At 35.8% G+C, this 56365-nt stretch carries 71 protein-coding genes and 1 pseudogene; 9 read left to right on the top strand and 63 right to left on the bottom strand.

Annotation, left to right across the window (positions count from 1 at the left end; all coding sequences use genetic code 11):
* Window positions 1-110: 110 nt before the first annotated feature.
* From AC1RNS_RS12720 to dacB, 3 genes and pseudogenes are all read right to left on the bottom strand, one after another.
* Window positions 111-545 (bottom strand): MarR family winged helix-turn-helix transcriptional regulator, encoded by a 435-nt coding sequence (locus AC1RNS_RS12720; protein WP_492993098.1) that lies wholly within the window; start codon window positions 543-545, stop codon window positions 111-113.
* Between the two features lie 27 nt (window positions 546-572).
* Window positions 573-1125 (bottom strand): annotated as a pseudogene (locus AC1RNS_RS12715) (SDR family NAD(P)-dependent oxidoreductase); the annotation flags it as partial.
* Window positions 1126-1208: 83 nt separating this feature from the next.
* The gene (gene dacB, locus AC1RNS_RS12710; RefSeq protein ID WP_492993096.1) at window positions 1209-2642 is read right to left on the bottom strand and encodes a D-alanyl-D-alanine carboxypeptidase/D-alanyl-D-alanine endopeptidase; all 1434 of its coding nucleotides are present in this window, start codon (window positions 2640-2642) and stop codon (window positions 1209-1211) included.
* A gap of 167 nt (window positions 2643-2809) precedes the next feature.
* Here dacB and AC1RNS_RS12705 point away from each other — a divergent pair, with 167 nt between their 5' ends.
* A complete protein-coding gene (locus tag AC1RNS_RS12705; protein ID WP_492993094.1) occupies window positions 2810-3187 on the top strand; it encodes a hypothetical protein in 378 nt (125 codons plus the stop codon).
* A 71-nt stretch (window positions 3188-3258) separates the two neighbouring features.
* Here the strand turns inward: AC1RNS_RS12705 and AC1RNS_RS12700 are convergent, their stop codons facing one another.
* The 4 genes from AC1RNS_RS12700 to AC1RNS_RS12685 all read right to left on the bottom strand — a co-directional run bounded on the left by AC1RNS_RS12700 (window position 3259) and on the right by AC1RNS_RS12685 (window position 9475).
* Window positions 3259-4995 carry an ABC transporter ATP-binding protein gene (locus AC1RNS_RS12700; protein WP_492993092.1) on the bottom strand — a complete coding sequence of 579 codons (1737 nt, stop codon included), beginning with the start codon at window positions 4993-4995 and terminating at the stop codon, window positions 3259-3261.
* Window positions 4992-6734, bottom strand: a complete 1743-nt coding sequence (locus AC1RNS_RS12695) for an ABC transporter ATP-binding protein (RefSeq protein WP_492993090.1) — start codon at window positions 6732-6734, stop codon at window positions 4992-4994. Before AC1RNS_RS12695 ends, AC1RNS_RS12700 begins: the two co-directional genes overlap by 4 nt.
* Window positions 6735-7154: 420 nt before the next feature.
* Window positions 7155-8663 carry a hypothetical protein gene (locus tag AC1RNS_RS12690; protein ID WP_492993088.1) on the bottom strand — a complete coding sequence of 503 codons (1509 nt, stop codon included), beginning with the start codon at window positions 8661-8663 and terminating at the stop codon, window positions 7155-7157.
* Between the two features lie 14 nt (window positions 8664-8677).
* Window positions 8678-9475: a cupredoxin domain-containing protein gene (locus AC1RNS_RS12685; protein ID WP_492993086.1), complete on the bottom strand. Its 798-nt coding sequence runs from the start codon at window positions 9473-9475 to the stop codon at window positions 8678-8680.
* Between the two features lie 356 nt (window positions 9476-9831).
* Here AC1RNS_RS12685 and crcB point away from each other — a divergent pair, with 356 nt between their 5' ends.
* Genes crcB through AC1RNS_RS12670 form a run of 3 tightly spaced genes read left to right on the top strand, consistent with a single transcriptional unit; the run spans window position 9832 to window position 10880 of the window.
* Complete coding sequence (gene crcB, locus AC1RNS_RS12680) at window positions 9832-10194, top strand: fluoride efflux transporter CrcB (RefSeq protein ID WP_492993084.1); 363 nt, start codon at window positions 9832-9834, stop codon at window positions 10192-10194.
* The gene (locus AC1RNS_RS12675) at window positions 10191-10520 is read left to right on the top strand and encodes a fluoride efflux transporter FluC (RefSeq protein ID WP_492993083.1); all 330 of its coding nucleotides are present in this window, start codon (window positions 10191-10193) and stop codon (window positions 10518-10520) included. Before crcB ends, AC1RNS_RS12675 begins: the two co-directional genes overlap by 4 nt.
* Window positions 10521-10535: 15 nt before the next feature.
* Window positions 10536-10880, top strand: coding sequence for a hypothetical protein (locus tag AC1RNS_RS12670; RefSeq protein ID WP_492993082.1), 345 nt, complete (start codon window positions 10536-10538; stop codon window positions 10878-10880).
* 30 nt (window positions 10881-10910) lie between these two features.
* Here AC1RNS_RS12670 and AC1RNS_RS12665 read toward each other — a convergent pair whose 3' ends face one another.
* From AC1RNS_RS12665 to AC1RNS_RS12655, 3 genes are all read right to left on the bottom strand, one after another.
* Window positions 10911-11612 (bottom strand): SIR2 family NAD-dependent protein deacylase, encoded by a 702-nt coding sequence (locus AC1RNS_RS12665; RefSeq protein ID WP_492993080.1) that lies wholly within the window; start codon window positions 11610-11612, stop codon window positions 10911-10913.
* A 144-nt stretch (window positions 11613-11756) separates the two neighbouring features.
* Complete coding sequence (locus AC1RNS_RS12660) at window positions 11757-11879, bottom strand: hypothetical protein (protein ID WP_492993078.1); 123 nt, start codon at window positions 11877-11879, stop codon at window positions 11757-11759.
* Between the two features lie 29 nt (window positions 11880-11908).
* Entirely contained in the window at window positions 11909-12217 is a 309-nt protein-coding gene (locus tag AC1RNS_RS12655; RefSeq protein ID WP_492993077.1) for an antibiotic biosynthesis monooxygenase family protein, read from the bottom strand.
* A 159-nt stretch (window positions 12218-12376) separates the two neighbouring features.
* On the opposite strand from AC1RNS_RS12655, the gene AC1RNS_RS12650 reads away from it, so the two are divergent.
* A complete protein-coding gene (locus tag AC1RNS_RS12650; protein ID WP_492993076.1) occupies window positions 12377-13066 on the top strand; it encodes an ArsR/SmtB family transcription factor in 690 nt (229 codons plus the stop codon).
* A 1-nt stretch (window position 13067) separates the two neighbouring features.
* On the opposite strand, the gene AC1RNS_RS12645 is transcribed toward AC1RNS_RS12650, so the two are convergent.
* Window positions 13068-13973 (bottom strand): DMT family transporter, encoded by a 906-nt coding sequence (locus tag AC1RNS_RS12645; protein ID WP_492993075.1) that lies wholly within the window; start codon window positions 13971-13973, stop codon window positions 13068-13070.
* Window positions 13974-14128: 155 nt separating this feature from the next.
* Between AC1RNS_RS12645 and AC1RNS_RS12640 the strand changes: the two genes are divergently transcribed.
* A complete protein-coding gene (locus tag AC1RNS_RS12640) occupies window positions 14129-14800 on the top strand; it encodes a response regulator transcription factor (protein ID WP_492993073.1) in 672 nt (223 codons plus the stop codon).
* Window positions 14800-16035, top strand: coding sequence for a sensor histidine kinase (locus tag AC1RNS_RS12635; protein WP_492993071.1), 1236 nt, complete (start codon window positions 14800-14802; stop codon window positions 16033-16035). The genes AC1RNS_RS12640 and AC1RNS_RS12635 overlap by 1 nt, the downstream gene beginning before the upstream one ends.
* Before the next feature lie 48 nt (window positions 16036-16083).
* Here AC1RNS_RS12635 and AC1RNS_RS12630 read toward each other — a convergent pair whose 3' ends face one another.
* The 9 genes from AC1RNS_RS12630 to AC1RNS_RS12590 form a co-directional block, all read right to left on the bottom strand.
* On the bottom strand, window positions 16084-16638 hold the full coding sequence (locus AC1RNS_RS12630; RefSeq protein WP_492993070.1) for a ferric reductase-like transmembrane domain-containing protein: 555 nt from the start codon (window positions 16636-16638) through the stop codon (window positions 16084-16086).
* Entirely contained in the window at window positions 16639-17538 is a 900-nt protein-coding gene (locus AC1RNS_RS12625; protein ID WP_492993068.1) for an FAD:protein FMN transferase, read from the bottom strand.
* Window positions 17539-17551: 13 nt separating this feature from the next.
* Window positions 17552-17794 (bottom strand): hypothetical protein, encoded by a 243-nt coding sequence (locus AC1RNS_RS12620; RefSeq protein ID WP_492993066.1) that lies wholly within the window; start codon window positions 17792-17794, stop codon window positions 17552-17554.
* Window positions 17795-17807: 13 nt separating this feature from the next.
* A complete protein-coding gene (locus tag AC1RNS_RS12615; protein WP_492993065.1) occupies window positions 17808-18449 on the bottom strand; it encodes a copper amine oxidase N-terminal domain-containing protein in 642 nt (213 codons plus the stop codon).
* Window positions 18450-18598: 149 nt separating this feature from the next.
* Complete coding sequence (locus tag AC1RNS_RS12610; RefSeq protein ID WP_492993064.1) at window positions 18599-19213, bottom strand: DUF2306 domain-containing protein; 615 nt, start codon at window positions 19211-19213, stop codon at window positions 18599-18601.
* 549 nt (window positions 19214-19762) lie between these two features.
* Window positions 19763-20035 carry a hypothetical protein gene (locus AC1RNS_RS12605; RefSeq protein ID WP_492993063.1) on the bottom strand — a complete coding sequence of 91 codons (273 nt, stop codon included), beginning with the start codon at window positions 20033-20035 and terminating at the stop codon, window positions 19763-19765.
* A 227-nt stretch (window positions 20036-20262) separates the two neighbouring features.
* Entirely contained in the window at window positions 20263-20592 is a 330-nt protein-coding gene (locus tag AC1RNS_RS12600) for a hypothetical protein (RefSeq protein ID WP_492993061.1), read from the bottom strand.
* A gap of 160 nt (window positions 20593-20752) precedes the next feature.
* The gene (locus AC1RNS_RS12595; RefSeq protein WP_492993060.1) at window positions 20753-21571 is read right to left on the bottom strand and encodes a Rha family transcriptional regulator; all 819 of its coding nucleotides are present in this window, start codon (window positions 21569-21571) and stop codon (window positions 20753-20755) included.
* Window positions 21572-21778 (bottom strand): helix-turn-helix domain-containing protein, encoded by a 207-nt coding sequence (locus AC1RNS_RS12590; protein WP_492993058.1) that lies wholly within the window; start codon window positions 21776-21778, stop codon window positions 21572-21574.
* Window positions 21779-21987: 209 nt separating this feature from the next.
* Here AC1RNS_RS12590 and AC1RNS_RS12585 point away from each other — a divergent pair, with 209 nt between their 5' ends.
* Both AC1RNS_RS12585 and AC1RNS_RS12580 read left to right on the top strand, forming a co-directional pair.
* Entirely contained in the window at window positions 21988-22560 is a 573-nt protein-coding gene (locus tag AC1RNS_RS12585; protein WP_492993056.1) for a helix-turn-helix domain-containing protein, read from the top strand.
* Between the two features lie 337 nt (window positions 22561-22897).
* Window positions 22898-23779: a helix-turn-helix domain-containing protein gene (locus AC1RNS_RS12580; RefSeq protein ID WP_492993054.1), complete on the top strand. Its 882-nt coding sequence runs from the start codon at window positions 22898-22900 to the stop codon at window positions 23777-23779.
* Between the two features lie 52 nt (window positions 23780-23831).
* Here AC1RNS_RS12580 and AC1RNS_RS12575 read toward each other — a convergent pair whose 3' ends face one another.
* From AC1RNS_RS12575 to ssb, 43 genes are all read right to left on the bottom strand, one after another.
* The gene (locus tag AC1RNS_RS12575; protein ID WP_492993052.1) at window positions 23832-24164 is read right to left on the bottom strand and encodes a hypothetical protein; all 333 of its coding nucleotides are present in this window, start codon (window positions 24162-24164) and stop codon (window positions 23832-23834) included.
* Complete coding sequence (locus tag AC1RNS_RS12570) at window positions 24145-24513, bottom strand: YhjD family protein (RefSeq protein WP_492993050.1); 369 nt, start codon at window positions 24511-24513, stop codon at window positions 24145-24147. The genes AC1RNS_RS12575 and AC1RNS_RS12570 overlap by 20 nt, the downstream gene beginning before the upstream one ends.
* 56 nt (window positions 24514-24569) lie before the next feature.
* Entirely contained in the window at window positions 24570-24842 is a 273-nt protein-coding gene (locus AC1RNS_RS12565; RefSeq protein ID WP_492993048.1) for a YolD-like family protein, read from the bottom strand.
* Between the two features lie 121 nt (window positions 24843-24963).
* A complete protein-coding gene (locus AC1RNS_RS12560; RefSeq protein ID WP_492993047.1) occupies window positions 24964-25326 on the bottom strand; it encodes a hypothetical protein in 363 nt (120 codons plus the stop codon).
* Between the two features lie 388 nt (window positions 25327-25714).
* On the bottom strand, window positions 25715-26440 hold the full coding sequence (locus AC1RNS_RS12555; RefSeq protein WP_492993045.1) for a peptidoglycan recognition protein family protein: 726 nt from the start codon (window positions 26438-26440) through the stop codon (window positions 25715-25717).
* Window positions 26440-26706: a holin gene (locus tag AC1RNS_RS12550; RefSeq protein ID WP_492993044.1), complete on the bottom strand. Its 267-nt coding sequence runs from the start codon at window positions 26704-26706 to the stop codon at window positions 26440-26442. The genes AC1RNS_RS12555 and AC1RNS_RS12550 overlap by 1 nt, the downstream gene beginning before the upstream one ends.
* Window positions 26707-26723: 17 nt before the next feature.
* The gene (locus AC1RNS_RS12545; protein WP_492993042.1) at window positions 26724-27119 is read right to left on the bottom strand and encodes a hypothetical protein; all 396 of its coding nucleotides are present in this window, start codon (window positions 27117-27119) and stop codon (window positions 26724-26726) included.
* Window positions 27120-27251: 132 nt separating this feature from the next.
* Window positions 27252-27542 carry a hypothetical protein gene (locus AC1RNS_RS12540; RefSeq protein ID WP_492993040.1) on the bottom strand — a complete coding sequence of 97 codons (291 nt, stop codon included), beginning with the start codon at window positions 27540-27542 and terminating at the stop codon, window positions 27252-27254.
* Between the two features lie 78 nt (window positions 27543-27620).
* Window positions 27621-27815 (bottom strand): hypothetical protein, encoded by a 195-nt coding sequence (locus AC1RNS_RS12535; RefSeq protein ID WP_492993038.1) that lies wholly within the window; start codon window positions 27813-27815, stop codon window positions 27621-27623.
* Between the two features lie 29 nt (window positions 27816-27844).
* A complete protein-coding gene (locus AC1RNS_RS12530; RefSeq protein ID WP_492993036.1) occupies window positions 27845-29593 on the bottom strand; it encodes a phage tail protein in 1749 nt (582 codons plus the stop codon).
* Window positions 29587-29823, bottom strand: coding sequence for a hypothetical protein (locus tag AC1RNS_RS12525; RefSeq protein ID WP_492993034.1), 237 nt, complete (start codon window positions 29821-29823; stop codon window positions 29587-29589). Before AC1RNS_RS12525 ends, AC1RNS_RS12530 begins: the two co-directional genes overlap by 7 nt.
* A 100-nt stretch (window positions 29824-29923) precedes the next feature.
* Window positions 29924-30724, bottom strand: coding sequence for an SGNH/GDSL hydrolase family protein (locus AC1RNS_RS12520; RefSeq protein ID WP_492993033.1), 801 nt, complete (start codon window positions 30722-30724; stop codon window positions 29924-29926).
* Window positions 30725-30787: 63 nt separating this feature from the next.
* Window positions 30788-32971: a GDSL-type esterase/lipase family protein gene (locus AC1RNS_RS12515; RefSeq protein WP_492993032.1), complete on the bottom strand. Its 2184-nt coding sequence runs from the start codon at window positions 32969-32971 to the stop codon at window positions 30788-30790.
* A gap of 12 nt (window positions 32972-32983) precedes the next feature.
* Entirely contained in the window at window positions 32984-33805 is an 822-nt protein-coding gene (locus tag AC1RNS_RS12510) for a phage tail domain-containing protein (RefSeq protein WP_492993030.1), read from the bottom strand.
* The gene (locus tag AC1RNS_RS12505; protein WP_492993029.1) at window positions 33802-38448 is read right to left on the bottom strand and encodes a tape measure protein; all 4647 of its coding nucleotides are present in this window, start codon (window positions 38446-38448) and stop codon (window positions 33802-33804) included. Before AC1RNS_RS12505 ends, AC1RNS_RS12510 begins: the two co-directional genes overlap by 4 nt.
* A gap of 43 nt (window positions 38449-38491) precedes the next feature.
* Window positions 38492-38599 carry a zinc finger domain-containing protein gene (locus tag AC1RNS_RS12500; protein WP_492993028.1) on the bottom strand — a complete coding sequence of 36 codons (108 nt, stop codon included), beginning with the start codon at window positions 38597-38599 and terminating at the stop codon, window positions 38492-38494.
* A 4-nt stretch (window positions 38600-38603) separates the two neighbouring features.
* On the bottom strand, window positions 38604-39173 hold the full coding sequence (locus tag AC1RNS_RS12495) for a bacteriophage Gp15 family protein (RefSeq protein ID WP_492993026.1): 570 nt from the start codon (window positions 39171-39173) through the stop codon (window positions 38604-38606).
* A 9-nt stretch (window positions 39174-39182) separates the two neighbouring features.
* Complete coding sequence (locus tag AC1RNS_RS12490; protein ID WP_492993024.1) at window positions 39183-39578, bottom strand: DUF6673 family protein; 396 nt, start codon at window positions 39576-39578, stop codon at window positions 39183-39185.
* Between the two features lie 92 nt (window positions 39579-39670).
* Complete coding sequence (locus tag AC1RNS_RS12485) at window positions 39671-40114, bottom strand: phage tail tube protein (protein ID WP_492993023.1); 444 nt, start codon at window positions 40112-40114, stop codon at window positions 39671-39673.
* Window positions 40115-40513, bottom strand: coding sequence for a phage tail terminator protein (locus AC1RNS_RS12480; protein WP_492993021.1), 399 nt, complete (start codon window positions 40511-40513; stop codon window positions 40115-40117).
* Entirely contained in the window at window positions 40514-40843 is a 330-nt protein-coding gene (locus tag AC1RNS_RS12475; RefSeq protein ID WP_492993019.1) for a minor capsid protein, read from the bottom strand.
* Window positions 40843-41187, bottom strand: coding sequence for a putative minor capsid protein (locus AC1RNS_RS12470; protein ID WP_492993017.1), 345 nt, complete (start codon window positions 41185-41187; stop codon window positions 40843-40845). The genes AC1RNS_RS12475 and AC1RNS_RS12470 overlap by 1 nt, the downstream gene beginning before the upstream one ends.
* A complete protein-coding gene (locus AC1RNS_RS12465; protein ID WP_492993015.1) occupies window positions 41187-41570 on the bottom strand; it encodes a head-tail connector protein in 384 nt (127 codons plus the stop codon). The genes AC1RNS_RS12470 and AC1RNS_RS12465 overlap by 1 nt, the downstream gene beginning before the upstream one ends.
* Before the next feature lie 8 nt (window positions 41571-41578).
* Window positions 41579-41890 (bottom strand): hypothetical protein, encoded by a 312-nt coding sequence (locus AC1RNS_RS12460; RefSeq protein WP_492993013.1) that lies wholly within the window; start codon window positions 41888-41890, stop codon window positions 41579-41581.
* 46 nt (window positions 41891-41936) lie between these two features.
* Window positions 41937-42857 (bottom strand): capsid protein, encoded by a 921-nt coding sequence (locus tag AC1RNS_RS12455; protein WP_492993225.1) that lies wholly within the window; start codon window positions 42855-42857, stop codon window positions 41937-41939.
* Between the two features lie 70 nt (window positions 42858-42927).
* Complete coding sequence (locus AC1RNS_RS12450; RefSeq protein WP_492993012.1) at window positions 42928-43587, bottom strand: hypothetical protein; 660 nt, start codon at window positions 43585-43587, stop codon at window positions 42928-42930.
* A gap of 81 nt (window positions 43588-43668) precedes the next feature.
* On the bottom strand, window positions 43669-44796 hold the full coding sequence (locus AC1RNS_RS12445; protein WP_492993011.1) for a phage minor capsid protein: 1128 nt from the start codon (window positions 44794-44796) through the stop codon (window positions 43669-43671).
* A gap of 4 nt (window positions 44797-44800) precedes the next feature.
* Window positions 44801-46297, bottom strand: coding sequence for a phage portal protein (locus AC1RNS_RS12440; RefSeq protein WP_492993010.1), 1497 nt, complete (start codon window positions 46295-46297; stop codon window positions 44801-44803).
* Between the two features lie 50 nt (window positions 46298-46347).
* Window positions 46348-46863: a hypothetical protein gene (locus tag AC1RNS_RS12435; RefSeq protein WP_492993008.1), complete on the bottom strand. Its 516-nt coding sequence runs from the start codon at window positions 46861-46863 to the stop codon at window positions 46348-46350.
* Between the two features lie 20 nt (window positions 46864-46883).
* The gene (locus tag AC1RNS_RS12430; RefSeq protein WP_492993007.1) at window positions 46884-48167 is read right to left on the bottom strand and encodes a PBSX family phage terminase large subunit; all 1284 of its coding nucleotides are present in this window, start codon (window positions 48165-48167) and stop codon (window positions 46884-46886) included.
* A complete protein-coding gene (locus AC1RNS_RS12425) occupies window positions 48154-49050 on the bottom strand; it encodes a terminase small subunit (protein WP_492993005.1) in 897 nt (298 codons plus the stop codon). Before AC1RNS_RS12425 ends, AC1RNS_RS12430 begins: the two co-directional genes overlap by 14 nt.
* 9 nt (window positions 49051-49059) lie before the next feature.
* Window positions 49060-49383 (bottom strand): hypothetical protein, encoded by a 324-nt coding sequence (locus AC1RNS_RS12420; RefSeq protein WP_492993003.1) that lies wholly within the window; start codon window positions 49381-49383, stop codon window positions 49060-49062.
* Window positions 49384-49445: 62 nt separating this feature from the next.
* Window positions 49446-50207 (bottom strand): hypothetical protein, encoded by a 762-nt coding sequence (locus AC1RNS_RS12415; RefSeq protein ID WP_492993001.1) that lies wholly within the window; start codon window positions 50205-50207, stop codon window positions 49446-49448.
* A 168-nt stretch (window positions 50208-50375) separates the two neighbouring features.
* Complete coding sequence (locus AC1RNS_RS12410) at window positions 50376-50564, bottom strand: hypothetical protein (RefSeq protein ID WP_492993000.1); 189 nt, start codon at window positions 50562-50564, stop codon at window positions 50376-50378.
* Between the two features lie 355 nt (window positions 50565-50919).
* On the bottom strand, window positions 50920-51360 hold the full coding sequence (locus AC1RNS_RS12405) for a hypothetical protein (RefSeq protein ID WP_492992999.1): 441 nt from the start codon (window positions 51358-51360) through the stop codon (window positions 50920-50922).
* 587 nt (window positions 51361-51947) lie between these two features.
* On the bottom strand, window positions 51948-52433 hold the full coding sequence (locus AC1RNS_RS12400) for a hypothetical protein (RefSeq protein WP_492992998.1): 486 nt from the start codon (window positions 52431-52433) through the stop codon (window positions 51948-51950).
* 121 nt (window positions 52434-52554) lie between these two features.
* The gene (locus AC1RNS_RS12395) at window positions 52555-52752 is read right to left on the bottom strand and encodes a hypothetical protein (RefSeq protein ID WP_492992997.1); all 198 of its coding nucleotides are present in this window, start codon (window positions 52750-52752) and stop codon (window positions 52555-52557) included.
* Window positions 52753-52797: 45 nt separating this feature from the next.
* The gene (locus tag AC1RNS_RS12390) at window positions 52798-53325 is read right to left on the bottom strand and encodes a CopG family transcriptional regulator (protein WP_492992996.1); all 528 of its coding nucleotides are present in this window, start codon (window positions 53323-53325) and stop codon (window positions 52798-52800) included.
* A gap of 334 nt (window positions 53326-53659) precedes the next feature.
* Complete coding sequence (locus tag AC1RNS_RS12385; RefSeq protein ID WP_492992995.1) at window positions 53660-54076, bottom strand: DUF1064 domain-containing protein; 417 nt, start codon at window positions 54074-54076, stop codon at window positions 53660-53662.
* A 73-nt stretch (window positions 54077-54149) separates the two neighbouring features.
* Entirely contained in the window at window positions 54150-54965 is an 816-nt protein-coding gene (locus tag AC1RNS_RS12380; RefSeq protein WP_492992994.1) for a DNA adenine methylase, read from the bottom strand.
* Window positions 54965-55669, bottom strand: coding sequence for a dUTP diphosphatase (locus tag AC1RNS_RS12375; RefSeq protein WP_492992992.1), 705 nt, complete (start codon window positions 55667-55669; stop codon window positions 54965-54967). The genes AC1RNS_RS12380 and AC1RNS_RS12375 overlap by 1 nt, the downstream gene beginning before the upstream one ends.
* The gene (locus AC1RNS_RS12370) at window positions 55647-55850 is read right to left on the bottom strand and encodes a hypothetical protein (RefSeq protein WP_492992991.1); all 204 of its coding nucleotides are present in this window, start codon (window positions 55848-55850) and stop codon (window positions 55647-55649) included. Before AC1RNS_RS12370 ends, AC1RNS_RS12375 begins: the two co-directional genes overlap by 23 nt.
* Before the next feature lie 12 nt (window positions 55851-55862).
* Window positions 55863-56363 carry a single-stranded DNA-binding protein gene (gene ssb, locus AC1RNS_RS12365; RefSeq protein ID WP_492992989.1) on the bottom strand — a complete coding sequence of 167 codons (501 nt, stop codon included), beginning with the start codon at window positions 56361-56363 and terminating at the stop codon, window positions 55863-55865.
* Window positions 56364-56365: the final 2 nt, after the last annotated feature.

The raw sequence follows: 56365 nt of genomic DNA, 5'->3' as shown, positions 1-56365 counted from the left end.
TCACTACCTGTAAGTCTTCTGTATCTGCCGCTGCCGCTACGCTTTCGATACGAAAAACATTTGCTGAATGAAGATAAAAAAGCCACTTCACTTTGAAGCGACTTTTCTATCTATATATTTTTGTCTTGTATTCCTTGAACTAATTTTTCTTGGATTAGCAAATATTGTGCAATCTCATCCTCATTCAATACTTCAAAAAGCTGCATAAAAACCTCTTGTCCAATGGATTGGGCTTTTATTAAGGCTTCTTCACCTTCTGTTGTAATTTGTAAGCGAATAGTACGACGATCAGATGGGTCATATAATCTTTCTGCCAAACCGAGCTTGACTAATTTTTCAGCAATATTCGTCATTGCTCCTTTTGTATAGCCAATCGTTTCTGCTAATTCAGCTTGTTTCTGCGGTCCTTTTGTCTGAAGCTCACTTAAAACTAGAATTGGTGAAATCCCTAACGGATAGGGAAATGACTTCGTAAAACGAATAATATTAGCGTTGTTCATTTGTTCAATCATATGAATGAGTTTAAAAATATTTGTTTGTTTCAAAAAAATCCTCCTCAAAACCCGAAGCAATTAGTGAAGCATTACTGAACCCCCGTCCACCATAATGGTTTGACCAGTGATATATTGTGAATCGTCGGAAGCTAAGAAAAAGCTACACGACCAATATCTTGTTCAACATCCCCGAAGCGACCTAGCGGGGTTTTACTTCTAACAGCTTCATAATACTCAGGCTGTGCTTTTGCCCATGCTTGTACACCTGGTGAATTAGCAAGTGGGCTAATAATATTTACATTAATACCAAAGCGTCCCCATTCATTTGCGACAACACAAGACAGACCACGGATTGCCTCTTTCGCAGCCGCATAAGCCGCTTGTGTTTCATGTCCTTGTAAGCCAGCACCAGATGCAAAGTTAATAACATTTCATTTTGTTTTTTTTAAATAAGGTAATGCTGCTTGCATTAAATAGAAGGTTGGATAAAATCCTGTTCCAAATGATAAATCAAGATCAGCCTGTGTTGTAGCTCTATAGTAACTTGTTTCGCTGCATGAGCGTTATAAACTAGCACATCTAGTTTACCGTATTTTTCTATAACTGTATCGATAATTTTTGGCAATTGATCACAGTTCAATCAAATTTGCCATGGCATAATTGCGTCCGGAATCGGCTTTGTGCTTACACACAGAACTCCTTATCGCGAAGTCTTTACAATTCATTTGCAATCTGTTTGACAATGTCATCAATGGCTGGGATAGCTGACGTTTTATTGGCCTGTGTTAAAATACTAAAAATATACCATTTACCACTCTTTCCTTTGACATAGCCACTTAAAGCATATGTACCAGAAATATACCCAGTTTTAGCAGATACACTATATCCCTTTAAGCGATTTTCTAAAGTCGCTCCAACAAGCTTGCCTTTTCTTCCTGCCTGAGGCAATGCATCTAAGTAGGAGAAATACCAAGACTTACTTCGAATTTTATATAACAGTAGACTTTCTTGTATACTGCTTACACGATTCTGATGATTTAAACCTGAACCATCTTCAAAATACCACTGTTCCATATTTAGTCCACTATCATTCCCATATGTACGAATTGCTTGAATGCCTGCTGACCAGCTTCCTTCTTCAAGTAGCTCTCGTCCAATTTGCTTTGTAAGCATTTCCCCCATACCATTAATACTTAGTTTTAAAAAACGAAAATTAATATCCTTTAATGGCTTTGAATAGGAAATTCCTACTCTCTTTGCATTGTCGGGTACCTGGCCAACCTCCAGAGGCATTGTTTGGATTCCTTTTGCTAGTAATTTTTCCCGAAATACATCAAGTGTATACAAGGTTGGATCATAAACAGTCACATATGTATTTTTCTCTGTACCAGCTGGTAAATTTCCTTTAGCAACAATACGGTCTGTGCCATATTCTCGTGTAATAGCTACGGTATTTTTCTCACCCTTATTAACGATTTTAGTCTTATTAATAATTGGAATTGTACTGGCAAACGGGGCAAACTGAACATTTGCCATAGTTCCAACCTTTGAGCCTGTCACTTTCACTTGCACAGTAGCAATATCATATTGATCATTCGGCGAAATCGTTAATGCTGAAATACGTGAAGCATAGGATAGCGCTTCGTCCTGAGGAACAATGCCTTTTGCTAAACGTTCTGTATCAAACCACGTGTCATCGGCAATTAAAGAGCCCGTGATTTTCAAGATTCCTAATTTTTTCAGTCCATTAGCAAATGATTCTAAATGGACAGGTAAAAGCGTTGGGTCTCCTCCGCCCTGTAAATAAATATTGCCTTGTAGAACACCATTTTCAATTGGTCCATCAATATAAACCTTTGTCTCAAATCGATAATCTGATCCAAGCAAATCCAATGCAGCAGCACTGACTAAAAGCTTATGTGTAGAAGCAGGGCGTATCATTTTATCACCGTTTTTATTATAAAGAATACTTCCTGTCTCCATATCTCTTACGGTAATGCTGTACTCATTGTTCTTCCAGTTTTTTGAGATAATGCTATTCACTTTTGTTGTCATTGTTTGTTCACTTGCTTCCACATTGTCCATAAAAGTGATTGGGAAGCAGCACAGCAGAAAGATCATTGTACAAATTATAAAATTCTTTTTCATAGTTCCTCCAATTGGTAAATTTCAACTTTTATTCTACGGAAAAAGTTAGCCTTTTACAATGAAACACCTTTGTTATTTTACAAGGAATGACATGTCACCATTTTTATTCGACAAGAATAAACTGAAATAGCTAGCTAAATCACTTTTAGAGAAAGGAGTTGGTGATAATGGGTGCCAAATGGATAAAAATTTCAGTTATGTATTTAGTGATTGTTTTGGCGCTTGGACTGTTTATGCATTATACAATTCAGCTTCAATGGACAGCGACACATGCTCATATTGGTGTGGTAGGTTGGCTAACAACTGGATTTATTGGTTTAATATATTCTATTTATAAGGATGCAGCTGAAACAGGGCTTGCAAGAGCTCAATTTTGGCTTTATAACATTGGATTACCATTTCTATTGGTCGGCATGATGATGGTATATATAGATGTACCACATTGGTTATTTGAGCTTTTTGTATCAGGCGGTGGTATTGCTGTAGGTCTTTCTGTGCTATTGTTCTTCATTAATGTTTTTAAATATGTAAAAAGTACATCTTAAAAACAGCCCCACTTTTTTTGTAAAGTGGGGCTTCCTTGAGTTTGACAGAGCTAACTATCCATCCAACCTAATTATTGATGTAATGAATTTGCCTGCATCTGATACATTTTTTCGTAAATACCGCCCTGTGCTAATAGTTCATCATGTGTACCTCTCTCTACAATCTTACCTCGATCTAATACAAGGATACGGTCTGCATTTTTAATAGTAGAAAGTCTATGTGCGATGATAAATGTTGTACGCCCTTTTTTCAGCACATCCATCGCATGCTGAATAATTTCCTCTGTTTCTGTATCAATATTTGAAGTAGCCTCATCTAATATTAATATAGCGGGGTCAAAGGCAAGCGCTCGGGCAAAGGAAATAAGCTGACGCTGTCCAGATGACAACGTACTCCCCTTCTCAATCACTGGTTCATCATAGCCATTTGGTAGATTTGCTAAAACACGTTCCCCTCCAACAGCCTTCAATGAAGCTTCTATTTTTTCACGTGAGATTTTAGGATTATTTAAACTTACGTTCGCTGCGATTGTTCCCGTAAATAAATAAGGGTCCTGTAAAACAATGCCCATATGCTCACGCATTGTTTGACGCGGCACCGATGTAATATCTACATCATCAATTGTAATTTTTCCTTTAGATGGATCATAGAAGCGGAATAATAAGTTCATAATGGAGCTTTTCCCAGATCCAGTATGACCTACTAACGCAATCGTTTCGCCTTGATGAGCTTCAAAGGAAAGGTTTTTCAATACATATTCCTCGTTTTTATAAGCAAAGGAAACATCTTCGAAAACCACATTTCCTTTATATCTTGGTATGCTTTTTTCGGAGACAGGCTCACCGCTTATATCCAGCACCTCGAATACACGTTTCCCTGCAACAAGTGAACGTTCCAACTGAGAAAACTGATTGACAATATTTGTGATGGGATTGAATAATTTTGTTAAATAATCAACAAAGGCATACAAGGTTCCCGCGGATATCACTTGCGTTGCAGTAAAGGATTGTGTACCAAAGTAGAAAATAAAGACTGTAAACATGATTAACCTTAATGTATTGACAAGGTTAAAGGAAGTCGCTGAATCAAGCACAAGCAGCTTGCGTTCGTACGCATAATGCTCATTATTCATATCATCAAATTCCTTTGTCATTTGATGCTCTCGACGAAATGCCTGAATAATCGTCATTCCTTGAATGGATTCATTGATCATAGCGTTGATATCAGCAATTTTGGTACGAATTACATCATTATACTTAGAAGCAAATTTACGATATAAAATCATCCATAAGTAAACCACTGGAATCATGAGTAAGGCTAACATAGCCATTTTCCAGTTTAAAATGAAAAGTGCAATGTAAACACCAATAATTGAAATGAAGCTCGTTGCAAAATTGGATAGTACCTGTACATATAAATTTCGAACAGCCTCCGTGTCATTTGTAACACGAGCTACAATTTTTCCGGCTGGTAAATTATCGAAATATTGTATTGGTAATGTTTGAATATGCTCAAATACATCCTTTCGCAATTTTTGCACTACACGGTTAGCACCAACCTGCAAATAAATATACATAAAATAGCGTAATACCGCAGTAGCAATTGCTAAAATTAAATAAACTAGTAATAGCCACATAATTGGCTTTATTTCAATGTGACCAATTGTCATATAATTATCAATGATATGCTTGGCAATAAATGGTCCAACAAGCTCAGTGAATACCGCAATCGTTAAGAAAAATAAGCCGAGTAAAATTGGTTTTTTAAAATACATGGCATAGCGTGTTAAACGTTGACTCGTACTCATGAGGCACCTCCTTCTAGCTGCTGACGGTCGAATTGCTCTTTATACCATCCCTGTAGTGCAAGAAGCTGCTCATGTGTGCCCTGTTCGACAATTTGACCTTCATCTAGCACGATGATTAAATCTGCATGCTGTATACCAGATAGTCGGTGCGTGGTAATAATCGTCGTTTTATCTTGTCGTTCTCGCTGAATATTTTCAATAATCTTTGCCTCTGTTTTAGCATCTACAGCAGATAATGAATCATCCAGCATTAAAATTTCAGGATCCTTAATCAAGGCACGCGCAATTGATACACGCTGCTTTTGACCACCTGAAAGGGAAACGCCCTTTTCACCCACAAGTGTTTCAAGACCCATCGGTAAATTTTCTAAATCCTTTTCAAAGTATGCAGCGTGAATCGCCTGTTGCAATTCAGCCTGTGTCGCATCTTCTTTTCCGAATAAAATATTTTCACGAATTGTACGGGAGAACAGCACATGATCTTGTGGTACATAACCAATCCAATCTAGTAATTGCTCTTTCGTTTGTGCAGTAATATCTATTCCATCAATTGATAGCTGTCCCTCACCGATTGGATACTCACGTAATAATTGTCGCAGGAACGTTGTTTTACCAGCTCCTGTCTTCCCAACAATGCCAAGTGTCTGCCCTTTTTTCAACGACAATGAAATTCGCTGCAGGTTTTTCACCTGGCTCATGGGATATTGGAATGTTAAATCATCAAAGCCAATTCCATTTGGTGTCACAATCATTTGTGGATTCGCAATATTTTGAACATCTGCCTCATAGTTAAGCGTTTCCTGTACACGATCAAGAGAAGCATTTCCCTGCTGCATCACATTAATAAGCTCACCGATTGCAAATATTGGCCAAACCGCTAACCCCAAGTAAACATTGAATGTCACAAGCTGCCCCACAGACATCACCTCAGTGGCAACTAAATGAGCACCATAGCCAAGCGCTACAACAAAACTAATGCCCGTACCGACCTTTGTAATCGGTCCAAATAAAGCGTTTATTTTTGCTGTATGCATATTTTTTTCATAGACAATTTCGCTCATCTCTCCAAAATTTGCCTCATCCTTTTTTTCTTGCACATAAGCACGTACAACTCGCACACCTGCAACCGACTCTAGCACACTATCATTCAGCTCTCCAAATACATCTTGCGCCTTCATATAACGCTCATGCACAATTTTCCCGAGATATTGAATAAGAATAGCCATGATTGGAACAGGAAGCATGGCAAAAAATGTGAGCTTCCAAGAAATCAGATAGCCCATGGCAAAAATAATGCATCCCATATAAATCGTCGAATCAATCAGGGTCATAATCCCAAACCCAGCAGTTAATGACACAGCGTTTAAATCATTAGTTGCACGAGCCATTAAATCCCCTGTACGATTTTTTTCATAGAATGTTGGTGTCATACGTAAAAAATGCTGCATAAGATTCCGTCGTAATATTTTCTCTAAATTAATGGCCCCTTCAAATAATCGGAATTGCCACACAAAATTTAGGGCATAACCACCAATAATAATCCCCACAAAAATCAAAATATACTTTGTTAAAATAGCTGTCGACATTTCCCCAGCAGTCAATATATCAATAATGGAACCTAGTAAATAAGGAGGTACTACCTCTAGACCACTAGCAATTATTAAGAACACGATTGCCACCGTATATTGCTTCCAGTATTGCTTAAAAAACCAGCTTAGCTTACTTAAAACATCAAACATACATCATAACCTTCTTTCTCTCGTGCTGTGAAAACATAGCTACCCACTATCCAGAAATTCCTTGATGAAAATCATTTTTTGACCAGTACTTTGCATACTATATACACTCCTTTTTGTGTGATCACTACAACTTTTTACGCAACAAAAAAGACACATCCCCTAAAAAGAGCATGTGTCTCTTATAAAAGGCAAAGTGTAACCCATGCCTTTTACTGCAATAGAAATAAAAGTTAGGCATGGACAATGTATGCAAATGTGTTTTGAAATGATACTGTTAAATTGAACATTGTCATGCCCTCCTTTACTTGATTTGTTATAGTGTTCTTGAAGATTATCATACTATAGAAATATTTGTCAACTATCTTCCTGTTATTTTTTACGTTTTTCAAGAATTAATTAGCGCTTTAAAGCAATGAATTACTATTTTGTGATTTCAAAAGCTAATCGAATAGCAGGCATTGCAGAGCCAGGATGATCCGTGGAATAGGTTAATTGCGGAATCAAGGTCATATCCGTCTCCTTTTCCTGCTGCTTATAAATGCCAGGATATAAATCAATTAAATGATATCCAGTATCTCCCGTTGCAATAACATCAAATGTTAAATTTCCTTGACTATTAAAGGCACATAAATAACCTGTATAGGCATTGTCATAAGTTAAATAATAGGCATTATCAAACTCAGTCCAGCCACCCCCCTTTATAGTGATAGAGATTTTTGTACCAACAGGACCGGATTTTGGAGAAAATTCAACGATAGAAGGTAAAACTCGTAAATAAGCTTGCCCATACACCTTACCTCCTGCCGCTAAATCGAGACGATGAGGTATGCCCCCTAAATCATCGGGAACTGTAAAATCATACTTTAACTCCCCATTTTCATCCGTTTTAATTTTTTCCAGTAATGTTGTTTCCTCTCCAAAGCCTTTGCCGCTTACACGACTTCCTTTCATGGTGTTCCAAATAAGTTCTATGTCTGTCTCCTTAGGTAAGCCAGAGGATGTCAGTGTTACAGGGTCACCCACTATACCCTCATTTTTAGTTAGCACAACCTTGACAACTTCACCCTGCTTTAATTTTGGCATGTCGACACCTCCAGAGGCAGCCACTGGAGCTTCTTCTATATGATTAGCAATAGTTGGTGCAGCCCCATCCGTAATTGTAAACATGAAATCTGGTGCTGGTTTGTCTGGATATGGAGACTGTAAATAGTTTATATACTGCATTCCTAAGTACCCTGTACGAAGACGAATGGCATGATCACCTACAGAGCCAGCAGCGCGAATTTTCGCCTCTGCAGTTCCATTTGTTGAGATTCCTGTAATTAGCCCCGTATATTTATTATCGTAGGTTAATTGCCAATTTCGCATATATGTGCTCCAACCAAGACCTTCCATTTTAATCTTAATTTCTGTACCTACAGGACCGGATTTAGGTTCCATGACAAATGATGGATCAACAGTGTAACCAATTTGGCCGATTTTTTTCCCTTCCTGTTTGACCCATAATGTAAAATCCCCACCAAAGCCTTGAGGCACATTAAACTTGCCAGACCATTTCCCTGTTGAATCTGCAGTACCCTGCTGTAAAACTATTTCTTTTTCTGTAAACTTTGGACCAACGACTGTATACAAATCCTCAATAAGATATTCTCCATCTATAGCATTCCATACTAATTCAACTGGTTGATCTGCCTTTAACTGATCGACATTAAAAGTAACTTCATCTCGGACAAATCCTCGAGCTTTAGATAAGGAAATATTGTTTAATAATTTTTCCTGAGCTGTTTCTTGTTTTTCAGCATCCGCTTTAGTCGAGGAATTTTGTTGTCCATTAATGGCTTGCTCTTCTTTATCAGAACAAGCTATTAAGCTTAAACTAGTTAATAATACAATGATGAAGAGTAAAGGCGTTTTTAATATGTGCTTCATAAAAACCCACCCCTTTATTGAACAACTACTAGTTTAGCTGTCATATCACTATGACCTGCACCACAAAAAACGCTGCACATCATATTAAATTCTCCAGCTTTTTCAGGCGTAAATTTCACAGTGCCATCCTTTTCTAAATTAACATCTAATCCCTCTACAGTAATACCGTGCATACCTTCTTCAGATTTTAACGAAAGTGTTACTTCCTCTCCTGCTTTTACATAAAAGGCTTTTTCTCCCTTTGGACCATGAAATTCAAAATTTTTTCCAATTATATCAACAGCTTGATTCGTTTCGACAGCAGACACATCTGCATCAGCAGAAACCGGCTCCTCTTTTGGTGTCTGTGCAACGTCTTCAGACACAATCGTTAATAAAGAAGGAGCAACATTAAAAGGCTTAAATTCACCCTTTTGCTCTTTATATTCTGCTGTAACTGAATAATCAAGTGTTCCAGTTGGTGTATCTTTTGTTACAGGATAAGCTACTACCCAAAAATTATCGTCACCATGCTTGCCATATTTCATATCAAGCGTTTCTCCCGTAGATAGATGCACCTGCACCTTTGCATCCTTTACTTGCTCATTTGTTAATCCATCTAGTACATTGTTCCGAAAAATAATTTTATCTCCTGGTGAAAATCGGCTTGCTAGTACACATCCACCTTGCTCAGTCACCGTATCCCCAGTAATAACAAGTGATCCTACATCCTTCTCAGCGGCTGCTTCCTTTTCCCCTGAATCATTGTTACATGCAATCAAAACAACCATTGTCACTAGCAATAATGCGAATAATGATATTGTTTTTTTCATAAAAAACCCCCCTAATCGTTTTTTATATATTTATTAAATAATAATAAATATAATTCTATTTTAATCCTTCCTATATATACTAATCAATGGAATTAAGATAAATTTATTGAAAAATCAGAAAATTCATTCTTTATTCATAGAATTTTTTTGTTATACCAAAACTATTTCCACTATAATTATATTGTTATATCAATATTGTTTTTTAAAAATTAGCTGGCATTAGGTCATCTAAAATTTCCATAAACGATATCTCATGATAAAATCTTTATAGAATGTGAAATTTTTTTGTGCTAATCAAACAATACGATAAAACTACTGCCTGCTTGTACAGGGTAAAATTTAAGGAGCGACAAACTTTGAAATCATTTTTCGCAGTTGGAATTGGAGGATTTTTAGGAGCCATCAGTCGTTATAGTCTTAGCCTGGCTTTTCCCACTACAGGTGGTTTTCCAGTAACAACACTTTGTATTAACTTAATAGGTTGCTTCTTTTTAGCATGGCTTTTTACTGCTTTTCCAAAGCGTACACCCATTGTGTTAGGCGTTGGGACAGGCTTTTTTGGTGCCTTTACAACCTTTTCTACATTTTCCTTGGAGACCCTATTACTTCTACAAGATCATCAATGGATACAAGCCCTGTCTTATAGTCTCCTAAGTGTTATTGGTGCTTTACTTTGTGCATGGCTAGGACATAACCTGGCGAAGGGGCGTATCGTATGATTCTTATTGGTATCGGTGGATTTTTAGGTGCATTAACGAGATTTTATTTAGGGAAATGGATCGTTCATACATATCCATGGGCAACATTTTGCATCAATATAACAGGTTCTTTTGCACTTGGACTGTTGTTTGCATTACATCTAAGTGATTGGCTATGGCATTTTATAGGAATCGGTTTCTTAGGGGCCTATACAACCTTTTCAACGTTTGGTTTTGAATCCTTACAGCTTATAGAACAGAAAAAATGGAGTCATGCGATTATTTATATGTGTACGTCCATCTTGGTCGGAATACTTTGCACGACACTTGGATTTTATATGGTATAAGAAAGGGGTGATTTTTTGATACCTTCAACATACGATTTACAAATACTTGAAACTGAAATTGAACAAACATTATATACCTTAATCGACTTAGAATTAGAAGAGAATTTTCAGGAAATGAATAGCCTCTTTTCAAAATTACTCGCCAAAGTTCAGGCTGCACAGCTAATCGATTATAAGCTTGATGTTCTTGTCGATCCTCAAATATTTGCAACAGAAACAAGTATTCTACTACAAAGCTTAATAGATGCAAAAGCTAGACCTCATAAAAGACAAAGATTGCTTACACATCGAATGATTTTGAAAATATGGTTACGTAAAAATCAACGCTTTATGAAGGAGTTTTTACCACAAATGTTTTAGGCGCCTATCGATTGCTCAAGGCGCCTTCTTTTAAATTTGCACTTGTTGTAACACTTCTTTTGTTTTCCCTTCGATAATTAAATCAAATGGTACGGTATGCTGTGTTATATCTAAATTGATATAAACTGTTTTTCCTTTTGTCATTGTAGGGAGCTGATTTACTGGATACACTTCAAGGCTTGTACCAATGACAAGTACAAGTTCCGCTGATTGAATAGCATCCATCGATCTGTGCCAACTCTCTTGAGGTAAACTTTCACCAAAGAGTACAACATTTGGCCGTAATTTCCCATTACAATGTCTGCAGCTCTCCTTATCCAAAAAACATTCCATTGATGCAGCTTGCTGACAGCGGTGACAGCGAATCGAACGAATGGAACCATGTAACTCCTCCACTCGCTGACTACCTGCCATTTGATGAAACCCATCTACATTTTGAGTCATCACTAAAGATACAAGCCCACGTTTTTCCCAATCCGCAAGAATTTTATGACCCTCATGTGGTACTACATTTTCTAAATGCCCAATGCGCATTTTATAAAATTCATGAAACAATGTATAATTTTCTACCAATGCCTCAGTAGTGGCTACTGTACGAGGATCAATATTTTGCCACCATCCTGATACTGAACGAAAATCTGGAATACCACTTTCAGTTGACATGCCAGCCCCTGTTAAAATAACTGTCCTTTTTGAAGATAGTAACCACTCACCTAATTGTTCAATTGACATTTTTCATTCCTCCATTCTCACACTAACATCGTAGGATATGAGCTAAGAAGCGCTTATTATAGTAACTATGTCATCTTTATTTCATGGTCTCAATAGTTTTCAGCAAAAAATCAATTTCGCCTTGACGTAATTGTAGCTGCCGCTTTACTTCGATACATAAAACATTTGAATGAAGATAAATTCATGCAATTGATTAATGCTAGCTTGATCAGAAAGATTGAAATTTTTCCGTTGTTCGTGCCATTCTTCTAAAATAAACGTAGTCATATGGGAACTCCCTTTATAAAAGGTTTCATTCATTTGGTGAAAGAATATTCTTTCATGACCTGACAAATTTCTACATGATATTGCATATACCAATTCTCTTTCCCAAATTGCTGGGCAACTAAGTGTTTGGCATTTTCCTTCCACGCTTGAATAGCCTCTAACGTTTCCCAATAGGATACCGTCATTCCCTTCCCTTCGACATCTCTAACACTTTCTACACGAATAAAGCCTGGCTGCTTTTGTGCCAGGCTATCCATGGCTTCAGCCATCTCAGCATAGCCCGCTCCATCCTTTTCTGTTCTTTGTGATGTAAAAATTACAGCATAATACGTCTCCATGCTATTTACTCCCTCCTCTATATGTATTATTGTAAACGATAAATACTGTTACGAAAAATCAATTTCGCCTTGGCGTAATTGTAGCTGTCGCTTTGCTTTCGCTACATAAAATATTTACTGAATGAAGATGAAACATCGATTGAGAAAGGATTGTGACAAATGGGTATTAATCCGAACATTGCAGAAATTGCTTCCCTTCTAGGCGAAACCTCAAGAGCTACAATGCTTGCTAGTATGATGGATGGACGCTTCCATACAGCCAGTGAATTAGCATATATGGCCGCCATTAAACCTCAAACAGCTAGCTTTCATCTCGCTAAATTAGTGGATGGCAAGCTTGTCAAAGTAGAAAAGCAAGGTCGCCATCGATATTTTCAACTGGCAGGTGAAGACATTGCACAATTATTGGAATCCTTCCTCATAATGTCTCCGCCACCTGAAGTGCGTTCATTAAAGCAGTCCAGTCAAATGAAAATTCTACAGGATGCAAGAACCTGCTACGATCATTTAGCTGGAAAATTAGGTGTGCAGTTAACTGAATCATTACTTAACACTGGTTATTTAGAGCTAGACCAAAAACAGTTTGTCATTACAGCTGAAGGTACACAATTTTTTACGGATTTCGGCCTTGATTTAGATGAATTAAAAAGAAAGCGTCGTTCTTTCTCTCATGCCTGCTTAGATTGGAGTGAACGACGATATCATCTTGGTGGAGCTCTCGGTCACGGACTGCTGACACATTTATTAAACCTAGAATGGATTACGCGTGTCCCATCTATCCGAGCTATTAAAGTCACTGAAAAAGGACGAACCGGCTTTAAAGAAGTTTTTAACATGGATATATCCTAGACTAGACCCTTTTAGCATCTACCATCTCTTCACGGAGATTTTTCTTATCTTTTGCTGTAAAATTACGATTTACTAAATAGATCCCAGCAATAATAAATACGCCTCCTACTAGTAATGAAGGCTTGAGTGGATCATCTAACAGTACCCAGCCTGTTAATACCCCAAAAAAAGGAGCTAAAAATAAAAAAGCACTTGTTTTTCCAGGATCACTATTTTGTAGAAGATAGTACCAGCCAGCAAATTGAACGATTGAAGATAAAATACTTAACCATAACAAAATAAAAATAGAAGTCCTATTCACAATAAAAAATGGCTGCTCAAGCAAGAAACTAGCTAGTAATAGAATGAAACCACCAAAAAGCATTTGATAAGCTGATAAAACCCAAGTATCAAATAGAACTCCCCATTTTTTAGCTAGTAATGTTGCCATTGCCCAAAAAACCGCAGAAAGAATACCAAAAACAAGCCCGATTTGTATGGTAACCTGTGCCCCCATTGTAATCATCACGCCTACCAATCCTAGGATAACACCGCACCATTGATATGTGCGGTAGCGTGCCTTTGTAAAGAGAGTGGCAAATATTACAACGAGTAAGGGGTTTGTAAATGTTAGGATGGAAGATTCACTTGCTGTAATCGTTCGCAAACTTAAAAATATACACCCCATAACACCAGCTGTTTGACATGCTCCAATTATTAAAATCTTCATCCAACTACTATTTGAGGTTGGATGGGGTCTTCTGAAAACTATTACTATAACAGCCATTATATTTCCTGCTAGTATAAATCGTAGTGCAGCTAATAATAATGGCGATGAATAAGGCAGACCTAACTTAACAATGGCAAAGGAAGATCCCATCAAAAATGTAGTTAGGACTAATAATGCAATAAATTTATAAATATTCATAGTTGCCCCTCCTTTTGCTATATTTAAGTAACATTATAGATAGGAAAAGCTTCAACTTTCATCGAAGTATGGAATACAAATTAGCGAAATTTTCAGTTTCATGTCATTTTACATTCGTATAGTTAGCTGAATAGTATGAACGGGAGGAAACAACCTTGAAAATATTATTAGCAGAAGATGATGCAAGGCTTAGAAGAAATATCGTTTATATATTAAAAAAGGAATTTCATCATGTTATAGAGGCAGAGAATGGGCAAGATGCGCTAGACCATACTCATACTGAGATATATGATCTTGTTATTTTAGACTGGATGATGCCAAAATTAAGTGGAATTGAAGTTTGTCAAAAGCTGCGAAACACCGGGTTTAATGGCAGTATTTTAATGCTAACTGCAAAGGATGACACAGATGACATCATAAAAGGGCTTGATAGCGGTGCAGATGATTACATCATAAAACCATTTAAAATGGAGGAACTACTAGCAAGAATTCGAGCATTGCTCCGAAGAAAAGATAAAGTCATTGAACAGGTCATCCAAATTGATCATATACAACTACATGTAGATTCTCGTATGTTTTTGTACAATAATAAAGTGATAGACCTAACTAAAAATGAATTCTTACTTTTAGAATATTTATTTATGAATAAAGGTCGTATACTCACACGAGAACAAATTTGCGTTTATATATGGGGCTATGATTATGATGTTTCGAATAATTCCTTAGACGCACTAGTCAAGCTTGTACGAAAAAAAATTGATGATGGTCAATCCAAATCACGTATTCAAAATATAAGAGGTATTGGCTATAAACTGAGGGAAAACTAATGTTTCAGACAACCAGAAAAAAATTAGCTTATATCAATGCAACACTTTATTTTCTGTTATTTTCACTCTTTGTAATTGTTCTTTATTTTTCACTTATTAAACTTATGGAAAATCAACAAATAAAAGAATTAGAGGACTTTTACGTAAGGCAAGAACATGATTTTTTTGAGCATGTTCATGCAAACAAAAAAATGTTAAGCTATGATCCAAATCGTAATTTTTTTTACTATATTTACACAAAGGATCGTCTGTTTGTCCATGGTGATGAATCCTATAAGGGGATGAAAGAACAGATTGAAAAGGTCTTCAACAAGAGCGACCCAAGTGTTAACCTTGTGAAACATTATGAATGGCAGAAAGAGCATTTTTTGCTTGAAAAAAAGCCCATTTTCAGCAATGATGAGGTAGTCGGCTATATTATCGTAGGTAAATCTGTAACATCACAGCAACATTTTTTCCAAAATGTAAGATATTTACTAATTCTATTAACTTGTATTTCTACGTTCTTAATTGGGCTACTGAGCTATTATTTAGCAGGTAAAGCAATGATACCGATTCAATGGTCCTTCAATAAGCAAAAAAAGTTTGTATCCGATGCATCCCATGAATTACGTACACCCCTAAGTATTTTTTATAGTTCACTTGAAATTTTAGAGGTAGAAGAAGCTAAACAGTTAAGCCCTTTAGGGAAGGAATTAATTGAGGACTTAAAAGATGAGGCTGAAATAATGAAAGAGCTAATTGATAAACTATTATTTTTAGCAAGACACGATCAACAGCAGGTTTCTCCTACTAAAGAATTAATACCATTATCTAGCTTACTTGAAAAAGTTAGCTTGAAATTTCAAAGGATTATGCCTCCGAATATACGATTTTCTACTGACATTCAAGAAAACATTCAGCTTCATGGTGATGCTTCGAAAATTCAAGAGCTGCTTTATATACTATTAGACAATGCCATTAGATATACAAATAGTGGAGAAATCTCGCTTACACTGTTAAAGAGTAAAGACAAACTAAAAATTACAGTTGCGGATAGTGGCATGGGTATGACGGAACAGGAATTGCCTTTAGTATTTGAACGATTTTACCGAAGTGATACTGCTCGTCAGCGAAATGGCTCTGGTTTGGGTCTTGCGATAGCAAAAGCTATTGTTGAACAGCATGATGGAAAAATTTATGCAACAAGTCAAATTAATAAAGGTACTACATTCCATATTGAATTCCCTTTGTGACATATTAACATCACCCTATCTCTTTGTTAGGAGATAGGGTGATGCTTTTCATTTACGATGTGACGTTGATACGTCTACCTTTTTCGTTAGTTGACCTATTGTTCTTGCTCCCAAAAACGAAATTGTAAGCCCAGCAGAGATTAAATAAAACAAAAGAATTACAGGATTTTCTGAATCAGTACCAATAAGCATCCCATGAGCAAGTGATAATGCCCATGCCGGTAACACAAGAAAGTGAATTTTTTTCCATATAGAGCGATTCATCGTTCGAATCCATAAATCAGATGTTAGAATGACGATTAAAAATAAATAAAATGCTATTGTCCCAAGAGCCGATGATAAAGACTGATAGTTGGCTGTAAAAGGAAGTAAAATCTCTCCTATACGATATGGCTCATAATGATCTATTATCAGCACAAGCATATGCCCTATCACCGTGATGAGCCCCAACCACCCTGCATTTTGATGTATATGATAAATTAAATTTTTATGTGATGTTACAAACGATGATTTTCTCAACAAGCCAAAAATAATAGAAATAGTAAAGTAAAAATATGCTAAAAACCCTAATAATCGAATCCATTCCCATGTACTTGTAAGCATTTAGTTCACTCCTGTCATCCTCCAAGTAGCTGTTTGCCCCTCTTTCACAATAAAGCATGCACTTTTCAGACAATTTTTCTCAAACCATTGGTGCAACTCAACTTCTTCCATTAGAAAGCAAAGTTTTGCACCAACCTCCGCATCACATAACGAGGTTGTTACAACAGAAGCTTGCAAGACATTTGTTTTTACAACTTCACCAGTCTGTCCATTTAATAAATGATGTTTCTTTGTTGTTCCTTGCATCCAGCTTCGATAAACACGATTTGATGTAGCAATAGCGCCTGTTTTCATTTTAATAGAACTAACTTCCTGATTGATATCCCAGGCATCTGCAACACCGATTGTCCAAGTCTTTTCTCCAGAAGACCACATTTTCATATCCCCACCTCCATCAATTAGACCAAAATCAGCAGCTATCTCTTCCTCCAGCCAATTAGCCAATTTTTCTATAGCATATCCTTTAGCAAATCCACCCAAATCAATTTCTTGATCTGCTACCTTCATAACTTGCTGATTACCTAGAAATCGAAATGTTTTCCCCGCAATCAAAGATTTGTTTTGATAGGTGTCGCTTTTGGCAGTTTTAAACGGGAAGGACTGATTGTAGCCATGCTGTTCTATTTGCAGTTTAAGATATGGAGAAAATAGACCATTAGAAAGCTGATAATATTGATCTGCTTGTACGAGACAATCATATAAAAATGAATTTATGCGGAGCGTATCTCCGATTTTCAATCCATTTAGTTTTGATAATTCATTGTTTGGTTGAAACCTTGACCATTCTTTTGCTACGTATTGCAGCCAACTCTCTGCTTTTTCCTTCCACGTGAAGTGTACACCTTTTGGCATAGCAATATAAAATTCTGTATTCATTATTTGCAAAGCTAGTGTATCCACACGACCAACTCCATTAAGTTCTTTTCGTTTTTCGCTCGCTTTTAACAGCTGCTTGACTTGTAACTTCAAAATTTGTCCAGTCAAGCTGCACGAGTTCTTTTTCTCTTTCTGTCATACTTTCCTGATCTAAATTTTGTATATTGTTCGAGCGTGATGTTTCAGCCTGTGTTGGGCTGTTTATTTGAGTTAGTAATGCTGCAGATAAAAGTACCCCCGATGCACCTAAAACCCATTTTGCCTTTTTCGGATCTTTCATAATCCTACCCTCCCTATTTCGTAATTGGATGACATACAAAAGTTTGAGTGTTTGCTTGCCATTCAGCTATATAGCCTAAACCATTCGTGATTGTACTAATTGGTACATACAGTTCTTCATTCACATAAAATGCTTGTGCAGGAATGGGTGTTTTAACGTTGTTATCATAGGCAACGTTTGTTCCAGCGCGAAAAATTAATTCATTAGCTTGGTCCTGAATATCTAATATTTTACTTGCTTGATAAAAGGCTGCTTTTGCTCCTAAAGCCTGTGCTATTGTTTTTCCAGGTACAAAAAACTCTCCATCTTTAGGTATAACAAAAACATTTAATACCTTATTTGTTCCATCTAACTTGAACGTAACATTCTGAGAATTCGTGAAAGGTAATATTTCTTTATCTGCTGAAACAGTTCGAGTCCAAATATTCCAAGTCCCTTTTTCACTTACTACATCTTGAAAATAATAAGTATCACCTTCATTTTCATCATCATCGTAATATTCCTCACTGTACTCGTAATCGTCCTCATCATCGTCATAGTGTTTATACTTCTCGTATTTTTTATCTTCATGCCTGTGATCATCTGCATGTACGACTGCACCACTTGTTGTAAAGCTTGCCGCTATTAGAACGATTACTAAAGTTAATTTCTTCATTATCAATACCTCCCTTTGTTGTCATTGTAGGAATCAAAAATGAAAGGAAACTGAATTTTTTCAAACAATGTTAAAAAAGCCATTTCTATAAACAGATTTCACTGTACACAGAAATAGCTTTGCAAATCTACTACTATTCATTTTGCTGCTTATAAGCATATTTTCTTCCTAATAATTATCTCTGCTACAAAAAGATTAATCATCCAGCATAACCAGACTGCTATGATATAGGAAATTTCATAGGGCATATTGATTAAGTTATATGTAATGGCGACAATGATATAAATCAACATGTTCGAAAAGGAAAGGAAAAAACTTCGAATCATCCAGTGACTATGTAAAATTACTTTTTGTTTCTTGATATACCAATAGCCAAGGCATGTCGTTGCAAGCCATAAACTATTTAAAATAAGAAATCCGATTGTACTTAGCCATCCCCCAGTGGCAAAAAATGAAACATAGAGACCGGGAATAAAATTTAAGATAATGGATAATACATAGAATCGACCATTCCAGCGATGGAATTTAATAGATTTAATTCGGATTTTTTTCATAATCCCTAATGGACCAGTAAGCAACGAAACAATAGCCAACAAAATATGAAGCCGTATCATGAATCTCCACAGGGATTCATCAGAAAGGTGTAAATCCTTATTAGAAATAAATTTTTCAAAAGTAGGATCAACCATAAAATTTTTTGAAAATGTATGAAGTACCCACATAATCGAGACAATTAATAATAATATTCCAATGTTTCTTTTCATTCAACCCTGTTCCTCCATTAGGAAAATAAAATAGCCAAAATAATAGATAATCATGTAAACTAGCTGTATCCTTTATGCTTTATTGCGCTTCTAATAATTTCTTCTCATGATTTTCTGCGATAATAATTCTTTTTATGTTTTTATGGATCATCCCTATTAAACTACCCATAAGGATCGGTAGTAAAATGGCTAGTATCATCCATATTACAGAAGGATAGGATGACTACGGAACATTCATCCAACCTCCTGAAATCATAAAAATATTAATGCATAATGACTTGCTCGAGTAAAGCTAAAGGTCGTTTTAAGTACCTTGTCTTTTTCGAATTGATTTCATCCATTCTTAAGAAAGACGTGTCCAATTAATTTAGATGATACCAGCTTTTGCTTAATCGTGCATTTTATTGTTTTCATCCATAAATACAACAAACTTTAAAGTAAGACACATGGACTTCAAAACTTTCAATTTATTTCATTTTTTTAATTAAAATTTTATTTCCTTAAATTATTGAAGGGCTCTTGTATTCTATATAATAATTGTTACAGGAATTAAGTATTATTTATAGGGTTTTTATAAAAGAGTGCTATGATAAATCCTCCTAGACTTAAAAGACTTACCGTCATAAATGCAGCTCGTATACCATTCAGCATTGCTTGATTCATTGAAAGATCGTGATAAAAACTGCTTGTACTACTCATTATAGTAACTAGCAGAGCTGTTATAATAGCCCCAGCCACCATACGCAGAGTATTATTTACCGCTGTTCCATGTGCAATTAAACCTATAGGTAAAGCATTCATACCAGCAGTTGTTAATGGCATCATAACCATCGTATATTAATTATCTACACTAGATTCTAACATCTTATTTATAACTAATTACATCATTTGAAACCATGATGTAATTAACCTATTTTCTATCAATCTATGCACCTTTCTATAAGTTTCGGCATCATTTTGGCACCACTAATAGAAAAAATCACTCACGTATAATGAGTGATTTTTTTCACTTCTTATTTATTCTTACTTAATAGCATAAGTATGATTAGTTATAATGTTACATTCAAACTTTCTTTTGTAACATCAATACCAAAATTAGTAAGTTCTTTGTGTACCATCTGACTATCCTGTAAACCTTGGCGATATACATATTCTTTCTTTATCCGTTCAGCAAATGCCCAAGCTGATTCCAAATCATCCAATAGATTTTTTTGTTCATCAGTTGTAAGCGAGTCTCTTAATAACTTCATCGTGGTTTCTATCTCGTTATTAGTTTGAATATACAATTCATCTGTTTTGGCTTTTTCCCATGCGACTTTGAAAACTCGTTCTTCCATGATTGTTATAAATGCTTTTTGGACAATAGTTTGATTTTGCATGATTTATCCTCCTATAAATGAGGACATCCACTTCAAATTGTAACAATTATATGCTACAATTTAATGCGACAATTATATTTATTTGAGTGAATGTCGCTCGAATTTGCATCACGGTCTAAGTTGGCGCTTAGATTGTGATTTTTTTATTTTTCTGAAACATTTATGATACCTCTTTCACCTGTCCTAACAGTAAAGGAATTAGCTCACTGAATTTAGATGGATAATACAAGGGCTGTGTTTCTTTAGGGTTACGAGGACTAATTGCATTAGAACCGTAATACTGTCCCTTTTCTGTAATCGATTTAAATGCTTTTGTTCCACCTTTTGATGATGGCCGATGTTTGATTTCAAGAATACCTGCAGCTAATAAGATATTGTTAGCTTTAATTGCACTTATACCTACATTATGTTCCTTAAGTAAGTCTGAAATTGGTTTCTTCAACTCCTCATTCTCTACATAAACAGGCAAATGATTTGTTGGCACACCATGCTGGGTATGTGCAGCTTCTAACATTTTAATTTTGGAAGGCTCGTCCACCCGTAAAATTTCAGTTGCGTACTTTACTCCAATGAGCTGTTTTTCAAAATCTACAACATTATTGTTTGGAGAAGTAGAATGTAGAACTTGCTCCATCTCTTCAAATCTAGTAACATACGCTGCAGTAAATAGAACACCTTTTTCACCAGTCATTTTGTTGGCAACCATGTCACAACCTTTTTTTGTTAACAAATAGCATTTGTATGTTTTATTATTCCCTTCCGATTTGTAACTACTTTCGATGAAGAAATCAGAAGGGGTGAAAAGTCCACTTTCAGAAATAGTAGGTAAGAAACCAATGTGTTTCACTCGACCATCACTATGTTTCTGACCTTCTATCATTGCTAATACCTCTTTATGTTCCCTGCCAATCATCTCCGCAACTTGGCGGCTTTCTGTCACGAGTTGCCCTTCGTGTGTAATAATCTGTAATTGATTCATCTATACTGCCTCCCTTTCGATTTCAAATAATTCACCGATTTCGCAATTTAAAAAAATACATAAAGCTTCTAATGTTTGAAACTGGATACCTTTAGCAGTTTCATAAAATAAAGCCCTTATAGTTGTTCTAGAGAGTCCTGTACCCTCTACAACATCAGACATTTTCAATTTCTTTTTCGCTAATATTACACGAAAATTATTTTGCATTCTATCTCCAACCTCCTAAAAAGCATTCTTATAAATCTAAAGGTATGTTATACAAAACCTTTATTAGCCTGTATGTTACTTTTAAAAGGTCTTGTTGTCAATACTTTTTGCATTTCTTATAAACCTAAAGGCGTTTAAAACATTACCGATTTGTAAATATTGAGTTATAATTAATAAAATACATAAAATAAATAAGGGGCTAAAACAAAATGATTAAATGCAACTTAGCCGTATTACTTGCCGAGAGAGGTTTAAAAATGGCTGATGTTATTAATGATACCTCTCTCTCAAAAACTGCAGTACGGGGTCTTTATTACAACCAATCTAAAGGAATACAATTCGAAACTCTTGAGATTATTTGTAACTACCTTAATGTAGAACCAGAAGATGTAATAAAGAAAATCCCATTTTTAATAGAGATCATCGAAAGAAAACCAAATTACGAAACTAGTTCAGTTGAATATAAATTGCAGTTCACCTTTGACCACAAAATATTTACAGAGTTTATTACAATAAAATTAAAGAACGCTGATTATCTTGAAGATGAGTTAGCTACTAATTTTTCAAGTTCTGAGCTATGGATTGATTTTTCTTTCAATAATGAATTAAAACAAACAATTTTCTCTCAATTAACTGAACTCGAAAAAGAACGATTAGATTACGATATCCTATCAGATTTTATTCAATTCATGAAATTAGAAAATCACAACATTACATTTTTCACTTACAACCACAACGAATCTAGGTCGATACCCAATATTTTAGAAAATAATGCAGAATGATGATGAATAACTGGTTTCCTTGAAAATAGGGAAACCTATTTTTTGTTAACCTTCGTCCCATATTTTAGTTTTATGCCTATTCTAAGCAAAATATACTGTTTTTTCGACAAATTCATATTTTTTTATAAAGAACATAGTACCCTATGGCATTTTAAACTCGAAAATTGTAATTACTGAAAAGAATTTAAGCTACAAGTATGTAGAATCAAATATAAATCCATTTTAAATCAAATATAATTTGATTTCAATTGTAAAATACTTTTATTTCATTTGTTTTATCAATTATAATTTGATATTATTTATGTATTATTTAATTTAATTTTAGGAAGTGAATAAAATGAAGACTTTTGGAGATAAAATGAAAGCTTTAAGAGAAAGTAAAGGCTGGACGCAAAAGTATACTGCTGAAAAAATGAATGTTTCTCCTCAGATGTATAACAACTATGAAAAAAATAAAACTAATCCATCTCTGGAGATTTTGAAACGTGTGTGCGATTTATATAACATTTATTTAGATACGTTGGATAGTAAGTATGATAATGTTTCTGAATTTCTTAGATCTGTTGAATTAGACAATTCATACTTCGAAAATCCAGAAAACGCCGAGGAAAATAACCTCTCGGAGGAATATCCTTATATAATCCCACACTTCGCTGAAATAGGATATGTGCCATTATTTCATGCTGATTTATACAATGACCAAATTGACTATGAAGAAAACGAGTACTTTTTCTTTAAAAATACAGATATTGAGTATTCTCCTGAACGATTAAAAGAGGATGATTTGTTATATTGCGAAGGAATCGATCATAATAAGGAACCCAATACGTTAAGTGTTTATTTGATTTACTTAAAAAACGAAAAGAGATATTGTATTAGAAAATTCTTAGATTCACAATTGGTGCGAGGAATTATTAAGGGACTAAAAGATTCATCACAAAAAAAACTTCTAGAAAATATTTCAGATTCTGAAATGAAGGATAATTATTTTTTGATGACTAACCATCCAGAGCAAGCAAACATGTCAGTAGTTAAAAAAGATGACGTAAAAATAATAGGTCATCTGCAATATGTTATTTTTTCCCCTGATGTTGATTTATTTGAAAGCCTTGGTATTAACTATAAAGAACTCGCTCAAAAGAAATTAGATCAAGACTTTGTTAAAATTAGAGAGAAGATTGAACAAAAAAGAAAACATAATCCTGACTTTTTAAAATGATGTTTAACAAACAGAAAGACCAGAACTCATTTATATTGAGTTCTGGTGGTAATCATTTAGATTCATCAATCAATGATTTATCTTTATCTATAATTCTTCCGTCGGCTGTCCAAACATACTCATCTTCACCAGACATTATACTTCTTAATTTTAATAATTGATTAATTACCACATCTAAACTCTCTACTTTATTAAATCCAAGTGTTACAGGTGCCTCCTTTAAACTTAGCGGTTTATCCATTTCTAATACTGTCCCAATAGGTACAGGATTAATTTTGGTAAACTGGATAGCACCAGAATTTCTCTCTTTATTACAAGCAACCCTTACACTTATATCTCCACTTCCGAACAAAATTTGTACAGAACTATTGTTTAGTATTGGCATTGTCACTTATCTCCTTTAAGTAGTTAAATATCAAATCTTCCACTTGAGTTTTCAGAGCTTGCTTTGCATAACGTAGTACTACATCTTCCCCAAGGTTTATCACAACAACATCACTAAAATATTGGTCGATGTGAATCCACTTCACTATCTCGATTTTTTGTTTGGCCAACAAACATTTTTTATTATAGTAGTCGGTTCTCAAGTGTTTTAATAAATCATCTACAATACTAATATAGACCTTGGACATTTTTAGATTCCCTAGTGTATCATAGTCATTCTGTAAAGACTTAACTGCCATATCCAACAGGATAAATTGATGTACATTTCTACGTTCTTCGGGTTTAATCATCTGTGTCTACCAACGAAGCTATTACCACGGTCTTTTAACATCACAATCACTCTCCACTAATCAACATCAGAAATACTTAAAATATCTAGGAAATGTACCTTGTGAACAATCCTATATTTATCCTTAATGTGAATTAATTTAGTGTTTGTATCCATTTTTGTGACTATACCTAATAAGATCTCTTCCTTTTTGTAGATTGAAAAAGCTTTGTACTTTGATTCATTCATTGCTTCAGTCAATGCGTATGCGATTTCTTCTAAATCAAATTCGTCTCGATCTAAGTGCTTTGGTTCTTTTTTCTTTGCTGGTGTTTTTGTTTTAGTTGCCATCATTACGCCTCCTCAAAGTAAGAACATTTGTTTGTGTATATTATAGAACGAATGTTCTTAATTAAGCAATAAAAAAAGCTCAGGCTCAAATTAATTGAGTACCTGGGCTATTTATTAATTATTATTGTAAATAAAGTGTTCCTTGATACCAGTAGAGATTTTTAGATAAATCGCTTTGTGCATAATCATAAAATACATAACCACTGTAAATAGCTGGAGCATAAGGTACAGGTTGCTGTACAGACATACTATATTTAAAAGTTGGTCCCTGATAACCTACCCAATATCGACCTACATTTATAGAATTCACAGCTCGTAAGGATTCATTGTGAGTTGATAGTTTGGCTTCTTGTTCTGTTGAATAATTCAATGATTCAACAGGAGAGATAGAAGAATCAATTTCTTGTGCTGAAGAGCTTAATGCTCCTGGAAAAATTAATGCCGAACAAACAACTAAACCAGTAAAAATTTTTGATATTTTCATATATTATGTACTCCTTTTTTATAGTTTAAATGCTATAGCATGTTCACTTTCCCTCGAGTTAACCCAAGTCTATCAATACAAATTCCGAATTTTCAATGGTGGGTTTCCGAAATTCCACTTTTCGGGAAACTTCATTTTTTGGCGTTATTCTGCATTTTATGTCATACAACGCCATATCACGCCAAAGGTACCGCCATTTTTTGGCGCTATTATAATCATTTCATAAAACTTAAGCATTATTTTTGATGAACTTTTCACTAAAACACTTGTAATTTTTATTTAGTGTTGTTCTTTTGGTTAAATAATTTTCTTCACTAAACTGTCAATTTTAGTATTATGATTATATAGACCAGCTCGGCTAAATTAGCTTTGCTGGTCCTCATTTCCCCTATTTACTTCTGCGTTGCTGAATCGTAATACACAATCCAATTAATCGATCAGTCGTCATAGTACCATTCTGTAAGTCCTTCAAATGCGATTCCTGAATAATTCTATCTTTAACCGCCTGTGCAATAAAGTTCTCCGTTTCAGTTTTCATAGCTGGTGAACCAGGGTTCCATGCTTGAGTCACTTTGATTTCCTCCTTTGGTTTAATAGTTGTCGCTGGTTTCATAGCCTGTTCAATCCGTTTCAGGAAGCTATTCCAGCGTTCTTCGCTCAAAATTCGATGTGGACAATATTTGCCGTTCCAATCTTGATGTTTTTTCACTCGATCAATGCCCCAGCCATACTCTTTTAACAACTTAGCGATGTAGTGTACTGCATTTTCTTCAGCAGCAGTATAACGAGCTCCTCCACTTTTGCTGTAGCAGATTTCGATTCCGATTGAAATACGGTTACCTTTCTTAAGTGCTTTAAGATCTTTACTTCCACCACCATCACCACAATGCCAAGCGTTGCGGTTGAATGGGATAGCTTGAATGACCACTTTATCATCGACAGCAACATGATAAGATACCTCGTTGTTGTTAGATAACATGTATTCAATTTCGTTTTCTGCAGGCGCATCATTTGCTGTGTTGTGAACTGTGATGTATTGAGGCACCATGGAGTACGGTGCCTTTATTGGGTACTTACTTGCCGGTAACAAGGTTTGTTTGAATGTGTAAGCCATTACTGCTCACCCTCTTTTTTAGCCGCCTTTAAGAGATCAAACGTTCCAGATGCTGTAAGACCTGCAATAAAGCCAGCCATCAACATGACATACACTGGATATTCAGATAACGGCCACAATACCAAACCAATAAAAATACCAATCACTACTGATGTGATTGGCATGTATTGCGTATTAAGATTAAAAGTCTTTTTAAGTACCTCCGCAACTGCTAAGACAATCGCTACCATCACCATTGCAATCATAAAAATGTTTGTTAAATCCATATAAAACCCCTCCAATTTTAGTTTTTAAATAATGACTCAATAAGTAAGTAAATTAATCCACCAGCAGTTAGTAATTTAATAAATAACTCGACTGTAGCGTTAAATCTTTGTTTCTTAAATTCAATGGCATCCTTTCTTTCAGAAGCGTTTAATTCGTATTCACGTATTTCTTTTGCTTCCTCTGCCTTATCCCGGCCCTCTATTAACTGCCATTGGCGATCTGTTATTTCTTTAAATAGATTTCTTGTTTCTTGATTCTCTTTAAGTATTGTATTTTCTAATTTCGTGAAGCTTTGTTCAATGTTTTCAAGTCGTTTGTCTTTCTTGATGTCTTGTTTCTCCAAGTGTTGGAGCCTTTTTTCGTGGTCCGCTAGGCGGAGCTCTACAGTTGGTACGCGTTCCAATAACATCACCAATCCTTTGCCCTAAAATAAAAAGCCATGAGAAGCATCGAGGTTCAGTAACATGTACCATTGCCCACCTCGATTGCTCTCATAGCACATAATAAAAGCCCTCTACAGTTGTTGTAGAAGGCTTTTATCTTATTAAACCGCTTTTTCTTTTATCATTTTTAAAATATCATTTAATACTTCTATTCTAAAAGAAGTATTAGGAACGAACTGGGCCAATTCATTAGGAAGTGGGTCACTATAATTGTAAGTTGAAACAGTTAAGCCACCATATTTAACTAAATGTGTTGAGTTGACTTTATCTTTATCAAATAAAGTACAAATTGATTGATAAACATCATTTCTTATATCTGCATTTTCGAATCTAAATGTTAAATGGTCACTATTTTTTCCATCTGCGTATTCAACATCAATTTGATATTCCATACTAACATAATCCCTCCTCTCCTTTGCTCAATTCGACAAAAAGTCTAGTAATTCCTTCATTCTTAGACAATAAGAATGCTAAGCCTCTGCTTGCATTTCTGCGTTATCTACTGGCAATACACTAATGATGATATGCTTATTAATGATTGCCCCGCTAATATTAACAAAGTTTATTTTTTGGTCATTTAATGTTGCTGTGAATACACTTGCATCAAACTCCGCGTTTTTTAAATTAATTACCTGTCCATTGTTTAATTGTACTTGATAATTCATAGTTATCATTCTCCGTTTCTTATATTATTTTAATTCATAGATAGATACCCAATATCTGAACCGTACTTTCTAACAACTAAAACTTTAGGGTTGTTAGAACTTTGAAAAAAACTAATTCCATCACTGATATTAAGCCCTGTTACAGATACACCGCTGAAATCTACTGTTCCGCCTTGGAATCTTGTAAAGTTAGAAACTATGTCAATGCCATTCCATGCTTGGATTTCTATTCCACCTTCACCAGTTGTAATAGTTGTCATATCTGAAAATCTTATTTGGTTTCCTATACTTATGTTTCTATTCACATTTATGTCTGTAGCCCCACTAATACTGCCATTGACTATCACAGCACCATTAAGGTTTATCTTATCAGCATTAATTGTCGCAACACCTGGGCTCAAATTAATATCTGTAATAGAGCCACCTTTGTCTACTTTTAAATTGATACTATTTTGCATTACATTAATCGCTGAATTTGTGTCTCGCTCTAAATTAGATACAGAAATTTCGATTCGCCCTGCCCTCATATCAATTGCAGATACTTCATTTGTAATACGATTATTAACTGAAAGATTAATATTGTCTGCTTTTAAATTGATAGCAGCCATTTCGTTTGTGATACGATCATTTACAGATAAATTAATATTATCAGCTTTAATATCAATAGCAGCGATGGAAGTATTGATATGTTCTACTTCTAATGTTATACGATCATCTGTTTTCTTGATTTCACTTCTAAATTCACCCTGCAACTTATCTTTAGTTTCTTCGATTTCTTCTTTTAATTCTTCTTTTGTATCGTCAATATATTCGTTGGTGTCGCCTATTTTTTCTTCTTGGTCAGCGAGTGTATCTTCTATTGACTTCGGAAGTGAATTCCCGAAAACGACACTAGAAGTTATTAATTTACCGTTATACAAAACTTTCGTTTGCTTTAATATCCGAGTTGACATTTCAACGCCTAGTGGCTCATAGATAAGCCAAACACGTTCGCCATTTTCTCGGGCTACTAATTCAGGTATTGTTGTTTCAATCGCTAGTTGTGGCTCATCCTGTAACTTGCTTTTGATGTAATTTAGCAAAGCTGTAGCGTCAGTAAAACGCTCATCTTTAACAGGATCTTCTTCTCTCCGACCGAAAATATCGATGTTAGGTGACGTATATTCAACAGTTAAATCATCTTTACCAAAACCTTTAATATAAGTTGCGAGGTTCGTTGTATCTTCCTGCAACACAATTGACGATATATTGTGTTTATAGCGATACTGGTAGTCGTAATTACCACCAATCTCCTTTGCAAAATATAGTTGCTTGTTCGGCAAAATTTGAAATTCGCACTCATGGTACTTGCATATTTTTTGTACTAATTTAATGACGTTATCATTACCGAATGAACGTATATAATTAGTGATATTTGCGATATTTGCATCTGCTGTAAACGTCCATCCAGTGCCTTGCAAAGCAAAATTAATGTGATTATTTAAAGTGTGACTACCCTCAAACGTGCCATGCCTATACGTTTTCAAATGATCATAAAAAATACTTAATGCCGTTACTGATTTACTATAAACATTGTCAGCAAAAACCTTCACACGAAAATCGTTGCCATCGACAGTAATAATTGATTCAGACTTTAGTAGTTCATAACCAGGATTATTTTCGCTAGGAAAACAAGAAAACGACACTGTAAAAGTGCCGTCTACTATTTGTTCCATTTTAAAGTCTGTGCCGATTTTTATTAAAGGCTCTACCTGTGATCCGTCTGTGACCATTAACATAATTCCTCACCTACTGTACCATGAAGATTTATTTTATTACATGTTCCTACAGTTACATCATTTGATGATTCATTTATTAATTGAACAATAGATTTTTCCTTATCACCAACTAATATGATTTTTGGTGCATCAATTGTAGTAACGGATGGAGTGATAGCAACCACCGATTTTTCCCCATTTCCCTCAACTGTACAAATTACTTTGTCCTCACTCAATTTGATTGTAGACATACATTCACCTTCTTTCTAATAAAAATACGCCACTCGTTTCTGAGTGACGTTACTGAACAATATAGATTTTATTTTTAGTTTTTATTAATCTTTTAAAAGTCTACTTTTCTTTTAAATTTAATTCTTTATAGATAGTTTCCCACATGATTTCATATCCTTTTACAAGTGGGTGTGCTCCTTTGAATTCCATGACGTCTTCATATTTGTAAATTGGATTATCTAAAAAGAAATTATTTATTCCATCATAATGTGAAATAAAATTATAATTTTTTTCTTTAACTATATCCTTTAAAACAGCATCAATTTCACCTGGAGAAAAATTAAATGGTGCATAATCATTTTTAGATGGCGGCGGCGACATAACAATCATATAATTAGCTTCTTTATTCACTCTATCCAGTAACATTTCAATGTTTTTCTTATACTCTTCTAATGTAGTTTCACTTCTATCATTGGTTCCTAACATTACAAAAACTACATCTTCATCGTTATCTAAAACAAAGTCGATATTTTCTAAAAACCACTTAGCACTTTTCCCGCCTATTCCAAAATTAATGAATTCCACATCTTTTGAATAGTTTTCGTATATATACTTTCTAAAAAAATTACCCCACGATGGAAAGCCATGAGAAGGTTCTTGGAATACTTCTCCATTATGATTGTATATAATTCTACTATCTTTAGGGATATAAAGACTTTGCAAACCATTTCCAGCAGTAATACTATCACCAATTAATTTAATTTTTGTGATTTTATTTGTTTTAGTATATTCATCAAATTTTGTAATAACTAAACTTGATTTATTTTCATCAACTGGTTTAGGTGTTGGTTTTAATGCATATAAAGTTCCGCCTAAGCCTAAAATTAAAACACCAAATAATATGAAATAGATTTTTTTCAAATCTAATTACCTCCTCACAACATTACTATATATTACCACAATATCATAAGGATTGGTTAGTCATTAAAACAATTGGACACAAATTATTTTTAGTTCACCTAATGTTACTGTAGCATTAGTAGCATTGTGGATTCTTAAATATACTCTATTAACATTGTAATCTATGTGAGGTGCTGCTATTACACCGTTTGGTATTGGTCCTGTTATCGTTATAAAAGGGAAATACGAACTATTTATAGAAATATATATGACCTCAATATTAGTAACTGTATTTGCCGCAATATTTCCTGGAGTTATCGGGATAATAGTTTTATTTTGAACTTCTTTACTATCGTTTAGTTTCCTCCAATCACTCCAGTCGTCACTTGCATAATTCCAAATGCGCTTATAAACATTATAACTTTCTCTAGGTTCATATAACTGATATGAAAATAAATCATTACTAAAACCCCTTGAAGTTGTTAACCAACCTTGTGTTTGTTCAGGAAAGTTTAATAAATCAGAGTAGGATTCTAATTCGACAACAGTTCTTTTCCCTTGTTCGAAAAATTGGATTGGTGTAGTAGATAATATATACGGAACTTGCGCTCCTATCAAGACGTTATACAATGAAGATGTATTACTATTTCTCCAATTATCTACATTATCAATAAACCCAAATCGTTCTTGTATTAATTTCCATATAACATCATAACCTTCATTAATAGGATGGCTACCATCTTTTTCTATCAATGTGTTCAGAGTTGCTCCACTTCTCTCCGAAAAGTTCAACAAACCTCTAAATAAACTAATATGTGTGTAATTATTCTTTTGACAAACATCTGTTATTACTTGATCTACCTCTCTCATTCCGAAATTATAGGTATATGAATCATTATCATTTAATGTAGGAGGAGCAGTCATAACAACCATCAAGTTACATCTTGCATTAATGTACTCTAAAAAGCTGATTAGATTTGTCCTAAACTCACTAGGTGTTGTACAATCCCATCTATCATTAGTTCCTAGCATAACGAAAACAACATCTTCATTATCTGTTACCCAAAATAACTTATTCTCATTTGCAAATTTGGCAGATTTACCACCTATAGCAGCATTAATGAAATCTATATCACTATAATTATTTGATATGAAATTTCTAAACATATTAGCATAACAAGTGGTAGTATATGCAGGCTCTCGATATGATTCGGTACCGTTATTAAATATCACTCTATTACCAACAGGAGGCTGGATATAATCTCTAGCACCATTTCCCACTGTAATACTATCACCTATAAGTTTAATTTTCTCAATTTCTCCATCTACTAACAATTTGGATAAAAATAGACCATTTATTCCGTTCATATTTTCAGCGAAATGAACATCAACTATCTGTTTCAAATTTGTAAAATCCATTTCGTCTACTTTACTATCTAAAGTATCTTGCAAATTGTTAATATTAGATATTTCATGTGTATGTGTAGAAGGAGGAAATACTGAAGGTTTTTCTGGAATATCACTCCACTTAACTTCCACATTGCCATCAACACCAGGGAACCTATTGTTAACACTAGAAACTGCCCCAGTACCATCTACACCTTTTCTAGCTAGACACGTCCAGTCATCCCCTTCATTAGGTGTAATGCCTATATTTTGTCGTAATGCTTGCCATGTCGAACCGTTGTCAGTAACAATGTTATTTTTTATATACTCAGTTGTTGAATTCCAAGGTGCAGCAGTGCCCCAACCTTCGATAACGTCCGCAGCAGTTTCAGCGCGTTGGGCAGCATTATCTGCATTCGTTTTAGCTTGTTGTGCATCTTTAGTTGCTTGATTAGCGTTTGTAGTAGCATTATTTGCATCCGTAGTCGCTTGTGTTGCATCTGCGACACTTTGCTCTAGTGATGTTTGTAACTGCTCTAAATCACTTTTTAATGATGTAAGCTCGCTAATTATTTGTGTTGCATCAGATGTTGCCTTATTAGCTGCCGTTGCTGCAACTGTAGCCTCAATAGTCGCACTTAACATATCATCCATTAATTGCTGTGCATCGCTTAATGCCGTTTGCATATCTGCTAATGTGTTATCTGTGTTATTTAAGGTTTCTGTAATTCTCTTTATTAACTCATCTACGTCATTATCGCCAGCTAATATATTCATTTGACGTTGTAAATTATTGAAGCGATTTCGAATATCGTCCCATGTCAAATTCAAATTTACACGTTCTTCGCGCGTAATAGGTGAATTCGTATTATACATTGTCATTCCATCACATCCTTACATGTATAAAAATTTAAAATTAAAAGCGATACTTTGAATAGTACCGCCTTCCACAGAAAAATTATTTTCACCCACTGCTAAAGTGAGTAGTTTTTTGTTCGTATTTTTAAAAACAGATATACCATTTTTAAGTGTACGAATACCATTTAAAACGAGTGTGTCGCTAGTTGTTAGTGCACCATCATAACGATATATGTCGCCCGTTGTCAGATTTGTGATTTGGAGATATGTTGTAGCTGTGGCCTTAATCGTAATTTCTAAAAAATGTTCACGTGGATCAATGGCAACATTACCGATATTTTCAATAATAAATGAGTTTGAAACATGTTCATAACGATATTCCTTGTCCCAATAAAGTCCCATGCCCCAACTCCATAAATCTACGTCCCATTCTTTTCGATTTTGTAAGTCAAGGCAACTACCTCTGGATTGTGAATATGGTAACTCACAAATAAATTTGATATTACATACACCATTTTTTAATGTACGTTGCAAACTAAATTTCCCGTCATTGCGTACATGCCACCACAAACCACTTTCCCTTGTATCGATGATATGAAAATCTTCTCTACTACTGAATAAAGCAAATAATTCACATCTTAAAAGTGCATAATCAGCTAAATCATAGCCCTTTATTTTAAAAGTAGCGTCAATGTAACGAGTGTTGTAACCATTGTTGGTGACAATATAGCTACCGCCATCTAAGTTATGCGATTCATTCATATTGTCCAAGGATTCAGGCTCAAACTCCATAACCCGAATCCCTGCATCACGTAAATTGATTTGTGCCCCATCTTTTCTAACAAATATTAACGTCATAATGAGGCCACCCCTTTCACCATAGCTGCCATATTAGCGCCTCTATATTGTTTGCCACTAACGATTTTATACATGATTTCTCCAACTTTTTCACCATATAAAATCACGTCCGATGTTTCCACCTGGATGCTATTTTCTTCGGCATTGCCAGAAATATTATTGGTAGTCGAATAGTTATTAATCATCGATGATGGCTTGTTTAAGCCGAGGTTAACTTTAGCACCACGCAACGGATTAACAATGGAAGGTTTGATAAAATCGCCGATTTTTTCAGATGCATTTGTTAAAAATGATTTTTGGCGATCAACACCCACATCGAAACCACGCGCAAGATTACCAACAATAAAATCACGCATCCATCTTGAAGGACTATGAATATCTAAAGCATCTTGAATGGTCCATTTAATACTGTTTGCTATTGATTTAGCTTGTTTTTGTAATTCTCCATCCATTGACTTTAATCCATCCAGTAAGCCTTTAGCAGCGTCAACACCGACCTGTTTTAGTGAACTCATTTCATTTTGAGTAGTGGTTGTAAGTGCCTTGATTTTTTCACGCCACTCGGTTTGCAAAGTCGTTAATTGCTTCTTGGCTGTTTCCCGCAATTCTTTAATTTGCTTGTCAGCATCTTCACGCATAGTCTTTAATTCACGTTCAGTTTGATTACGTGCATCTGCTGATTTTTCTTTGTATAAATTGCTGTATTTCTCTAATTCAACTGCACTCAACTGGTTAAGAGCCTGCAACTCTCCAAGTGCTTTCGGGCCCATTTCACTAAGATCTTTTAATAGTTCTTCGCCTACGCCTCTCATAGCTAAATCATCCATAGCCCGGCGCCACTCACGGAACCCATAAACTTGACCTTGTAGATTATCTAACAGCTCTTTACCCGTAATTTCGGTGTTTCGTTTAAATTCATCAAACAGACCCGTGGAATTGAATAATTTATCATATCGCTTGTTAAATGCATCTTCATACTCTTTGTTTAAAGCTTGTTCTTGCTTAATAAGGTCATCATTGATTTTTTGCATTTCCTGTTGGTATGACTGATTAATCGAAAGAACTTCTTTATTAATAGCATCTACAGCTTTTTTATGCTCTTGCTGGGCTCTTACTCGTTCCTTACTTCCGTCAGCATATAACTTCAATGATTGTTCCCAAATCCTAGCTTCATCGATCAATGATAGTTGGTCTAATGACTTTTTATCATCAATGTACCGTTTAGTTTCCTCGTACAAATCTTTGTACATTTTATTATCTAAGGAAACGATATCTTTAGTCGATTTTTCTTTGATTTTTTTTATTTTGGTGGCTGCCTGCTCTTCGATTTTCGCGATTTTTTCATTTGTATCCCGAGAGTTTTTAGTACGTTTTGAACTTGCTTCATTTCTAAGCTGTTGTACTTTAGCAATTTCATCTTTCGTTAGATTGCGTTTTTTCTTTTTAGCTGCTGCATAAATGGCGTTAATTTTCTGCGTTTCAGATTGAGCAGCTTTTTGATTTGATTCAGATGCATTTCGTTGCAGTTTTGCAATCGAATCATTTTTATCTTTTTCGATTTTCGCAATTTGATCAGCTGCATCTTTGCGTAGCTTTTTTTCTTCTGATGCATAATGCTCAGCGATATCTTTGGCGTTGAGTGCTATGTCACTTACAGCATCGACTACTCTATCACCAGTCTCTTTAATACCAATCGCCCAACCTTCAGTAATCCATTTACCGATTTGTTCAAAAATACGTGACGGAGAATGAATATCCAACGCTTGTCGTACTGTTTGGGCAGCATTATTAGCAATATTACGAGCTGTTGCTAAAACTTGCTTCTCGCCAGATTTAAGTCCTCGAACCATTCCGGCCGTTGCTTCTTTACCAATTTTCTCGAAAGTAGATGATATTTTCTCAAATGGTTTAACAATATCTTTTATTAAAGCATTGACTGATTTTAAAATTGCTTGAATACCGTCTTTTAAGCCGAGTGCTAATCCGTCTGCTAAATCCGTTCCAATACGAACAAATACTCTTGAAGGACTATGTGTTTCTGATTGTTTTCTCGCTGCATCCTCTGTAGCTTTCGCCATTTCTTTTGCGGCCTTCTCAGCTTCTGGCGTGCCTTTCGTGATTCCCTGCGCCTGCCCTTTTGCAATATCGACTCCAAGACTGTCAAAATTGGCACTTTTGATGCTATCAGATAAGGCTTTTTCAGTACCAATAACTAAATGACCAACAGCTTCTAATAAACCTGTATTTTCAATTCCAAGAGATGTACTTAACGCCTTCGTTGCGACTTGCCCACCCTTGGCGAAAGATTCACTTAACTTGTTTAATTCGGTGTCTGAGGCATTAACAAGTGCCTTAACATGTCCTGCGGATTCGGGTCCTGCTTCACGTAATGTGTTGAGTAAACCCTCATCTACGCCACGTTCTGCTAATTTTGCAATGTTTTCTGACCACTCTGTTATGATTCGTTGATTTTCGTCTAAGTTTTTTTGCATTTCGGTAACGGAAACTTTAGATTTGTCGCTTAACTTATCGAACATATCCGTTGCTGCACTTGCATAATCATCCCAAGTGGATTTCATTGATTTAACTGCTTCTTGTTGCGATTCGGACAATTCATCAAACAATAATAACTGTCTGCCAACATCTTCCTCTGTTGCATCAGCTACGGCTTTGGAAGATTCAATAATTTGTTGCTCTACCTTAACCCGTTCTTCGCCAGCTAGTTTGTTAGCTTCAGAAAGAGCCAGTTCTTGTTCCTCTAACTCTTTCATAGCCTCTTTATGTTCTTTGGTTTTCACGGAACCGTCCTCTAACTTTTGGTTCCATTCCTCCCGTAATGCCGTAATTTCCTCTTGTTGCTTACCTATTTCAATTTGTTCTTTCATGATTTCGGTAAGTCGCTCTTGGGCACCTTGTAATGTTTCTTCCTCTTTCATCAAATTGATGCGATTTAATATTTGTTCGGAAGTTGCACTCAACGCATTTGATTGCTCGCCATACACAAGGTTTAATCCATCAACATTTTTATTTAATTCCTGGATATACGAATTTAATAATTTTTTTTCTTCAGCAGTTTTATGTTCTTTTGCTGCTAATTCTTCGATTTGTGCAACGAGTCCTGTATATGCTTGGGCGTTGGTTTCGATATTTTTTTGATTTTTTTCATAAGCGACAGACGATTCTTCCACTGATGTATTTAACGCTTTTGTGGATTCTACTAACGCCTCGTTTTGCTGAGCTAGCTTTTCACCCTCTTCAGTGGATTTATTGAACCATTTAACAAGTCCTATAACCCCTGTAACAAGTAAGCCAATTCCTGTCGTTATCCAACCTATAGGACCCATTAAGAACTTAATAGCTACACCCCATGCTGTCGTTGCTGTTGTAGCTGCTATTTGTGCTACCGTTGATAACTTGATGCTACCAGTTAATACGCCGATAGCTAAGGTCTTAAGGGTGATAGCACTTGTTTGTGCAACTAATACAGTTGTACCAGCTCTATCCACTGTTGTCATGGTGATTTGCGATGCTATACGTGCTTTTGTAGCTATTGTCAATGCTTGTGTAGTAGCTTCTGCTGCCGCAATAGCTATTTTTGCAGAATCAATTGCCGCACTTGCTTTTGTAATAACTGCATGAGCTGCAAATGCTGCTGTTAAGCCGATTATAGCGGGCGTTAAAAACTGTACAACAGCTATTGCTGCACTCACTGCCCCTACAAATATTTTAAAAATTGGTGCTGTAGTCTCGATGGCACTGGTTATTGCGGCGAATGCAGAACGAATAACCACTTTTAAGCTGTCTAGGTTTTCGGCTATGGTTTTTCCTGTGACTTCTTTCGTGAGCCTATCAAAAGCAAAAATCATATTAGCAACACCAACGACTATTGCATTTTTGAGGTTGCCAAATGACGTACCAATACCAGCAGCACTATTTTTCGCAACATCAGCAAAGCCATTCACTCCACCGTTCAACTCAATGACCTTCGCATTAAATTCTTTAAAGCTAATATCACCATCTTTAAGTGCTTTGTACAAATCGTTTTGTGCTGATTCACCTGCAAAACCAAACGCTTCTGCTGTCTTGTTGAGCGCATATCCCATTGTTTCCTGAAGTGTACGCCATGACTGCATATCGACAGACCCTTTTGACAGCATCTGCACATACTGTACAAGGCCACGCTCTGCATCTGATGCACTTGCTCCACTTGCTAAAAAGGCATTATTTAAAGACAACGCTGTGTCGGTTGCTGTATCTAAATCACCTGTGAGAATCGCAATGTTTTGAGCACTACCAACGATGCCGTCTAGCGTTGTTGGTAGCCCTTGAATACCTTCGGATAATTTATTAATGGACTTTTGGGCAGCCTCGCTACTAAAGCCCATACGTTCCATAACGGATGGAAATCCGTTAATTGTATCAAAACGCTTAATTGCTCCGTCTAGTGCATTCGTAACAAGCTGTATGCCTTTTTGGGCAAGACCAACAAGCCCTAATGAAGTGACCATGTCTTTAACGCCAAATGAGGCTTTTTTAGCTGATTTGTCTATACCGTCAATTTGCCTATTAATATCTGCAACACCTTTGACAACTCGACCATCATCTAAAATTACATCAATTACTATTTTCCCATCAGAAGCCACGACTACACCACTCCCTTATTTTGAAATGGTGCTCGATGGCTCTCTAATTATTGACTAATGTTGTGACTTTACAGCGAGGGCATTTTATTTCTGCTTCCCCTTTAACTTTCGCAAGAAGCTTGTTGCATTTCTTGCATCGTATTTCTTGCATATCATCACTCCTTTTGCTTTAGTGCATATGCTCTTTTGATTTTTTTAATTGCTTCACGTTGTTTTGATGCACCTTTCCCTGTTGGTAGTTCCATTTGCCGAATTTCTAGGACTTTTTTAAACTTGGTATCTTCACTCAATCCGCTTAAAAGTGCTTTAAATTTCCACCAGTGTAACTTACCTTGTTGCTCAAATAAATCAATGTTGTAACACTGTAAAAATGAAGCATAAATGTATTGTGCGTCTTGCTTGATGTCATATAAATCTTCGTTATCTTCCTCTGGTGCTTTCGGCATTGGATTGCCCTCAAGATCATATTCCACATCATCTGTTTGCTCATTGTTGATGAAAAAATCGAACAACATAACAAAAATATCCGCCTGCTCTTGCAAGGGATACTCAAAGTGTGCACCTAACAGCATGTACAACCCCGTTGTAATTTGTTCTAGGTCATTTATATCTTCGTCATTGAGTAAATCAATAACGGATAAAACATTATCAAATGACAAGTCTATTCGATGGATAACGCCATTTATTTCAACCTCATGAGGCAATACATCTGTCAATGAAAACATAGCCGCACCTTACTTTTTACGTCTTTGATGCTGATGACGTTGTTTTTTTGACTTTACATAGGTTGCGGCTTTAGTTTGCTGTAGTTGTAGACCGCGTTTGTTTGCTTCTGCCGCGATACCTTCTGCAAGTTGATTGAATACATCTGCACAAGCAAAAGCGCCACCAACATGCTCATAGATAGCTTCGCCTGCACCTTTTTCTAATAATTCATCAAGGGATTTAATGATAAGTTTTTTAGCCCCATCAAAATCATCATCAGTAAGTTGTTGTGCATCTTCGTGGAACTTTGTGAAAACCGTACGGGCTCGTAGTAAATTTTCATCTGACATATCAATTTCATATTTTAAATTATTGTCGATTTCCACTGGAATTGTGGATTTGCGTGTATTGATCTTAATTGTCATATATATCGCTCCTTAAAAAAGAGAAGGCTTAATCGCCATCTCCTCCGATTGGTTCTTCTAGTTCTATTTCATCGCCCGAATTGTCGGGCTCATCAGGGTATAACTGGTTGTACTGTCATAGTCGGTTTAGCATCCCATGAAATACGGCAATTGAATGGTGCGTAGTCTGAAGCTTCACCACCAGTAGTTTTAATTTCTGATACTGTAGCGCGTCCTGTAAGTTCTGTACCATCTGTGCGTACTTGCTTGAACATGATTTTGCGGGCTTCTCCTGTCTCAAACTCAAGGTCTGCAATCAATTTTTGCGCTGCATCCTCAATATCATGCATCCCTTCAAACGTGTACGCCTTCTTTACACTGATAACATCCGTTTCTTTTGTACCATCACCATCATAAAATGCATATTCCTCTGTTTCTTCTTCTCCGTCGTCCGCAACAGTGGAAATCCATCTCGCTAGAGGTAAATCTGCTGTGCTATTTTCATCTTCATATTTGCCTACCCAATATTCTGTTAAGGCATTCTTTTTACGTGCCATTTAAGCCACTCCTTTGTTAATTGTAATTTGTACACTGATTGATAATTGATAAATAAAATAGCCTTGCTCATCAACAGCAATGAGCGAAGGCATACCGACAATACGTATATTGTTAAATTCATAACTATTGTTTTCAGATGGTAAATCATCTAAGTTCTCAAGTTTTTGGAAAATTGTAGTAATAAAGTTAATGCAATTATTTTGTTGCTTACTTTTAGCATTGATTTGCACTTGTTGTTGTTTATCACGCATCCCGTCAAAATAAATCATTTCTTGACCGCCTGGCATTGCCATAACTGAAATACTTTCGGTCGCTTCAAGTACACCAATGATGCTTTTGGCAAACGGCTTTTGACTATTAATATAACGATTGAGCTGTAATAATAAATCTAATTCCATTTACTTCATCGCCTTTTTCACGATATTCACCCAACTTTTATGGTGTATTGCTTGTGCTTTAACATCCCATTTAGGACCAGTACCTGGTGTTGTAAATTTAGCACCGTAATTGTAATATTGCCTTCTAGCATATGGAGCGTTCCAAATGATCGATTTCCCGTCTGCAGCGATAGTTGATTGGTTACGTAGATCACTAGAAAGCTTTGGTGCGTATATGTTGGAATCAGCGTGTACTTGGTTTACAAAAGCGATTTGCCCACGTCTTACTAATTCTTCAGCTCTCACACGCACACCATTAATTTCTGTACTTACTCTAATTCTCGCTGTCATTAAATCACTTCCAATTCATAGTGACGGATTTTATTTTTGTTTGGATGATAGCAAGGTACAATTTTCTTTAGAGTTAACTCTCTACCTTCGAAAATGATGATAGATTCCTCTTTAAAATCAGGAATTGGTGAGCTATTAACGGCATCTACAAAGATTACACCCTCAGCGACTATTTTTGTTTGAGTATTGTCACGACTAAACACTGTAGTAGGATCATAACGCACAAATTCGATATCGATCGGTTCCTTATACATGGGATTCCCGTAATCGTCTTTTTTATCAAGGATTTCTTTATAGGTTATGTCGTGTATAAGCCAACTTTTCGGCAATGGCTTAATGTACATTAAATCACCTCGATTCCTCTATATAAAAGCCCTGTATTACGTAAATACATATAGACATCATCAGCAACGATGTTATTAAGTTTTGCTTGGTTTCTCACACCACTGGATATAGAAGTACGTCCTATCGAAACAGACAAAGGATTATTTAATTCATGAGCACTTGTACCACCCATGTCATTAAAATACTCAATTTGAGCAGCGACAGCCTTTTTAAATTTATCTCTACGTAATGGAAAATCAGATTCCAAATCATTAAGTTGATAAAAGTCACGAGTGATGCTATCTAATACATCACTCGCTTTTTGTTCTAGTTTCGGAAAGTCATCTGCTGTTACATCAGAAAATCCAAAGTTTTGGTATTCATCGAAAGATAGGTATGGCATATTAACACCTACTTTGCATTCGGATCTGGTTGTTTCAATTCTAGCTCTTTTTCGAGCTTTGTCACTTTTGCTTTAAGTGCTTTATTTTCTTTGGTCAAATCTTCATTTTCTTTTGCTAGATCCACACTTTTTAAATTTTCTAACTCATCAACTACCGCATTGTGTTCAGCAAGTGATACGCTACGCCCACCAGTTGCACGTTTAACAACTTTGCCTTCGCTATCAATTTGGTCATAACCTTGTTGCAAATGTGCTGATAAACGACCTTCATCTATATCTAAAATGCGATTACCTTTTCGTACTTTTACTACATTACCCATGTTTGTTCCCTCCTAATAAAATTAAAAGAGGACTAAAAAAGTCCCTTTAGGCTTCAGTATTAATTTTTATTCCATCAACTTTTTTAGCAATTACGAAAAGATCCCAGTACTTGCGTTCGAAGTATAAATATTTACCACCTGTCGCTGCCGATGGATTATCCAATGAAACGAATTCATATTTTTGCGGTGTAATAACTGTTAATGGATGAATTAAAATCATGTTAATTTGTTTAGCAGTCACATCTGCTACTGCGCCATCTGTAAAGTTATAAACTGTTTTCATACGAGATGATGGGACAACTTTAATCGTTACATCGTCAAGTGAGTAAATGCTACGTTTTACATTACCAGCATTCCCACTCGCTACATCTAATTGACGTTGGAGACCTTGAGCAGTTTTTAATAACTTATTAACAGTTGGTGTCACATATAAAACTCGACCGGTTTGTGGTACTTCCGCATCGTCCATAGTTGCCATAAAATCATCGAAAATATCTAAGATATTTTCTGCATTTAATGCTGTAGTATCTACAGTTCCACCATGAGCAGTAAATTCAGTGAATAATTTCGATGCTGCGTATTTGTCCATTTCAGGAATCTTCTGTTCATCGTTAAACACGCGTGTGATGTTCGCAATCGTTAGTGCCATGTTCGTTTCATCAACATCCATTGGATCCACTAACGTTTTAAATTCACGATCGTGATCAATTGTTTTTGGCTCAAAATCGTTATCAGTACGACGAGTGAATGAACCAACTACATCTCGGTCCACATCAACGAAACCGCCTACTGTAATACGTGGGATTTGGATTGTTTTAGCGCTTGTCCACTTGATGTTTGCGTTGTTGGCCGTGCTATATAGCTCGACAAACATTAATCCAGTTGTGAATTTTTGTTGTAGTGCTTGGGTATACAGTTCTGCATAGTTAGGTGCTGCAAAATATTGAATATCTAATTTTAATAACATTTTCATACCTTGGTAATTTGGTAATGATTTAATAACATGTTTCATAGTATTTGTTCCTCCTAATTTTTAATTACTTAAATGCGTTTAACCATTGCTCTGCTTCTGTTGTTGATTGGGTACCATGTTTGCCTTGGGAAAACTTTGGCTTTTGTTGTTCCTGCTGTTGCGATTCTTCTTTTTGAGCAAAATGAGGATACTTTTCAACTATCTTAGAAATAGCTGTATCCATATCCACATCATCACTCACCATTGTTTTGGCAAGTGTCACAACATCAGTGACATAATCAGCAATAACGCCTGCTTTCATTGCGCTGATTTGAGCTTTAAGTACAGAATTTTCATCTGACAATGTTGATTGATTTGTTTCTAATTCTTTCAAACGTTCAGCTTGCTTTTCTTGCTCTGTTTTCTGTGAATCTTGCCACTCTTTGAATTTAGCAAGACCTTCTTTAGCATCTTTAAAGTCGCTAATACCTAACTCTTTCAACATTTTTTCTTGCTGTTTACTTGATTCGCGTTTGACGAGGTTATTGACATCCTCTTGTGTAAATGTCTTTTCAGGTGGTGTTTGATCTCCTCCACCATTATCTGCAGGCGGTGTATCTGCTGGAGGTGTTGGGTCAACAGGTGGTGCATCACCTTCTCCTGCTAACATCTGAATATCTAAAGGTCTCCACCCAGCATCTGGTGTCGGTAGCTGGTAAACTGGTTTTTGCATTTCTTTTTTCATAATAAAGCCCTCCAATATGGATATTTTTCCTTCCGTTCTTTATGGCGTCTACGGATAAAGACAAAAATAAAAGCCGTATCTCTACGACTTAATTACTCGCTCTTTATCATACCTACGTGCAAGATCATGTTCATTCACAAAATCACGTACTTTAGTTTGTCGATTACGGACCAACTGCTTGTACTTTTGAATTGCAACTTCATCACCAATTTCTTTGGCTAGATTAAGTGAACGTTTTGCCTTTCGGACTTGGCGCTCATAATAACGTTGTTGTTGTGATAGCTTATATTGTTCTCGCATTTCGGCTTCATCGTATTGAATCTGATTATTAGTGTTTAAGCCATCGATAAACAGATATAAGATGTGGCGACAATGGACGCCTCTTATTCCCCATGGCTCACCATATCCAAAGTCATAAATACTAGGATACTTAGGATCACTAGAAGGATTACTCATAGAACAAACCTTACCCTGTATCTCTGCACAAGCTGGTCTTGGGTCTGCATAGCTGTTAACTAACACTAAATCAATACCGTATTCATCCATACGAGACAATCGCAACTCGTTGTAAGTATTGTTGACTGTATTCCGAATAACCATGTCAGCATATTGTTCTAACTGCCATACTCGACCCCTTTTATCAATAAATCCTGTATCGATACCTTTATTGGCCCATTTAATGACCGTATCAGCAACGGCTTGATTTATGGTCATATTGCCAGCTAAAACCTGTGCTGTGGTTTGCTCAACAATTTTACGATACATAATAGCCGCTGTACCTTGACCATAAGTAGTTGTGATAAGTGTTTGATTAACATAGTTGTCGAGTTCTAGGAACGTTTGTTTAACATAGTTTTCTAGAATTAAATCAATCTGAGTAGGCGGTGGTAACGGCTTGTATTTTCCACTTACCTCATCATCAACGCTTTGTATTGTCTTGTTTCCAACATCCTCAATCATTTGCCTGATTGTTTCAGCCGCAATACCTGTAACTATAGACAACTCTCTAATAGTTTCGAGATTGAACATTCGTAATTGCTGCATCTTTTCAACTTGCCATTGTAGAACATAGTCTTTATCATGCTCAGAATTCGTTTTAAGGCGGTTTGCTATCTGATTGAATAATTCATCCTCTAAAGCAACATAAATATCTGTAATCTGTGATGTGTACAGATTAAATTGATATGGAGTGATGACTGGTCTTGGCATCTAATCACTCCCTACTACCGAAAAAACCAACTTCTTTTACAATTTCATCATGTTCAGGAGAAGATCTATTATTCTCCTCTCTGATTTCTTTCAATATCTTAATAGCTTCTTTCTCAGGTACTTTATGCACCTTCATAATCGCTCTTACTCTTGATGTCAACTCGGCACCCACTAACTGGATTTGACGATTCATTTCGCTTGCGGCATCTTCGGCAATACTATCATCAAAGCCAATAGTTGTTTCATAACCATCTGCTGGACGCTCAAATAATTCGTACAACTCACCTAAATCAATGATAATTTCAACCAGTTGTTTCAAAGCCTCACCAACTACAACCTCATGTGTCTGTTTAGTTCGGAATGTCTTGCTATCCTGGCTAATAACTTCTGTCGCTGTTTTAACTGATTGACCATTGAATGTGAAGGTACCACTTGAAAATCCCGTTTGCATCGATAAGAGGTTTAATAAAGCGTTAATGGCATCGACATGCTCGGTTACTCGTAAACCTACAGTACTGTCATGGATTTTATCAGCATCCATGTCACCACCCAATGCCTCATAAACCTCGTCATTTTCATCAAAGAAACGTCGATGTGTTCCATTTTTTCTATCCACAACTGTGTTAATCATATTTTCAGGTACAATGATTCTTCGCTTACCAAGTATAAATTCGCGTTGGAAACTATCAAATGCAATATCTAGACTTTTTAATGTATCAAGTGCATTTGCATAGATTGGAACACCTAGTGGGCTCGTCAAATCAATATTATTAGCAACATTCGGATGGATATAAACAAATAAACTTCTCCGCACGTTTTCCATTGGCACTTCTTCTTCTAAATCTTCATACAAAGTTGATAAAGGAATCTTCTTGCCAAGCTCATTTATGTTTTCACTTACATAAAGCTCGTTTTTAACAACGTAACGCCCATCTTCCCACAGGTGCCATTCAAGAAGTGTATATGTTTTCTTTCCTTCAATAGTCACGTTGGTAAATACACCCTCATAAATGCCTCTACTGTTCCAGGAGATTGGTATAAAAGAGTCTGCTTTTACATATGACAATTTGATTTTGTCATCATCAACATACGGTTTTACAACCATACCACCAGTGGCGAAACTGTATTCCAAGTAACGTTGGAATTGTTTATAGAAATTATTATCCTCTAGTACTTCATGGATGAACTTAGATGTACCTTCATCGGAAATATTAATCTCACATTTCTCGTTAAAGATTATCTTAGCCATTTCCTCACTGAGTATTTTAGCCATGTTCAAAGATGCTCTGCGACGCTTCTGTTGACCACTGGCAACTGTGTGATAAAATACATCGTGCCAATCACTAAAGTAGCCTTTATATATTTGCTGCCATTTCTCAATTTCTTTATAAGTTTCATCTGACATCGGAATTTTCTTTATATCCGAGACATCCTTTATTTTTTGCACTAACCCCAATTTAACCATCACCCCTTTCATCCAATTCACTGCTTTATTGAACATGTCATCACCTACCCACGTAAATAAAAAACGACCACATCACTGTGATCGCATTACAATTTTTCTATTTGCTTTTTAAGTCTTTCTTTTTCTATAGAGGTGTTTGTTTTCATTATTTTTGCTTCTAAATCTTCAATTAATGAATTTACGAATTCACCTAACTTAATCCCAAACATTTTTCTTAATTCTTGTCTGTCATCTTGTTTAAGTGAAGATGAATCAATATCGTTATGCTCTATTTTATACCTTGATACATTTTTTTTGATTCCTTCAAATTCTCCCATTGTAATCTGATTTAACTTAATTGCTTCAATAAGTAATGATTCAATGATTTTTGAAACTTCTCTATTATAAGGATTCCTATTAATTTTCAAATCATTCATGAAACACATATGTCTTAATGGACTAACAATATCTGTGTCAATTTGTTTAAAGATTGTTTTAGTGTCAGGCACCTTGGAACGTTTGAAAGTATCACTATTAAAATATAAGACCAAAGCTATTATGATACTAATGAGAATAAATAAAATTATCATGTTATCACTTTTTTCCTTTTTTACAAATATCATAACATTTTAACTTTTTATATTCACCCACCTAAATATCGTTTAAAAAAATAATTATTTGCATAACGACACTCATCAAGAGCGTGGTTGAAATCGTCGATCGGTTCACCATTATCTAAACGGACATACATACCAATCTCTTTTAAGAAATTATAATGATCGTATTCACTGTCTGTTTCCACAATTAAAAATTGCTCGTTAGTAATTGAGTTTTGTAGGCGTTCAATTCCTACCTCAATTCCTTTCGAACTTCCCTTAATATCTTTATTATTATTGTTTGCTGCCTTTGTTTGTATGCCTAACAAGTGTAATTCCTCTCGAAGTGATTTACATGCTGGGTCAACAAAGAACTCTGTATAACGCATTTCAAACGTTTTAACACACCATTCTTTGAATTTAATAAGTTCTTTAGCATAAGTAGACATTGCCTTGACTTGCCCTGTATCAGCACCACTATGGTAGTAGTTAGCCACTCGTAATAGCCTGAACTTATCCTCATACCTCACAACAATGTTGCAGCTACACGAAGTCGCATCAGATTGCCCACCATCAGCTACAAAGAACATTTCGTAAATCTGCCCTCGTATCTTTGGAAGTACATTTTTCTTCATGTTAAACATGCTGTAAATAACGCCTTGTGGCATCACTCGCTTACCTTCCCAGTCACGCTCAAACAAGTAAGGGTTCTTAGATAGAATCTCAAAAATCTCCTGTTTACGTTCCTCGGTGATAATCGGATTATCTTGTATTGTCCAATGCATCCAGCGAGTGTTTTGAACATCGAATACTTCACTAATGACCGGATGATGTGGAGCTGGTGGGTTAAGGTCCGCTAAATGGTAACGATCTAATGCTGCAAAGGTACGACGAAAACACTCTTGAATCATTTTCATGTTCAATAAGTTAATCTCGCAAAATACCACGCTACCAAGCGACATACCAGTGATTGCACCAACACTATTGGATTTACCTCCACCTTTGTAATAAACCTTTTTAACGCCATTTGGAGTATGAATTTCAAGGTGTGAACCATGTTCATCGTGTTTTATTTCAGCGAGATTACCAAAGATATGTTTAAGTCCTGTGCCGTCACCGTCAATAAAAAGACGATAAGCTTGTTCCTGGTTGTAAGCGACAATCAAATGGTTTGTGTCCCTTGTCCATGTTAAGTAATCAGCATAACGAAAATGTCCTGCTGTTGTCTTTCCAGACCTGGGAGTTCCCTCGAGAACATCGAACGTGTAATTATAGTCGCGGTAAATGGCTTCAAGCTGTTTAGAACTAAATTTAATATCAACCTTCGCCATGTTGCTCACGCTCTTTCATCATCTGCTCATACTGCTTACGGCCTTCCACCAATGCATCCAACATCGATGTGTCTTTCTTATCGCCACGTAACTTAGCAGCCCGCATTTCTGCAAAGTCGGTTTCGGCTTTGATTTTCTCTACTTGGAACTGCTTCAACTCATGTTCGTTTAACAGGTCCATATGTTTAGACAGGAACTCAAGAGCTTTCATCTTGTCAGCAAGTTTAACACTAATGCCGTCTTTACCTTGCTTAACCTCTGTTATGAGTGAACCATCAAGTTCGGCAGATTCATTCAGATGCACATAGTTGAAAGCATAGGTTTTAACGTTGCCATTCATATCGAGTTCAGGTTGACCCTCATCGTTGTAAACGACTTCTTCTTGCCTGCCAAACTTCACGTAATCAGTTATGTCAGCAAAAGCTATGTCTATCCACTTTTGAATTAAGGTTCGTTTGTCAAGCAGCGCATCCTCGGTTAACCCATCTCTAACCCTAGTGATTTCTTCTCGAATCTTAGTATTTCTAAGTAGTTGATTACCATTAGTCATTGCTGTTGTATAAGCACACCCATAAGCCTTTTGATAAGCCTTGGTAGCATTCCAGCACTTCACATAATAAGCAATGAATAGGCGTTGCTTGTCGTTTAGGCTGTTACTGTCATCATCACTGAAATAAATAATTTCATCCTTTGGCGCATCTTCTTTTATAGTTGCAACCTTCGCTGTTTTGGTTGCATCCTTTTCAGTTGCATCCCTAGACCATTTCTCGCGACTCTTTCGACTCTTTAATGTACCAAGCTTTATCCCATGCTTTTCAGCAAGATCAGCAAGTGTAATCTTTGTGGTTTCCCACTCCAGTTTTATTTCATCCCAATTAGCCATATCTCATAATCACCACCACCTATACCTGAAGCCTTGGAAGCCTCTTACTTGTTCTAAGCGTTTTTGCCTTAAATCATCCATAAAAATAAGACAACCGTTCCATGTGCGATTAGTTACCTCACATGACGCAGTTGCCTTTGTTTCTATTCTCATCACCCTCATTGATGATTCAATAAATCCATTTTTGACGAAATACACTCTGTCACCAATGTTTAGTTTTTTAGGATGCCTGGATAGTTGCCAGAATTGTTCGTATCCACCTTGTTCATAAACAGCAGTTTCTTTATCATCATTTACATATTCACTCTTAGGAATAGTTACTACGATGTCCAATGGCATCACCCCATTATGCTAGTAGCTTTGTAAAATAAAAAAAGCACTCTTTTTAAGAGCACTTAATCTTCTATGCGTTGGATGAGCGAAATCATGATTTTTCCAACACTATTAAAATAGTATTTTTCATCTATAGCCTGTGTCACATCAGCCATTTCCATTTCTATATCAACATCTACGCCTATATCTGGTTCTAATACTTTTGTAATCAGTTGTAATCCTACGCTTTTCTCAAGAGTTATTAATAAGCTATTTCTAGTTACATCCTTTTCTTTAGCGAAGTGATTTAACTTTCCACCAACATAAAAATACTCAGTCTTTTTTCTTTTTAACTTAGGAGATCTCAACGAATTTGGCTCAACATAATCAATGTATTGATCTAATAATAATAAGTTTTTTATATCAATATCATAAAAGTGAGATAACGCATTCAAACAAATCAGCGTTTCATGTGATACATCCTTTTCATCATCTACAACAGAATTCAAAATAGTCCCCATTATTAATGATGCTTTCGAAGAATTGCTTAACAAAACTTGTCGAAATGTATTAGCTACGAATTCAGCTTTCTCAGGAGAATCAATATACTTTTTCAGTTTATTTAATTGTTGTTCCGAAGGTTCGTCCATCGTAAATCCCTTCAAGCATTGCTCAAATCTTTTTTGACTAATCCAATTATTCGCTTTGATGCCTAAATCCACAAATTTAAAAATTTCCCCACTGGATTTCACTAATTCATTATCAGTTACAGTAGTAAGAAAATCAGATACTTTTTCTATTTTCTCGCCAATTTCTCCGATAATCTTTTCTATTTCATTCGTCATTATTTACCACCTCTATCCAATCATAACCTAGTAGATGAAATATATGTAATAACTTTTTGCTCTCAAAACCACACCAAACTCTGCCCTCTTAACTCATAGCGTTTTGGCTGTTTGATGCAGTTTTCAAAGCATAATAAAAGCCACGCTCATAGAACGTGACCTGAAATATTATTTATTAGCACTCATAAACTCATCTATAATTCTTATTGCTTCATCTACAATATCTGCACCAAGGGCTAGATGACTTCCAACACCTATTATTTCATCAATACTATTCATTTCTGGTAAATGGTCCAAACTATTAAAAAAGTGCGATAGTTCTTTTAAAATTTCCTCAACCTTTTCTGCTTGATTCATTTTAACATCCCCTTTACTCTACATTGATTGCTTGAATGCGTGCTGTTTCGTATTTTGCTATTTCCTCTACGGCTCTCTCTTTTGTGCTATAGCAGCCTACTAATACTTCATGAAACGGAAAACCACTTACTAATTTATATACTAAATAAACAGTGTCTATTTTTTAGTCATTGTCCACACCTCCCCTCAAGCTAATTTTAGCTGAATGGAGATTTTTGTCATACTACAACATGTGGTTTTTTGCTCTCAAAAGCAAGTACTGACGAATCAAAGTGGAGGAAACTCTGCTCAATATTCACTTTTCAATGCAAAAGAAAAAGGCACCTGTTCAGATGCCTAGTTCTTAATAAATTTATTAATCCCAACCCACTTTGAATTCAAATTTCTGATTAGGTATAGTCATTGGAGCTGTTTGGATGATTTCAACATAATTCCATCCAGAAGTTAAATTGAATACAGCTGTATCCGTTTTGTTATTTACTTTTATAAGGTTTCCATTTAACACATTCAATTTATGAGTGCCATAAGAATAAAATGCTATAGGAGCTACCCCTGAACTACCATCATAGTAGAACTTATAATAACGAATAGGAATGTATTGATTAGTGTAAGATTCCACCAATTTGTCGTTTTCGATAACTTGTGCATTCTCATAAACGCTACTAGCAGCAAATGCTTGTGCTTGAACTTCCGCAGAATTTGTTTCAGTGTTCAATTCTTGAGCTGATGCTTCGTTAGAAAGACCAGTAAAAATACCAAATGCTACAGCAGGGACTAAAAATAAGCTTTTCTTCATAAAAAAATTCCTCCTCATATGTAGTACAAACATATTTTACCATAAAATATGGATTGTTTTTACTTTTATAATAAAATATGTATTTATTACCATCTTCATGAGGAGTAATTTCAATTTTAAACCATTTATTGTATATTTTATAATAATATACTGATATAAAAAAGCCTTACCATGCTAGGGATAAGGCTTTTTTCAGTGGTATATCTACTTTTTGTCGAGTTAGCTCATTTCTCACACACGTTGAGCTGGACGTGTTTATTATTGCAAGGCAGAAAAGTGTTTTAGTTTTATAGTGCATTTCCGTGCACTTTATTGCTGTAGTAAGTTTGACTGAATTATGAAAAGTGGACGAAGTTCACATAAAAACCACTCCTTTTTCCGTTTTTTAGCCTTTTATATTAATTAAGATACCTAATCTCTTAAAAAATATGGGCCGGCCATGTATGTCATGCCTCGTACAAGTTTATGAGGCGCTGGTCGGTCGTCGGTCGTTCTGTCCCTAATATTTAGTAATTGATAAATACCAAGAGAGGAAACCTTTACCGCACCGTCCTACCTCCAAGTTTAATTTATGAAATAATGGTCTTTCAACAATTCGTAATCTGCGTAAAATGCGTATTTTGCGTATTATTGTTTTCTAACATAGCATTTAAGATGTTTTCCCGAATCTTTCTAATCGTACCTTCTGATAATCCCATTGTTTGCCCTATTTTACGCATTGAATAGCCGTCTAAAATACAGTTGAGTACAAAAATATCACGCTCTCCTGTAACATTACTTGCGCGCTTTTGGATTTCCCTAACCTTCCATTCATAACGCAAAACTCTTTTCACATAAAATTGCGAACGTCTTGTTGCTTCATAACTAACTGGATCACTAGTTCCTCCACTAGCTTTCGGTAAAGTCGCTTCAATTCCATACGCAGCTACTTTAGCACCATCGTACTCAATATCTTTTGCAAGCTCATTCTGCGTTTTACCTAATCTTATTTGTTCAACCATCCAGTGATAATCTTTCAACCATTGATCTACCATATACTTTTTTACTTCTTGTGTTTGCCCTTGTTTGCCCATTAGGTTTGCCCTCCTAAGTTGTGTTATAATACTTTTGAGATTACTCAAAGGGCATAACCAATTCTAGGCTGTAGCATGTAACGACGCTGCGGCTTTTTTATAAAATCCTCAGAATGCCAACTTATAAACAGCTCACTCTATTTATTGGAACCTCTTTTAATTCGTTCTCAATTTTTACAACAGCTACTGGATAAGCAACAACGCCGCCTGTATGACCACCAATCATTGGAGATTCTCCAATAGGCTGTGAATACTGAAAAACACCTATTAATTCACCTTCAACTATTTCTTTACCGATTTTTACAGACACTTTACTCATGATTCTGCTCACCATCCTTCTCATTTTGCTCATATTGTGCAGTAACTAACTTTTCAATCCTTTTTCTATAAGGCTTCTTAAAACCTCCGATTGGTTTGATCCGTTACCAATTAAATTTCCTATTTCACTCCAAACATCTTCAGAAAGAGTTAATGAAACTTTTTTAGTTATCCCAAACGCTTTACGTCCAGCACCTTTTCTTTTTCCACCACGTTGATTTTGGTTACTCTTTTCAACCTCACTTTGAATTGAGTTACTTTTTTCTAAATCTTCATTACCATTTTGATTTTGGTTACCTATTTCATATTCTTGTTTTAATTTTTCAAGTTCATCTATAAGAGACTGAAATTCTTTAATCTCTAATGCGTAGTTCTCTATTTTCATCGACTTATGAATAAAATCATTCGGATTTTTTAACGAACGATTTACTAAGTAATTCGAGTTAATGACAAGTCTGTCTGCTCTTGTTACACCTCGCTCTTTTAGCCAATTCAATAGTGTCTCTATTTCATTTAATTTTTGAATGTACATCTCTTTAAGTTTCGGTTTTCTAATTTTTAATAAAGCATCCATGTTATCCATCCCCTTTGATTAAAGTTACCTTAATCAAATTATATCACCTAGAACAGAAAATACAATTGATTTTAGTAACCTTTTTCAAAAGAAGATACTGAACAAAATCTTTCAAATATTCACTTAGCCCACCTACGCAAACAACTAATCTGCTCCAGCTCTTTTCTAATGCTTCGTAATTCCCTATAAACCTTGCATCCTCTGCACTTTTTAGTAGGATCGTAAGCAGCACGTTTCGGGCACCCTTTACACTTGAGATAAGCTATGTGATCCTGTTGATTGATTAGCCTGGCTCTACGTTGTTTGACTTCCTTACGTACTGTGTTCATTTTCGTCACCCTGCTTTAGCTGCTTTACGTGCTTTCCTAGCCTTTTTAAGCTCATCATGAGTTATCCAACCACCATCAATCTTTGAATACGTTAGAAGCTTTAATTCGTGTGGATAACGGTATTCGAATAACTTCTTCCTCAATTCAAATTGCTGAGTAACCATCCCCTTGATATCAACCACTTCTGTATGACCATCTGCATATTGAACTGTAAAATCAGCGTTATAACCAATCTCACGATATTTCTTGCCGTTCTTTTCGAACTTCGGCAACAATACGAACCTAGGCTGTAATTCAAAGGAGATCACAATACCTTGCGATTGTAGATGTTTCAAGTAATCGTAATACTTTGCTTCCATTGCTGAATCGAATGTAATTCCATCATGTACAACTTTCTTATTGCCGTATTTTGCTTTGCTCATTTTCACCTCCTGTTAGCACTCTTAGAAGTCTGCTGATAAAACAACCTAATGCCGTTCTACCAGCAGCGTGTATTTAATAATCAAAAATGCTTAATTGTTTGATTTCAAAATTCATTAAGAGTAATTCCTCTGCATCTGCTCCTAAGTTCTGGCCACCAACTACTTGTTTAAAGGTTTGATGTTTTTCAACACGCCATCCTTTATAAATTTCATGAAGGATTGGATCGTCATAATAACTCAGCATCACTTTCCCTTGGACTTGATTAAGTAGTTCAGCAAGTTCGTAATGGTCCTTCAGTGTAAAACCACCAGCATAAAACTTCTCTCGGCCAATATAGGGTGGATCAATATAAAACAGGGCCTCTTTTGAATCATATTTAGTTATGATTTCTTTATAATCTTTGTGTTCGATCATTACGCCCTGCATTCGTTTTGCAAAGTTTCTAATGGCCTCGCATGCATTTACATAACCCTTTGCAGGATTTTGACTCGAACTGGTACTATGCCGCCAACCTGTATTGGGCACTTCTTCGGCATTACCTTTTGATATTGCTGATCTATTTAAGTAAAAGAATCGTACAGCTCTTTGGAATGGATCCGTTGGCAAAGGTTCCTTTCTCCATTTCTCATATAGTTCTCTGCTATAAGGTAGTTGCTGGCATGCCTCAATCAATCTTTCTGTATTTTCGATACTCTGCATAATGAAATTCACTACAACTCCATCAATATCGTTATATACCTCATGATTGATCCTTGGCTTGCGTGAAATGACATGTGCTGCCCCCCCAAATGGCTCAACATAAACTTTGTGACTTGGCATTTTACTAATGATTAGATCAGCTTGTTTTCCTTTGCCTCCGAACCATATTAGTGGGGATCTCGAGTTCATTAATACCCACTCTCCTGTCTAGCGTGATTGACCTTATTCTTAGCGTAGTAAGCTTCTTCTACTTGCTCCCATGTGAAGCCAAGCATTTCACCCAAACCAACAAACATTTGCCAAGTTTTCTTGTACTGCTCAAAAGTTTCACTAGCATAAGTCATTTCACATTCCAAAATACAATCTGCCAAATTGCTAATTTGATTAGATAGATACAAGAATTGAGTTGTAATGCTGTGGTATTTTACAACTACAAAATCATTCGTTAATTCAAGTCGTACAGGTCCTGTAAATTTATCTCCAAACTGAATGTAAGTGTAATCTTCTAACCCAATACTCAAAATGAAATGCAAGCAATCTACATACTCCTCTAAGAGTGGGTTTTTATCGACTACCAAGAACCCTGCACAATCTGGACAGTCATACCAATGATTCCCTAATGAGTGTTTACCTTTGACCTTATCTACTGGCGGATTTCCTCTGAAATACCCTTTCTTTTCGCAACTTGGGCAGTGAATTCTATCCCATGTTCTTGGCTTTTGATTTTTACTCCACTTCTTAAACCCACGCCATTCATTAGCACACTCGCCTAACTCAACTTGTAGCGCTAATAGCTTCCAATCAAGATTGTTCTGCCCTCGTAACTCTGGGTGCTCCTGCATGATGTGCTCGTCCAACGCTGCTTGTGTTTCAAATAAATTTTTTAAGTTCATTTTTACGCCCCTTCGCTAACCATTTTTTCTCTACTAAAATTTGATAAGGATATTTTTCATATTCATAAAACTTAACCGCGCTGATTGGTACATAAGCTGCATGTTCTTGAAATTTAATTTGCTTTTGTAATTCCCTAAGTGTTCTGCCATACAAAATTTTGCGTTTTTGCGTATTAGACATATTAATCACTCCTTAGAATGGCAAATCTGATTCATTGACCTCAATTGGCCCCTTACTATTAGCAAACGGATCTTCATCAACCCTCGGATAATTTGGTTGATTATTACCGCCATAATCGCCCTGTGGAGCCCTTTGATTGGTTCCACCTGTATTTGTACTAGATTCGTAGTTTGGTGCGCCCTGTGAGCCTCCTGTGCTGTTTTTAGTGTCAAGAAACTGCACACTGTCAGCTACAACATTCGTAAAATAGATTCTTTGCCCGTCTCTCTCATACGAACCTGACTGTAGTTTTCCATCAATGCCTACCAACGACCCTTTCTTCAAATAGTTAGCCGCATTCTCGGCAGCCTTACGCCAAACTTGGACATTGATAAAATCTGCTTCTCTCTCACCATTTTGACTAGCGAATGCTCTGTTAACTGCTAATGTAAATTGGGTCTTTGCAACTCCTTGTGGCGTAAAAGAAAGGTCAACGTCTTTTGTTAATCGTCCAGTCAATATGACTCGGTTAATCA

The organism is Lysinibacillus sp. GW821-FHT14F06, assembly GCF_058803665.1.
Note: the sequence above shows the minus strand (reverse complement) of the source record. Positions and strands in the feature narration are given on the sequence as shown.

Excerpts from the sequence above, each read along its gene's own strand:
- dacB (WP_492993096.1), bottom strand. The coding sequence starts at position 2,642 with ATGAAAAAGAATTTTATAATTTGTACAATGATCTTTCTGCTGTGCTGC.
- AC1RNS_RS12705 (WP_492993094.1), top strand. The coding sequence starts at position 2,810 with ATGGGTGCCAAATGGATAAAAATTTCAGTTATGTATTTAGTGATTGTT.
- AC1RNS_RS12700 (WP_492993092.1), bottom strand. The coding sequence starts at position 4,995 with ATGAGTACGAGTCAACGTTTAACACGCTATGCCATGTATTTTAAAAAA.
- AC1RNS_RS12695 (WP_492993090.1), bottom strand. The coding sequence starts at position 6,734 with ATGTTTGATGTTTTAAGTAAGCTAAGCTGGTTTTTTAAGCAATACTGG.
- AC1RNS_RS12690 (WP_492993088.1), bottom strand. The coding sequence starts at position 8,663 with ATGAAGCACATATTAAAAACGCCTTTACTCTTCATCATTGTATTATTA.
- AC1RNS_RS12685 (WP_492993086.1), bottom strand. The coding sequence starts at position 9,475 with ATGAAAAAAACAATATCATTATTCGCATTATTGCTAGTGACAATGGTT.
- AC1RNS_RS12675 (WP_492993083.1), top strand. The coding sequence starts at position 10,191 with ATGATTCTTATTGGTATCGGTGGATTTTTAGGTGCATTAACGAGATTT.
- AC1RNS_RS12665 (WP_492993080.1), bottom strand. The coding sequence starts at position 11,612 with ATGTCAATTGAACAATTAGGTGAGTGGTTACTATCTTCAAAAAGGACA.
- AC1RNS_RS12660 (WP_492993078.1), bottom strand. The coding sequence starts at position 11,879 with ATGACTACGTTTATTTTAGAAGAATGGCACGAACAACGGAAAAATTTC.
- AC1RNS_RS12655 (WP_492993077.1), bottom strand. The coding sequence starts at position 12,217 with ATGGAGACGTATTATGCTGTAATTTTTACATCACAAAGAACAGAAAAG.
- AC1RNS_RS12650 (WP_492993076.1), top strand. The coding sequence starts at position 12,377 with ATGGGTATTAATCCGAACATTGCAGAAATTGCTTCCCTTCTAGGCGAA.
- AC1RNS_RS12645 (WP_492993075.1), bottom strand. The coding sequence starts at position 13,973 with ATGAATATTTATAAATTTATTGCATTATTAGTCCTAACTACATTTTTG.
- AC1RNS_RS12635 (WP_492993071.1), top strand. The coding sequence starts at position 14,800 with ATGTTTCAGACAACCAGAAAAAAATTAGCTTATATCAATGCAACACTT.
- AC1RNS_RS12630 (WP_492993070.1), bottom strand. The coding sequence starts at position 16,638 with ATGCTTACAAGTACATGGGAATGGATTCGATTATTAGGGTTTTTAGCA.
- AC1RNS_RS12620 (WP_492993066.1), bottom strand. The coding sequence starts at position 17,794 with ATGAAAGATCCGAAAAAGGCAAAATGGGTTTTAGGTGCATCGGGGGTA.
- AC1RNS_RS12615 (WP_492993065.1), bottom strand. The coding sequence starts at position 18,449 with ATGAAGAAATTAACTTTAGTAATCGTTCTAATAGCGGCAAGCTTTACA.
- AC1RNS_RS12610 (WP_492993064.1), bottom strand. The coding sequence starts at position 19,213 with ATGAAAAGAAACATTGGAATATTATTATTAATTGTCTCGATTATGTGG.
- AC1RNS_RS12605 (WP_492993063.1), bottom strand. The coding sequence starts at position 20,035 with ATGCCATTAACAACTGCTGGTATGAATGCTTTACCTATAGGTTTAATT.
- AC1RNS_RS12600 (WP_492993061.1), bottom strand. The coding sequence starts at position 20,592 with ATGCAAAATCAAACTATTGTCCAAAAAGCATTTATAACAATCATGGAA.
- AC1RNS_RS12595 (WP_492993060.1), bottom strand. The coding sequence starts at position 21,571 with ATGAATCAATTACAGATTATTACACACGAAGGGCAACTCGTGACAGAA.
- AC1RNS_RS12590 (WP_492993058.1), bottom strand. The coding sequence starts at position 21,778 with ATGCAAAATAATTTTCGTGTAATATTAGCGAAAAAGAAATTGAAAATG.
- AC1RNS_RS12585 (WP_492993056.1), top strand. The coding sequence starts at position 21,988 with ATGATTAAATGCAACTTAGCCGTATTACTTGCCGAGAGAGGTTTAAAA.
- AC1RNS_RS12580 (WP_492993054.1), top strand. The coding sequence starts at position 22,898 with ATGAAGACTTTTGGAGATAAAATGAAAGCTTTAAGAGAAAGTAAAGGC.
- AC1RNS_RS12575 (WP_492993052.1), bottom strand. The coding sequence starts at position 24,164 with ATGCCAATACTAAACAATAGTTCTGTACAAATTTTGTTCGGAAGTGGA.
- AC1RNS_RS12570 (WP_492993050.1), bottom strand. The coding sequence starts at position 24,513 with ATGATTAAACCCGAAGAACGTAGAAATGTACATCAATTTATCCTGTTG.
- AC1RNS_RS12565 (WP_492993048.1), bottom strand. The coding sequence starts at position 24,842 with ATGGCAACTAAAACAAAAACACCAGCAAAGAAAAAAGAACCAAAGCAC.
- AC1RNS_RS12560 (WP_492993047.1), bottom strand. The coding sequence starts at position 25,326 with ATGAAAATATCAAAAATTTTTACTGGTTTAGTTGTTTGTTCGGCATTA.
- AC1RNS_RS12555 (WP_492993045.1), bottom strand. The coding sequence starts at position 26,440 with ATGGCTTACACATTCAAACAAACCTTGTTACCGGCAAGTAAGTACCCA.
- AC1RNS_RS12550 (WP_492993044.1), bottom strand. The coding sequence starts at position 26,706 with ATGGATTTAACAAACATTTTTATGATTGCAATGGTGATGGTAGCGATT.
- AC1RNS_RS12540 (WP_492993040.1), bottom strand. The coding sequence starts at position 27,542 with ATGGAATATCAAATTGATGTTGAATACGCAGATGGAAAAAATAGTGAC.
- AC1RNS_RS12535 (WP_492993038.1), bottom strand. The coding sequence starts at position 27,815 with ATGAATTATCAAGTACAATTAAACAATGGACAGGTAATTAATTTAAAA.
- AC1RNS_RS12530 (WP_492993036.1), bottom strand. The coding sequence starts at position 29,593 with ATGTTAATGGTCACAGACGGATCACAGGTAGAGCCTTTAATAAAAATC.
- AC1RNS_RS12525 (WP_492993034.1), bottom strand. The coding sequence starts at position 29,823 with ATGTCTACAATCAAATTGAGTGAGGACAAAGTAATTTGTACAGTTGAG.
- AC1RNS_RS12515 (WP_492993032.1), bottom strand. The coding sequence starts at position 32,971 with ATGACAATGTATAATACGAATTCACCTATTACGCGCGAAGAACGTGTA.
- AC1RNS_RS12510 (WP_492993030.1), bottom strand. The coding sequence starts at position 33,805 with ATGACGTTAATATTTGTTAGAAAAGATGGGGCACAAATCAATTTACGT.
- AC1RNS_RS12500 (WP_492993028.1), bottom strand. The coding sequence starts at position 38,599 with ATGCAAGAAATACGATGCAAGAAATGCAACAAGCTTCTTGCGAAAGTT.
- AC1RNS_RS12495 (WP_492993026.1), bottom strand. The coding sequence starts at position 39,173 with ATGTTTTCATTGACAGATGTATTGCCTCATGAGGTTGAAATAAATGGC.
- AC1RNS_RS12490 (WP_492993024.1), bottom strand. The coding sequence starts at position 39,578 with ATGACAATTAAGATCAATACACGCAAATCCACAATTCCAGTGGAAATC.
- AC1RNS_RS12485 (WP_492993023.1), bottom strand. The coding sequence starts at position 40,114 with ATGGCACGTAAAAAGAATGCCTTAACAGAATATTGGGTAGGCAAATAT.
- AC1RNS_RS12480 (WP_492993021.1), bottom strand. The coding sequence starts at position 40,513 with ATGGAATTAGATTTATTATTACAGCTCAATCGTTATATTAATAGTCAA.
- AC1RNS_RS12475 (WP_492993019.1), bottom strand. The coding sequence starts at position 40,843 with ATGACAGCGAGAATTAGAGTAAGTACAGAAATTAATGGTGTGCGTGTG.
- AC1RNS_RS12470 (WP_492993017.1), bottom strand. The coding sequence starts at position 41,187 with ATGTACATTAAGCCATTGCCGAAAAGTTGGCTTATACACGACATAACC.
- AC1RNS_RS12465 (WP_492993015.1), bottom strand. The coding sequence starts at position 41,570 with ATGCCATACCTATCTTTCGATGAATACCAAAACTTTGGATTTTCTGAT.
- AC1RNS_RS12460 (WP_492993013.1), bottom strand. The coding sequence starts at position 41,890 with ATGGGTAATGTAGTAAAAGTACGAAAAGGTAATCGCATTTTAGATATA.
- AC1RNS_RS12455 (WP_492993225.1), bottom strand. The coding sequence starts at position 42,857 with ATGTTATTAAAATTAGATATTCAATATTTTGCAGCACCTAACTATGCA.
- AC1RNS_RS12450 (WP_492993012.1), bottom strand. The coding sequence starts at position 43,587 with ATGAAAAAAGAAATGCAAAAACCAGTTTACCAGCTACCGACACCAGAT.
- AC1RNS_RS12445 (WP_492993011.1), bottom strand. The coding sequence starts at position 44,796 with ATGCCAAGACCAGTCATCACTCCATATCAATTTAATCTGTACACATCA.
- AC1RNS_RS12440 (WP_492993010.1), bottom strand. The coding sequence starts at position 46,297 with ATGTTCAATAAAGCAGTGAATTGGATGAAAGGGGTGATGGTTAAATTG.
- AC1RNS_RS12435 (WP_492993008.1), bottom strand. The coding sequence starts at position 46,863 with ATGATATTTGTAAAAAAGGAAAAAAGTGATAACATGATAATTTTATTT.
- AC1RNS_RS12430 (WP_492993007.1), bottom strand. The coding sequence starts at position 48,167 with ATGGCGAAGGTTGATATTAAATTTAGTTCTAAACAGCTTGAAGCCATT.
- AC1RNS_RS12425 (WP_492993005.1), bottom strand. The coding sequence starts at position 49,050 with ATGGCTAATTGGGATGAAATAAAACTGGAGTGGGAAACCACAAAGATT.
- AC1RNS_RS12415 (WP_492993001.1), bottom strand. The coding sequence starts at position 50,207 with ATGACGAATGAAATAGAAAAGATTATCGGAGAAATTGGCGAGAAAATA.
- AC1RNS_RS12410 (WP_492993000.1), bottom strand. The coding sequence starts at position 50,564 with ATGAATCAAGCAGAAAAGGTTGAGGAAATTTTAAAAGAACTATCGCAC.
- AC1RNS_RS12405 (WP_492992999.1), bottom strand. The coding sequence starts at position 51,360 with ATGAAGAAAAGCTTATTTTTAGTCCCTGCTGTAGCATTTGGTATTTTT.
- AC1RNS_RS12400 (WP_492992998.1), bottom strand. The coding sequence starts at position 52,433 with ATGGGCAAACAAGGGCAAACACAAGAAGTAAAAAAGTATATGGTAGAT.
- AC1RNS_RS12395 (WP_492992997.1), bottom strand. The coding sequence starts at position 52,752 with ATGAGTAAAGTGTCTGTAAAAATCGGTAAAGAAATAGTTGAAGGTGAA.
- AC1RNS_RS12390 (WP_492992996.1), bottom strand. The coding sequence starts at position 53,325 with ATGGATGCTTTATTAAAAATTAGAAAACCGAAACTTAAAGAGATGTAC.
- AC1RNS_RS12385 (WP_492992995.1), bottom strand. The coding sequence starts at position 54,076 with ATGAGCAAAGCAAAATACGGCAATAAGAAAGTTGTACATGATGGAATT.
- AC1RNS_RS12380 (WP_492992994.1), bottom strand. The coding sequence starts at position 54,965 with ATGAACTCGAGATCCCCACTAATATGGTTCGGAGGCAAAGGAAAACAA.
- AC1RNS_RS12375 (WP_492992992.1), bottom strand. The coding sequence starts at position 55,669 with ATGAACTTAAAAAATTTATTTGAAACACAAGCAGCGTTGGACGAGCAC.
- AC1RNS_RS12370 (WP_492992991.1), bottom strand. The coding sequence starts at position 55,850 with ATGTCTAATACGCAAAAACGCAAAATTTTGTATGGCAGAACACTTAGG.